The 57,671-nt window shown below is 45.2% G+C and carries 57 protein-coding genes (2 of these 57 running past the window's edge); 47 read left to right on the top strand and 10 right to left on the bottom strand.

What is annotated here, in order from left to right; all coding sequences use genetic code 11:
- Positions 1–362, top strand: the 3' portion of a protein-coding gene (locus H580_RS0116460) for an Asp23/Gls24 family envelope stress response protein (RefSeq protein WP_028595753.1). It extends 28 nt beyond the left edge of the window; the window shows 362 of its 390 coding nt (coding positions 29–390); its start codon lies off the left edge, out of view; its stop codon occupies positions 360–362.
- Positions 363–373: 11 nt separating this feature from the next.
- Here the strand turns inward: H580_RS0116460 and ftsW are convergent, their stop codons facing one another.
- Both ftsW and H580_RS0116450 read right to left on the bottom strand, forming a co-directional pair.
- Complete coding sequence (ftsW, locus tag H580_RS0116455) at positions 374–1,552, bottom strand: putative lipid II flippase FtsW (RefSeq protein WP_051217548.1); 1,179 nt, start codon at positions 1,550–1,552, stop codon at positions 374–376.
- Positions 1,553–1,664: 112 nt separating this feature from the next.
- Positions 1,665–2,012, bottom strand: coding sequence for a YugN family protein (locus tag H580_RS0116450; RefSeq protein WP_028595751.1), 348 nt, complete (start codon positions 2,010–2,012; stop codon positions 1,665–1,667).
- Between the two features lie 311 nt (positions 2,013–2,323).
- Here H580_RS0116450 and H580_RS0116445 point away from each other — a divergent pair, with 311 nt between their 5' ends.
- The 9 genes from H580_RS0116445 (at position 2,324) to H580_RS24575 (ending at position 11,491) form a co-directional block, all read left to right on the top strand.
- Positions 2,324–3,532, top strand: coding sequence for a M20 metallopeptidase family protein (locus H580_RS0116445; RefSeq protein WP_028595750.1), 1,209 nt, complete (start codon positions 2,324–2,326; stop codon positions 3,530–3,532).
- A gap of 97 nt (positions 3,533–3,629) precedes the next feature.
- Positions 3,630–4,055, top strand: a complete 426-nt coding sequence (locus tag H580_RS0116440) for a CBS domain-containing protein (protein WP_028595749.1) — start codon at positions 3,630–3,632, stop codon at positions 4,053–4,055.
- Between the two features lie 124 nt (positions 4,056–4,179).
- Complete coding sequence (locus H580_RS0116435) at positions 4,180–5,889, top strand: DNA repair helicase XPB (protein WP_211224415.1); 1,710 nt, start codon at positions 4,180–4,182, stop codon at positions 5,887–5,889.
- Entirely contained in the window at positions 5,858–7,897 is a 2,040-nt protein-coding gene (locus H580_RS0116430) for a helicase-associated domain-containing protein (RefSeq protein WP_028595747.1), read from the top strand. The genes H580_RS0116435 and H580_RS0116430 overlap by 32 nt, the downstream gene beginning before the upstream one ends.
- Positions 7,898–7,941: 44 nt before the next feature.
- Positions 7,942–8,418: a YlbF/YmcA family competence regulator gene (locus H580_RS24580; RefSeq protein ID WP_051217507.1), complete on the top strand. Its 477-nt coding sequence runs from the start codon at positions 7,942–7,944 to the stop codon at positions 8,416–8,418.
- Between the two features lie 36 nt (positions 8,419–8,454).
- Entirely contained in the window at positions 8,455–8,718 is a 264-nt protein-coding gene (locus tag H580_RS0116420) for a YlbG family protein (protein WP_028595746.1), read from the top strand.
- Positions 8,719–8,980: 262 nt separating this feature from the next.
- Complete coding sequence (locus H580_RS0116415; RefSeq protein WP_028595745.1) at positions 8,981–9,418, top strand: hypothetical protein; 438 nt, start codon at positions 8,981–8,983, stop codon at positions 9,416–9,418.
- A gap of 224 nt (positions 9,419–9,642) precedes the next feature.
- Positions 9,643–10,569, top strand: a complete 927-nt coding sequence (locus H580_RS0116410; RefSeq protein WP_028595744.1) for a selenium metabolism-associated LysR family transcriptional regulator — start codon at positions 9,643–9,645, stop codon at positions 10,567–10,569.
- 28 nt (positions 10,570–10,597) lie between these two features.
- Positions 10,598–11,491, top strand: coding sequence for a PHP domain-containing protein (locus tag H580_RS24575; protein WP_051217506.1), 894 nt, complete (start codon positions 10,598–10,600; stop codon positions 11,489–11,491).
- Positions 11,492–11,976: 485 nt separating this feature from the next.
- On the opposite strand, the gene H580_RS0116395 is transcribed toward H580_RS24575, so the two are convergent.
- On the bottom strand, positions 11,977–13,752 hold the full coding sequence (locus H580_RS0116395; protein WP_028595743.1) for an Rqc2 family fibronectin-binding protein: 1,776 nt from the start codon (positions 13,750–13,752) through the stop codon (positions 11,977–11,979).
- A gap of 192 nt (positions 13,753–13,944) precedes the next feature.
- On the opposite strand from H580_RS0116395, the gene H580_RS0116390 reads away from it, so the two are divergent.
- The 19 genes from H580_RS0116390 (at position 13,945) to spoVM (ending at position 35,605) form a co-directional block, all read left to right on the top strand.
- Positions 13,945–16,743: a calcium-translocating P-type ATPase, SERCA-type gene (locus H580_RS0116390; protein WP_028595742.1), complete on the top strand. Its 2,799-nt coding sequence runs from the start codon at positions 13,945–13,947 to the stop codon at positions 16,741–16,743.
- An 88-nt stretch (positions 16,744–16,831) separates the two neighbouring features.
- Positions 16,832–17,668, top strand: coding sequence for a diaminopimelate epimerase (gene dapF / locus H580_RS0116385; RefSeq protein WP_028595741.1), 837 nt, complete (start codon positions 16,832–16,834; stop codon positions 17,666–17,668).
- Between the two features lie 249 nt (positions 17,669–17,917).
- The gene (locus H580_RS0116380; protein WP_036605374.1) at positions 17,918–19,822 is read left to right on the top strand and encodes a bifunctional homocysteine S-methyltransferase/methylenetetrahydrofolate reductase; all 1,905 of its coding nucleotides are present in this window, start codon (positions 17,918–17,920) and stop codon (positions 19,820–19,822) included.
- 38 nt (positions 19,823–19,860) lie between these two features.
- On the top strand, positions 19,861–20,745 hold the full coding sequence (locus H580_RS0116375; protein WP_028595739.1) for a YicC/YloC family endoribonuclease: 885 nt from the start codon (positions 19,861–19,863) through the stop codon (positions 20,743–20,745).
- Between the two features lie 35 nt (positions 20,746–20,780).
- On the top strand, positions 20,781–21,041 hold the full coding sequence (gene remA / locus H580_RS0116370; protein ID WP_005548256.1) for an extracellular matrix/biofilm regulator RemA: 261 nt from the start codon (positions 20,781–20,783) through the stop codon (positions 21,039–21,041).
- Between the two features lie 15 nt (positions 21,042–21,056).
- Positions 21,057–21,629, top strand: coding sequence for a guanylate kinase (gene gmk, locus H580_RS0116365; RefSeq protein WP_028595738.1), 573 nt, complete (start codon positions 21,057–21,059; stop codon positions 21,627–21,629).
- Between the two features lie 78 nt (positions 21,630–21,707).
- A complete protein-coding gene (rpoZ, locus tag H580_RS0116360) occupies positions 21,708–21,917 on the top strand; it encodes a DNA-directed RNA polymerase subunit omega (RefSeq protein WP_028595737.1) in 210 nt (69 codons plus the stop codon).
- A gap of 206 nt (positions 21,918–22,123) precedes the next feature.
- On the top strand, positions 22,124–23,413 hold the full coding sequence (coaBC, locus tag H580_RS0116355; protein WP_028595736.1) for a bifunctional phosphopantothenoylcysteine decarboxylase/phosphopantothenate--cysteine ligase CoaBC: 1,290 nt from the start codon (positions 22,124–22,126) through the stop codon (positions 23,411–23,413).
- Entirely contained in the window at positions 23,406–26,060 is a 2,655-nt protein-coding gene (gene priA, locus H580_RS0116350; protein ID WP_028595735.1) for a primosomal protein N', read from the top strand. Before coaBC ends, priA begins: the two co-directional genes overlap by 8 nt.
- Before the next feature lie 102 nt (positions 26,061–26,162).
- Complete coding sequence (gene def, locus H580_RS0116345) at positions 26,163–26,639, top strand: peptide deformylase (RefSeq protein ID WP_028595734.1); 477 nt, start codon at positions 26,163–26,165, stop codon at positions 26,637–26,639.
- Between the two features lie 3 nt (positions 26,640–26,642).
- Entirely contained in the window at positions 26,643–27,584 is a 942-nt protein-coding gene (gene fmt, locus H580_RS0116340; protein WP_028595733.1) for a methionyl-tRNA formyltransferase, read from the top strand.
- The gene (rsmB, locus tag H580_RS0116335) at positions 27,581–28,987 is read left to right on the top strand and encodes a 16S rRNA (cytosine(967)-C(5))-methyltransferase RsmB (protein WP_036605373.1); all 1,407 of its coding nucleotides are present in this window, start codon (positions 27,581–27,583) and stop codon (positions 28,985–28,987) included. The genes fmt and rsmB overlap by 4 nt, the downstream gene beginning before the upstream one ends.
- A gap of 392 nt (positions 28,988–29,379) precedes the next feature.
- Positions 29,380–30,432: a dual-specificity RNA methyltransferase RlmN gene (rlmN, locus tag H580_RS0116330; protein WP_028595731.1), complete on the top strand. Its 1,053-nt coding sequence runs from the start codon at positions 29,380–29,382 to the stop codon at positions 30,430–30,432.
- 5 nt (positions 30,433–30,437) lie between these two features.
- Positions 30,438–31,205: a Stp1/IreP family PP2C-type Ser/Thr phosphatase gene (locus H580_RS0116325; RefSeq protein ID WP_028595730.1), complete on the top strand. Its 768-nt coding sequence runs from the start codon at positions 30,438–30,440 to the stop codon at positions 31,203–31,205.
- The gene (pknB, locus tag H580_RS24570) at positions 31,202–33,484 is read left to right on the top strand and encodes a Stk1 family PASTA domain-containing Ser/Thr kinase (protein ID WP_051217505.1); all 2,283 of its coding nucleotides are present in this window, start codon (positions 31,202–31,204) and stop codon (positions 33,482–33,484) included. Before H580_RS0116325 ends, pknB begins: the two co-directional genes overlap by 4 nt.
- A 3-nt stretch (positions 33,485–33,487) precedes the next feature.
- Entirely contained in the window at positions 33,488–34,408 is a 921-nt protein-coding gene (rsgA, locus tag H580_RS0116315; protein WP_028595729.1) for a ribosome small subunit-dependent GTPase A, read from the top strand.
- Positions 34,409–34,413: 5 nt separating this feature from the next.
- Positions 34,414–35,076 carry a ribulose-phosphate 3-epimerase gene (gene rpe / locus H580_RS0116310; RefSeq protein ID WP_028595728.1) on the top strand — a complete coding sequence of 221 codons (663 nt, stop codon included), beginning with the start codon at positions 34,414–34,416 and terminating at the stop codon, positions 35,074–35,076.
- Between the two features lie 24 nt (positions 35,077–35,100).
- On the top strand, positions 35,101–35,361 hold the full coding sequence (locus H580_RS0116305) for a hypothetical protein (RefSeq protein WP_036605372.1): 261 nt from the start codon (positions 35,101–35,103) through the stop codon (positions 35,359–35,361).
- Between the two features lie 163 nt (positions 35,362–35,524).
- The gene (gene spoVM / locus H580_RS24565; RefSeq protein WP_018751565.1) at positions 35,525–35,605 is read left to right on the top strand and encodes a stage V sporulation protein SpoVM; all 81 of its coding nucleotides are present in this window, start codon (positions 35,525–35,527) and stop codon (positions 35,603–35,605) included.
- A gap of 206 nt (positions 35,606–35,811) precedes the next feature.
- Here spoVM and rpmB read toward each other — a convergent pair whose 3' ends face one another.
- The gene (gene rpmB / locus H580_RS0116295) at positions 35,812–36,000 is read right to left on the bottom strand and encodes a 50S ribosomal protein L28 (protein ID WP_028595726.1); all 189 of its coding nucleotides are present in this window, start codon (positions 35,998–36,000) and stop codon (positions 35,812–35,814) included.
- A 202-nt stretch (positions 36,001–36,202) separates the two neighbouring features.
- Here rpmB and H580_RS0116290 point away from each other — a divergent pair, with 202 nt between their 5' ends.
- From H580_RS0116290 to H580_RS0116265, 6 genes are all read left to right on the top strand, one after another.
- Entirely contained in the window at positions 36,203–36,562 is a 360-nt protein-coding gene (locus H580_RS0116290; RefSeq protein WP_028595725.1) for an Asp23/Gls24 family envelope stress response protein, read from the top strand.
- 54 nt (positions 36,563–36,616) lie between these two features.
- A complete protein-coding gene (locus tag H580_RS0116285; RefSeq protein ID WP_036605477.1) occupies positions 36,617–38,338 on the top strand; it encodes a DAK2 domain-containing protein in 1,722 nt (573 codons plus the stop codon).
- A gap of 34 nt (positions 38,339–38,372) precedes the next feature.
- The gene (locus H580_RS0116280) at positions 38,373–39,257 is read left to right on the top strand and encodes a DegV family protein (protein ID WP_028595723.1); all 885 of its coding nucleotides are present in this window, start codon (positions 38,373–38,375) and stop codon (positions 39,255–39,257) included.
- Positions 39,254–41,302: an ATP-dependent DNA helicase RecG gene (recG, locus tag H580_RS0116275; protein ID WP_028595722.1), complete on the top strand. Its 2,049-nt coding sequence runs from the start codon at positions 39,254–39,256 to the stop codon at positions 41,300–41,302. Before H580_RS0116280 ends, recG begins: the two co-directional genes overlap by 4 nt.
- A gap of 311 nt (positions 41,303–41,613) precedes the next feature.
- Complete coding sequence (locus H580_RS0116270) at positions 41,614–41,901, top strand: stage VI sporulation protein F (RefSeq protein ID WP_028595721.1); 288 nt, start codon at positions 41,614–41,616, stop codon at positions 41,899–41,901.
- Positions 41,902–42,042: 141 nt separating this feature from the next.
- The gene (locus H580_RS0116265; protein ID WP_028595720.1) at positions 42,043–42,675 is read left to right on the top strand and encodes a DUF1796 family putative cysteine peptidase; all 633 of its coding nucleotides are present in this window, start codon (positions 42,043–42,045) and stop codon (positions 42,673–42,675) included.
- Here the strand turns inward: H580_RS0116265 and H580_RS0116260 are convergent.
- Positions 42,644–43,672: a serine hydrolase domain-containing protein gene (locus tag H580_RS0116260; RefSeq protein ID WP_028595719.1), complete on the bottom strand. Its 1,029-nt coding sequence runs from the start codon at positions 43,670–43,672 to the stop codon at positions 42,644–42,646. The two genes, H580_RS0116265 and H580_RS0116260, sit on opposite strands and share 32 nt — an antisense overlap.
- Positions 43,673–43,826: 154 nt before the next feature.
- Positions 43,827–44,525 (bottom strand): SOS response-associated peptidase, encoded by a 699-nt coding sequence (locus H580_RS0116255; protein ID WP_028595718.1) that lies wholly within the window; start codon positions 44,523–44,525, stop codon positions 43,827–43,829.
- Positions 44,526–44,889: 364 nt separating this feature from the next.
- Between H580_RS0116255 and H580_RS24560 the strand changes: the two genes are divergently transcribed.
- Positions 44,890–46,122, top strand: a complete 1,233-nt coding sequence (locus H580_RS24560) for a serine hydrolase domain-containing protein (RefSeq protein ID WP_051217504.1) — start codon at positions 44,890–44,892, stop codon at positions 46,120–46,122.
- A gap of 158 nt (positions 46,123–46,280) precedes the next feature.
- Here the strand turns inward: H580_RS24560 and H580_RS0116245 are convergent, their stop codons facing one another.
- A complete protein-coding gene (locus H580_RS0116245) occupies positions 46,281–47,786 on the bottom strand; it encodes a hypothetical protein (protein ID WP_028595717.1) in 1,506 nt (501 codons plus the stop codon).
- A 225-nt stretch (positions 47,787–48,011) separates the two neighbouring features.
- Here H580_RS0116245 and H580_RS24555 point away from each other — a divergent pair, with 225 nt between their 5' ends.
- The 4 genes from H580_RS24555 to H580_RS0116225 all read left to right on the top strand — a co-directional run bounded on the left by H580_RS24555 (position 48,012) and on the right by H580_RS0116225 (position 51,070).
- Entirely contained in the window at positions 48,012–48,392 is a 381-nt protein-coding gene (locus H580_RS24555; RefSeq protein ID WP_157282952.1) for a YhjD family protein, read from the top strand.
- Positions 48,389–49,663, top strand: coding sequence for a DNA polymerase IV (locus tag H580_RS0116235; RefSeq protein WP_028595716.1), 1,275 nt, complete (start codon positions 48,389–48,391; stop codon positions 49,661–49,663). The genes H580_RS24555 and H580_RS0116235 overlap by 4 nt, the downstream gene beginning before the upstream one ends.
- Positions 49,660–50,157, top strand: a complete 498-nt coding sequence (locus H580_RS0116230) for a YhjD family protein (protein ID WP_028595715.1) — start codon at positions 49,660–49,662, stop codon at positions 50,155–50,157. The genes H580_RS0116235 and H580_RS0116230 overlap by 4 nt, the downstream gene beginning before the upstream one ends.
- Before the next feature lie 169 nt (positions 50,158–50,326).
- Entirely contained in the window at positions 50,327–51,070 is a 744-nt protein-coding gene (locus H580_RS0116225) for a sugar phosphate nucleotidyltransferase (RefSeq protein ID WP_028595714.1), read from the top strand.
- A gap of 163 nt (positions 51,071–51,233) precedes the next feature.
- Here the strand turns inward: H580_RS0116225 and H580_RS0116220 are convergent, their stop codons facing one another.
- A complete protein-coding gene (locus tag H580_RS0116220) occupies positions 51,234–51,788 on the bottom strand; it encodes a hypothetical protein (RefSeq protein ID WP_028595713.1) in 555 nt (184 codons plus the stop codon).
- Between the two features lie 209 nt (positions 51,789–51,997).
- On the opposite strand from H580_RS0116220, the gene H580_RS0116215 reads away from it, so the two are divergent.
- Positions 51,998–52,486: a YfbM family protein gene (locus tag H580_RS0116215; RefSeq protein ID WP_028595712.1), complete on the top strand. Its 489-nt coding sequence runs from the start codon at positions 51,998–52,000 to the stop codon at positions 52,484–52,486.
- Between the two features lie 212 nt (positions 52,487–52,698).
- Here H580_RS0116215 and H580_RS0116210 read toward each other — a convergent pair whose 3' ends face one another.
- Together H580_RS0116210 and H580_RS0116205 are read right to left on the bottom strand one after the other, a co-directional pair.
- On the bottom strand, positions 52,699–53,118 hold the full coding sequence (locus tag H580_RS0116210) for a VOC family protein (protein ID WP_036605474.1): 420 nt from the start codon (positions 53,116–53,118) through the stop codon (positions 52,699–52,701).
- Positions 53,105–53,464, bottom strand: a complete 360-nt coding sequence (locus H580_RS0116205; protein ID WP_028595710.1) for a winged helix-turn-helix transcriptional regulator — start codon at positions 53,462–53,464, stop codon at positions 53,105–53,107. The genes H580_RS0116210 and H580_RS0116205 overlap by 14 nt, the downstream gene beginning before the upstream one ends.
- A gap of 234 nt (positions 53,465–53,698) precedes the next feature.
- Here H580_RS0116205 and H580_RS0116200 point away from each other — a divergent pair, with 234 nt between their 5' ends.
- The 6 genes from H580_RS0116200 to H580_RS0116175 form a co-directional block, all read left to right on the top strand.
- Positions 53,699–54,346, top strand: a complete 648-nt coding sequence (locus tag H580_RS0116200) for a nitroreductase family protein (protein ID WP_028595709.1) — start codon at positions 53,699–53,701, stop codon at positions 54,344–54,346.
- Positions 54,347–54,564: 218 nt separating this feature from the next.
- A complete protein-coding gene (locus H580_RS0116195; RefSeq protein WP_028595708.1) occupies positions 54,565–55,557 on the top strand; it encodes an LLM class flavin-dependent oxidoreductase in 993 nt (330 codons plus the stop codon).
- Between the two features lie 58 nt (positions 55,558–55,615).
- Positions 55,616–55,858, top strand: a complete 243-nt coding sequence (locus H580_RS0116190; protein WP_028595707.1) for a DUF896 domain-containing protein — start codon at positions 55,616–55,618, stop codon at positions 55,856–55,858.
- On the top strand, positions 55,855–56,334 hold the full coding sequence (locus H580_RS0116185) for an Rrf2 family transcriptional regulator (protein WP_028595706.1): 480 nt from the start codon (positions 55,855–55,857) through the stop codon (positions 56,332–56,334). The genes H580_RS0116190 and H580_RS0116185 overlap by 4 nt, the downstream gene beginning before the upstream one ends.
- Positions 56,335–56,359: 25 nt before the next feature.
- Positions 56,360–56,641: a putative quinol monooxygenase gene (locus tag H580_RS0116180; RefSeq protein WP_051217502.1), complete on the top strand. Its 282-nt coding sequence runs from the start codon at positions 56,360–56,362 to the stop codon at positions 56,639–56,641.
- A gap of 614 nt (positions 56,642–57,255) precedes the next feature.
- On the top strand, positions 57,256–57,671 hold the 5' portion of the coding sequence (locus tag H580_RS0116175; protein WP_028595704.1) for a hypothetical protein. 466 nt of this gene lie beyond the right edge of the window; only the first 416 of its 882 coding nucleotides appear in the window; the start codon lies at positions 57,256–57,258; the stop codon falls past the right edge of the window.

Genomic DNA, 57,671 nt, shown 5'->3' with positions numbered 1-57,671 from the left:
AGGGGAATATTCGGATATCAGATGATGTCGTCGCCACCATTGCAGGACTTGCTGCCCTTGAAACTCCAGGTATTGCTGCAATGTCAGGGGGGCTGTCGGAAGGATGGGCTAAGCGTCTTTCAGGCAAGAACGTACAAAAAGGGGTTTCAGTCGAAGTAGGGCAACTAGAGACGGCGATTGACTTGCGTATTGTAGTACTGTATGGTATGCCAATTCATGAGGTTTGTCGTCAGCTTCAGCTGACAGTTCGAGAAGCTGTACAGAACATGACAGGCCTGACAGTTGTGGAAGTGAACATCAAGGTTGAAGGTGTAGCCTTTAAAGATGAAGAACTAGATGAAATTCAGCGTGTTGTACGCTAAAGAAAAAAAGACTACAGAGGCCTAATAGGCCGGTAGTCTTTTTTTTGTGTACGGGTTTGGGATGATTTACGCTCAGATGTCCGCTCTACACGACTCTGCTCACGGGAAATACTGAGTAGTATACCGATGCTTGTCATCGTAATAAGTAGAGATGATCCACCGTAACTGATAAACGGCAAAGTAACACCTGTAATCGGTATCGTACGAGTTACACCGCCAATATTAATAAATGCCTGGATGGCGATGCAGCCCATAATACCGACCCCCACTAGTGTGCCGAAAATATCAGGACAGCGCAGCGCGATTAATAAACCGCGCCAAACAAAGTAGGCGTAAATGAGCAGGAAGATTGATGTGAAAATAAAGCCGAGTTCTTCTGCAATGACAGCAAAAATAAAATCATTATAAGGATAAGGCAAATAGAACAGCTTCTGAATGCTTTGCCCGAATCCAGTGCCGAACCAGCCGCCATGTGCAATGGCCTTCAAGGAATGAAGTAGATTGTAGCTGGCGTGCTGTGGATCATAGAATGGATCCAACCAAGACTTGATCCGGTCCATCTGGTACCCTTGTGAAAATGGGCTGCCACCTGAGATCAAAGCGTTAATACCTAATACAATTAATATCCCTAGCACACCGACTATAAAGCAATTGAATATATGCTTCAAATTGGCGCCCCCTGCGATAACGATGACACCTGCTGTCAATGTCAAAATAACAGCAGAACCAAAGTCAGGCTGGAGCATAATTAAGCCGACAACAACGCCGACGATAATCATGACGGGGAACAGGCCTGTTTTAAAATTACGGAAGCTCTCGCCTTTCTTGGCGATTAGAGCAGACAAATATAACACAAGTGTTATTTTTGCTACCTCAGTAGGCTGTATTCCTAAGCCTCCGATTCCAAACCAACTTCGTGCTCCGTTACGTTCTTCTCCAACGTATGGAACAAGAAGAAGCATAAGAAGGGTGATTAGGAAGAATGGCATAAACCATCTTTTGAAAAACATATAGGGTATGTTCATCGTTATAAGCAATGCAATGGTACCAAGTACAGCCCACATCATTTGCTTCTTTACAAAATAAAAGGCATCGAAGTTCATCTTTTGAGAAACAGCTGCGACGTTAGAACTCGCGCTGAATATCATAACGATTCCGAAGCCGACAAGCAGCAATGTGAGTGCAAGCATCGTGAAATCCGGCGTGCCACGGCTGAGTTGTTGTTTCTGAGGTGACTGACGTTTAGTTGGCTTAGCTGGTGGTTTGATGGATTTGTAAGTCGTCCGATTCAAAATGATCCTCTTATGCGCTCAGAGCTTGCTTAAGTGCAGACAGCTTGTCTGAAGCCGCATTGACAATCGGTTGAGGGATAGGTGTCTCATAATCTAAGCCGTGTGGGAATGTAGCTCTTCCCATGTACACATGCTCGATTTCAAGCAATGCATCAGGCTTTTCCAGCTTGCCCTCTTTTACTCTCGTGTTAATGCGCAAATAGTAATCTTCGCCGCTTTTTTTGTCTTCGATCTTGAAATCGTATGTAGCGCGGTAATATTCCCATTGCCAGCGAACGAAGCCTAGTGATTCACTTACTTCGTCAATGTGTGCTAAGTCCGTTACAAGCCCATTAAGGCCGGAGTTGTCAATAATCATGTGCCGATTCCTCCCTTATTCTACTAACGTCTAGTTCAACCTCCATTCCATGATAGTATGTTTCTACATCAACCGCAAGATATCCCAGTAGGGAAGGAGCGCAGATAGCCATTTTTAACAAAAAGAATGCGTTTCATTTTCGTAATATAGTCCGTTCAAGGAAAAAGATTGTGTTACAATAATAGGCAATCTAGCGAACGTTATCTATATATAAGCGGATGCGTACGGTAAGGCGAGTGTCTTCGCATGATACGTGAAAAACAGTCACATACATAAATAAAACTTGTACCAGCAGAAGGGTGGAAGTAAGGATGAGTTATAATTGGTTCAATCAACAGTTGCTAGAACTGAACGAACAGATAGTAGCTTGGCGTCGATATTTGCATCAGCATCCTGAACGTTCCTATCATGAAGAGCAGACTGCAAGCTATATAGCGGAGCAGCTTAATACGATGGGGATTGACTATCGTAGTGGAGTTGGCGGTCATGGTATCGTCGCTACTATTTTCGCTAATGAACAGGATAGTGATCCCATTGTAGCCTTGCGTGCTGATATGGATGCGTTGGAAATACAGGATGAAAAGCAGTGTGAGTATACATCGACTGTGCCTGGGACGATGCACGCGTGCGGTCATGATGGACATATGGCTGCTCTGTTGGCGGTGGCGAGTGTATTGCAGCGTAATAGAGACAAATGGCGAGGGCAAGTGCGCTTGCTGTTTCAACCAGCTGAAGAGGTTAGTCCTGGTGGAGCCCAGCAGATGATCAAGGATGGAGCGTTAGATGGTGTTTCCTCCATATATGGGGTTCACCTCTGGACACCGATTCCATACGGAAAGCTTGCTATTTGCGAAGGTCCAATGATGGCGGCGGTAGATGACTTTTTCTTAACGATAAATGGCAAGGGCGGACATGGTGGAATGCCGCATACTTGCATCGATGCAGTAGTCGTTGGTGCCGCGCTCGTGCAGCAGCTGCAAACCATTGTTAGTCGTCATCTCTCTCCACTAGAGCCTGCTGTTGTCTCTGTTGGTACGCTGCAAGCAGGAAAAACCCAAAATATTATTGCAGATCGAGCGATCATGAATGGTACGCTTCGTTCGTTTAGTCCGGTTGTTCGAGAGCAGATAATCGAACGTTTGGAGCATATTACACGACATGTTTGCGAGATGTATGGTGCTTCTTATGAATTGCACATTCGACGTGGATATCCGGCATTGAATAATGATTTGATTGAGACGGAGCGTATGCGTGCAGTAGTTGTTGAACGGTTTGGTGCAGCAGCGTTGGAAGTAGCTGAGAAAATGATGCCAGCTGAAGACTTTGCCTACTATGGTCAGCATATACCTGCCTCATTTATACTAGTAGGTGCTGGTAATGAGCAAGAAGCAAAGTACCCTCATCATCACCCGATGTTTGATTTCGATGAGAGAGCTATGATTGTGGCAGCAGAGCTGCTAGGTGTGACAGCGTTGGAGGCATTAGAACACAAATACCGTGAGGTTGGTGTGAATGCATAATAGTCGAGCGGGAGTCAGCAGTGAATGAGGGCATAGCTTTAAGGGGATGATAACCATGTGTTGGAACAATGTAAAGTATCCTCGGGAGGAATTGTCCATGACTATCGTTCGTGAAGTGATGACTACGTCTTGTGCTGCGCTCACGCTGCTAGATAATGTGTATGAAGCTGCTGTGATGATGAAGGAACATAATATTGGCTTTGTTCCTGTAGTGGATCAAGGGCTTGTTGTCGGCGTTGTAACAGATAGAGATATTGTCATTCGCGGTGTAGCGGGAAAAAGGCCTAATTCGGCTCGGATTCGAGATGTGATGACAGAAGAACTTATAGCTGTAGGACCGGATACATCTATCGAGGCTGCTGCTGCGTTAATGTCCGATAAACAAATACGTCGCTTGCTCGTTACGAATAATGGCAGATTAGAAGGGATTGTGGCACTAGGCGACTTAGCTGTTCGTACGCCACTTGTTCATGAAGCGGGGCATGCGTTAAGTGAAATTTCAGAGTCGTCGTATACGCATTAATGATTAGGAATTCGGTTAATACGATCATCTTTCTCCTGAGTGTATGCGCTTCTTCGGGTGAGTAAGCAGCCTGAAGTGCTGCATAGGGGAAGATGATTTTTTTATAGGCATTAGGAGGCACGGCATGAGCAAGAGTGCGTTTGAGTTGGCTGTTCAGCCAGATATGAATATTTTAGTCCATGATGGGAGCAAACGCTATGATGAAATACGAGAACAATTGCAGCGTTTTTCATCATTAGTGAAGCATCCGCAAGGTATACATACATTCAAGATGACACCATTAACGTTGTGGAATGCTGCTGCTTCAGGGAGAAGTGCAGTAGATGTAATTCAGGTGCTGGATAAGTACGCAACTTGGGCCGTACCAGTTAAGGTGAAACAAGAAATCGTGATGTGGATGGACCGGTACGGTTTGTTCGTTCTAGAAGGGGACGATGAAGGAGACGTGCTCATGCTAAAGTGTGCGGAAGAAGCACGCCTTCTATCTTTCATGAATGATCCAGAGATCGGTACGATGTTCGTTGGTAGACCTGTAGCTGGTAGTGTTCAAGTTGCTGCAAGGCATCGCGGTAAACTAAAGCGTGAGCTTGCCCGTGTAGGGTATCCGGTAATTGATCGCGTTGGCTATAACGATGGGGAGCCGCTGCAGGTACAACTAGCAGATAAGCTTAATGAAGTTCCATTTTCGCTTCGTCCTTATCAGAAGTCAGCGGTAGAGGCTTTTATTGGGAATGCGTCGCAATTAGCAGGTGATGGGGTTATCGTATTGCCATGCGGGGCTGGCAAAACAGTCGTAGGTATTGGTGCGATAGCTGAATTAGGGAGCGAGACTTTAATCGTAACGTCGAATGCAACATCTGTGAAGCAATGGAAACAAGAAATACGGAGCAAAACAACGCTTTCGTCGGAGCAAATAGGAGAATATACATCCCAACATAAGCAGGTACGGCCGATTACCATTACAACCTATCAAATGATGACTTATCGCCGCGATGAAGCAGAAGAATGGGTCCATATGGGATTATTCCATCAGCGCAATTGGGGTTTAATTATATATGATGAAGTACACCTGCTTCCTGCTCCTGTATTTCGAACAACAGCAGATCTGCAGGCCACTCGTCGTCTTGGTCTTACAGCCACACTCATTCGGGAAGATGGGTGTGAGCGTGACGTGTTCTCTTTGATTGGCCCCAAACGGTTCGAACTGCCTTGGAGAGAGCTGGAGCGTCAGGGCTGGATTGCTTCGGTCGCTTGTCATGAGATAAGGGTGCCAATGGATGAAGGATGTTGGGATAAATATCGTTCAGCCGCTTCACGAGAAAAGGCCCGCATAGCAGCTGAGAGTCCGACGAAAATGGCAGTTGTGGAACGTATTGTGGAGCAGCATGCTGAAGCACCAACACTTATCATCGGTCAGTTCTTGGATCAGCTGCATCAACTTGCCAAGCAGCTAGGAGCTCCTCTTTTAACGGGAGAAACGAAACAAGAAGAAAGAGAGCGCCTCTATAAGGCATTTCGCAACGGAGAAGCACGTGTGTTAGTTGTTTCGAAGGTAGCCAATTTTGCAGTCGATTTGCCTGACGCTACGGTTGCAATTCAAGTATCAGGGACATACGGTTCCCGGCAAGAAGAGGCACAGCGTTTAGGGAGATTGCTTCGTCCTAAAGAGGATGGTAGAGCTGCCTATTTCTATACCGTTGTATCATCAGGTACGAGAGAAGTTGAGGACGCGATGAAGCGTCAGTTATTTCTTGTTGAACAGGGTTATCAATATGCGGTAAGTGAAGAAGGGGGTAAAAGTAGTGCACACATCGGAGTTAGCGGCGCGAGCTGAATCGCAAGCTCAAATCGTCGACGTAGAAAAAGTGGGAGCAACCGCACAAAGTGATACGTTTCCTGCCGGATTTTCGCCTTATACGAACTGGCAGAAGTTCTCCGCTGCACCCGAGCTAGTGCTGCACACGGTTCAACAACTGTCACCTTCTTTGCAGCAGCTCTATGTACATGTGTTAAAGCAAACGGGGCCGCTTCCATTTCACGAAGAAATGATAGAGTTATGGCAATATGCGGATGCTGCGGCAGCTGAGGTGATAGCAGCACTTCCTGTATGGTATAAGGAAGGTTTATTGGCTGTATTCCGCAAAGCTTGGGGAGAGCGTTTATATGTGGTGCCTGTAGATGTATATGTAAAGATGCTTCAACATGACTTGGCATCGCTTTCTATTGATTCGGCTGATGAGCTGCCTATTGATACTTTTGCCCATTCAGAATCTGGACAGGGTGTCATCAATGATTTATTCCGTCTGCTCGTATTTACGGCTAATGAAGGACTGCCAGTCACGGCGAAGGGGACGCTGCACAAACGAACGATACAACGACTGGAATCCCAGCTTCAAATGTCTACAGAAGCATTGAGTGCATGCAGGGTCAGCTATGCATTTGCAGATACTGTATCTCCTAAGCTAGCCGTTAGTCTTGATTTAGCGATGCGTCTAGGGTTAATCCGCAAAGATACTCAGTCCTTCTCTATCCAGATAGAACCATTGTATGAGTGGCTGCAAATGCCGTATTCGAAGTGGAACGAAGCGATATGGCTGCTTGTCGGCCAGCACTATACAGCAGCAAATGTTCATGCGAAGCATCTATTCTATGCTATAAGCGCTGCTGCTCGACCAGGAGAGTGGATACAAGCGGAGTCAATTGTGCAGCAGATGCAAGAAAGCGGTTGGCTTAGATTTGATGCAGAACAGTCACTAATTGAAACGATGAAAGCCTGGTTGCAAGCTCTCTACACGTTTGGTTGGTGTGAGCTCCGAACAGTGTCAGATGAATCTCTTTGGTACAAATGGCTGTTGAGCAGTGAGAATGATGCAGATGAGCAGGTGGAAGATGGAGACGGATTTTTCGTGCAGCCTGATTTTGAAATCATCGTTCCTCCCGATTGCTCGATGTTGATTCGATGGAGGTTGGAGCAAATCGCGGAGCATATATCTTCCAGCGGGATGCATATGTATCGATTAACAAGAGACTCATTCCAGGCAGCGATTGATGCTGGTCAGACACGAAAACAACAACAGGAGTTCTTGGAGCGATATGCGCTCACAGGCGTTCCTGAAAATATTATAGATGCATGGGAACGATGGAATGAACAATATGGTCGGGCGTGGTTCAGTGAGGTAGTATTGCTGCGCTGTGAAGATGAATCAGCAGCGCATCTTATCCAGCAAGAATGTGAACAAGGTAGACTCACCGGGAAGCTTAGTAAAATTGGACCTGATGCATTTGTGGTTGCTCGTGATCAAGTGGAACAGATAAGAATGGTTATGGAGCAAATCGGGTTGCCGCTGCTTAAGAACTGGAGAAATGATGATTATGATGAACCTGCTTCTACAGAGCAGCACGGAGCGGAAGATGAACTGCTTAAAGGTAGTTCAACAGAAAGCGTTCGAGCTGCGAAGCACTTCCAGAATAGTTCAACAATGAATGGAATAGTTTACAGTCCCAGTTCATTGCAGTATTATGAAATGGATATGGCTTATTGTCGAGATGAGTCATGGCTGTCGTCTTACATTGGGCTTCCTCTCATGTGGACGAAAGAAGTACGCACTTACCATGCCTCTACAATGAAGGAAATCGTGGAGACTGCGATCCGTTTGAAGCTAGCCTTGCAAATGAAAGAGAATGGCCAACTCCTTCGAGTCGTACCGATTCGGTTGAATGGACAGAGTAATATGGATTTTGCTCTGGAAGTGTATATGAATGAAGATTCCAGAGCAGTGCGTAAGACACTGATGCCGAATCAATGGGAAGGTGTTCGTCTCCTCGTGCCAGAGTGGTTGTAAGGAAGACACAGCATCAAGTATAACAAGAATTGAGCGTGATAGTCATGCCACATATACATGTGTCACAATCGGAGTATCCCGAACAGAGTGGTCAACCAGATACGGCCATTTTGTTAACGGAAGCCTATGAACTGGGGGATATGATTAAGCATTCTGCTGAGTTAACGAGTTATTTAACTTGGAAGCAGCGGATGGAACAACATGAAGAAGTTAAGCAATTGAAGCGTGAATTTCTTCGAAAGAAAGATTTGTTTGAGGAAACAGAGCGTTTCGGTCATTTTCACCCTGATTACCATACTGCAAGAGATGCGGTATTTGCCATTGAGCGAAGGCTTGATGAGATAGAAGAAGTTCAACAGTTCAAACGTGCGGAAGAGCAGCTTGATGATATGTTATATGAACTTTCTAAAGTTATTGCTCATTCTGTCTCAGAATCGATCAAGGTGCCAAGCAACGCACTGCAGCCAACTGGCGGTTGTTCTACTGGTGGATGTAGTGGCGGGTGCTCAAGCTGTGGCTAGTAGCAGCTGAAGTTACGATGGAAAGCGGGGGGAAATATGTTTCCACAACGTACAGGCTATATTATATGGGTGAGCGATGTAAAAGCAGCTCGTAATCTGGAGAAATACGGTTCACTTCACTATATTTCGCGTAAAATGCACTATGCAGTACTGTATGTTAACGCAGATCGTGCTGAGGATACGGTTAAAAATTTGAAGCGCTTGAACTATGTGAAGAAGATTGAGCGTTCTTATCGCAACGAAATTAAGACGGAGTATAGTAGTGAGTTTGAAGAAAAAACTCGTTTTTACGGAATGTAATTCATGTAAAATATAATCACCACAATTCAACTGAGATTACATTGTTTTCTATATCTAACGTTAATTTAATGGAAATCGTTTTCGCTACGTGCGAAAGCGGTTTCCATTTTTATATGTGTCTTAATTTGATCATTTAAGTTAAAGATTTTCTAAAAACACCCATAAATGAGCGTTTTGAACTTGTGATCGACTTATACTTCCTGTAATATAACGGGTAAATATACATAGACATAAAGACCTATGTGGTGGAGAGTGGTATCCGGTGAAAGACAAAGTAATGGAACGCTGGAGTACGTATGAACCGTTCTATGTCTTGCTCGGCGATAAGAAGATTTCAGACATCATTATAACGAATCACGCACGTAGTCGATGGAATGACCGTATTGCGTCAGAGACGCAGGATATGGAAGCTATTGCTTCGTATATGTGGGACTGTTTGAAGACGAACCGGATTACCTCCTATTACCGCCAAGAAGAGGATGTGTACCTGATCGATGATGATATCGTGATGGTTGCGGAACTAGTAGAGTCTGAACGAGATCTGGATTTGTCGGGAACGCCAATGACGAAGATGGTAGTTGTAACTTATTTGGGACGTATGTCACAAACTATTGAGCTTCGTGATTTGAAGTCATATTATTCTTGGTTACGTCATTCAAGACGTATGACATTAGTGAAGAACAGTCGCAAGCATCGTTGAGCAGAAGTGATGGGAATACAATAACTCATTTCAGTTTATCGCAGATAAGTTCATCGACTGCGTAATTATGCACTATCTACTTGCATCTCTTATCGGTGCAGCAACGACTCTCATGATTGTTGAAGTCGCATTCTTTGGAATGCGGCTTTTTGGTATTGGTCGACTGTTTCGATAGGACAGTGTGATATAATGGAAACCAATGTGATTAGAAGGTGGCGGATTCGATGGCAGTTAGTTTCCATCAGTTGCATATTTTTTATACCGTAGCTGCGAAGAGCAGTTTCTCGGCAGCTGCTCAAGCGCTTCATATGACTCAGCCCGCCGTAACGATGCAAATTCAAAGCTTAGAGGATTATTTTGGAACGAAGCTCTTTCATCGTTCTACCAAGAAACTGCAGCTGTCTGATGCGGGAAGAACGTTGATTCCTTATGCGAAACAGGCGATTGACCTTGTACAACAAACAGAAGAGGCGATGTCACTCTTTACGAAGCAGCTTCATGGCAAATTGCAGCTAGGAGCGAGTTTGACGATAGGAGAATACGTCATCCCTCCCTTGCTTGGGAGCTTTATATCTTCTCACCCTGAGATGACTATTAGTATGGGAGTCATGAATACAACACAAATTGTTGAAGGTATTCGACAGCATCAACTGCATCTTGGCTTAGTTGAAGCGCCAGTGAATGACCCGGATATGATAACAGAAGAGGTTATGGAGGACGAATTGTTTCTTGTCGTTCCGAAGGGCCATCCTTATATAGGACGGGATTCAGTTGCTTTAGAAGAGGCATTGGCTTGTGGTTTTATTTTACGAGAGCAAGGTTCGGGTACGAGACAGGTGATGGAAAATGCGCTTAAAGATTATGGGCATAATTTCTCGTCGCTTCGGATTGTAATGGAACTGGGTAGTACAGGTGCTGTCAAATCAGCGGTAGAAAACGGGCTTGGTGTTACGATTATGTCCAAATCTGCTGTGCGGCACGAGTGTTCTCTAGGCCTAGTGGCGGCAATTCCAATCGAAGGCATATCGTTTAAACGTAAGTTCTATGCCGTTCAACTGAAAGATAGCATGCTAGCTTGGCCAGCAATGGCTTTCCTGACGTATTTGCGTCAACAGAGCATCATTCCGGAAGCGTTAGCACCAACCGATTGACGAATAAGAAAAGATGGAAGTGATAGCAATGATTGAACAACAGTTTGAAGCAAATGGTGTTCCGCAATGCGATGGTGGGGCTGATCTCCATACGCATACGACTGCTTCTGATGGTGTATGTCGCCCATTGGAAAATATAAGACTAGCAAAGGAAGCGGGCCTTGAAGCGATTGCGATCACCGATCATGATACGACAGCCGGTCTTGCCGAGGCAGCTGCAGAGGCGGAGTGTGTTGGCATTCATCTTATTCCAGGTGTTGAAATAAGTACGGTGGAGCAAGGCATTGATATTCATATCTTAGGCTATTATGTGAACCCAGAAGATACGTCTTTTAGTGATCGTTTACTCGAATTACGCCAAATACGTGATGTTCGTAATGAAATGATGGTTGCTCGATTAACGGAACTTGGTATTCCATTGACGATGGAGGAAGTAATAGCTGAGCTGCCTAATCCACTGCAAGAAGGGGAAACGGTTGGTCGCCCGCATATGGCAGATGCCCTAGTGCGTCGTGGGGTAGTAGCGAATATGAAAGAGGCTTTTGACCGATATTTGGGGAAAGACGGATTGGCGTACGTTAACCCTCCGCGCATCACCCCGCTTACAGCCGCTACTTGGATACGTGAAGCGGGTGGAACTGTTGTATTGGCACACCCTGGTTTATATGGTGATGATGTCTTAGTTGATCGAATTGTGCGTGAGATTCAACCAGATGGGATTGAAGTATGGCATTCGGATCATACAGATGCGGATGTAAGCCGCTATATCGAAATGGCGGATGTGTATGGATTGTTGAAAACAGCAGGTTCTGATTTTCACGGTGCACGGCAAGGGAAAGTATTCCACGGAGCGCTTGGCAGTCGACGAATAGATATGGGGACTGTGGAATCATTGCGAGAGATTGCTGACAGTCGTAAGTAAGACTAGGTCACCTGATTTAACAGACGTAGATAGTGTTTTCAACGTTGACAATAAAAGTATGCGTGAAACAGTATCGCATGTTCGCAACTTCTACATGTGTGCATAACTGCCTAAAACTAATTAGGTATGGACAAAAGTGCAGTTATTTTTCTTGTTTTGACTCTATAATTAAAAAAGGAGTCAAATTAAATGAATTTTTGTCATTAACATGATGAATAAGCATATTTACACGTGAAATAACTGCATGATTGGCATTCATCTAACTCAGTCTTACGACTCAATGAGGCTCTGTTTGTTTTACTAAGCGAGTGCAGTGGATGAAGCGTGATGAAAGTAAATGAAATGATGAGCGAAAAGGTGCCCAAGCAAGATGTTAAACTGTCCACAATTGGGGTTGCAGTTCATTCTCTTGCAGGGCACCTTTTTGCTGTGTGGCTATTTAGTCTCTGCTGTTCTGGTGCTAGCCTGAGTGTGCTGTACCAGAGCTAGCTGTTGCTTTGTTTCACATGCAACGGGAGCTTGGCAATACGATCTGCATCAGGCGTAATGAATAATGTCTTCTGTCGTTCATAAATGACGAAACCTGGCTTCGAGCCGTTCGGCTTACGGACATGGCGGATCAGCGTATAGTCTACGGGTACAAGACTAGAATGCTTCGCTTGGCTGAAATAAGCAGCTAGTTGAGCAGCCTCGTCCAGCGTAACATCGCTAAATTGCTCACTGCGAATGACGACGTGAGATCCTGGAATATCCTTCGTATGCAGCCAGGTATCGTTTGGATGTGCCAAACGATTGGTGACATATTCATTCTGGATATTGTTCTTACCCACATGAATCGCAATGCCTTCAGAAGACGTGTACGTATATACCGTAGGGCGATTATCTTTGCGTTTGCGCTTTGTACGCTTGGAACGATCGCGAAGCAAGCCTTGCTCTACAAGCTCTTCTCGAATTTCCTGTGCGTCTTGAATATTCGCATCTTGCAACTGCTGCAAGAGATTATCATAGTAACGAATCTCTTCTCTAGCCTCGCTAATTTGCTCTTCTACCACGAGGATACTGTTCTTCATCTTATTATAGCGTTTGAAATACCGCTGCGCATTATCCGAAGGGGAAAGCAGCGGATCTAGTGAAATGGTGATCATCCCACAATTTTCATCATAATAATTCATTAGTTCTATCTTACTGTCACCGCGCTTTAGCTGGTGCAGGGAGGCGAATAGTAATTCTCCCATAATGCGATAGCGATCAGCGTCGTTCGCGTCTTCTAGTGTTTCTTGAAGCTTTGCTATTTTCTTCTCGTTCTTATTTCTTTCTTGCTGCAAGAAGCGGGCTAGGTCGCCTACGCGTTGTTTGACCATGTCGCGTATAGCTTTGTCGCCATAGAACGCCTCCATGCAAGTGCTCATTTCAGCATATAGCTTAGCTTCACCTTGTAGGTGTGTAAGTGGAAGTGCTGAGAAGAACATCCGTCCGTCTTCGGCCTCAATCAATTGCGGCGTATACTGATGATCACGCAGCTGCTGAACGATACGCTCCAATGCTGTCCAAGCCTGCTCGGCGTCACTATTCTCCGTCAATAGAGTCAAGTTAGAGCGATATGCCCATTCCTCGGCAATACGCGGGCTGATGCCGGACATATGTTGAACGAGCCACGAGGATGCCCTTGTTGGCTCTTGTCCATCAGCAGCTTCACTCACTGCCTGATCCCATAATGCAAGAAAAGCCGACTTGTCTATTTCCAATGGATTATGCTTGTGCTGCTCTGGCGGAGCCGTGTACTGGAAGCCGGGCATAACGATCCGATAGCTGTTGATGGCAGGAGTAAGATGATGAATTCCATCAATGATCTGGTTAGAAGCAGGATCGATCAAAATAATATTGCTGTGACGTCCCATAAGCTCAATAATGATGACCTTTACCGATTCGTCTCCAAGTTCATCTCGCTGTCGAACGACGATATGAACGATCCGTTCCATTCCTACTTGCTCAATGCGTTCAATAAAGCCGCCTTCACAATGCTTGCGCATAAGCATGCAGAACATGGGTGGTTCTGCTGGATTGCTGTGTGTCTGCTCTGTATAGTGAATGCGCGGATAAGTTGGATTCGCTGATAAGAGCAATTTTTTGTTTTGGCCTTTTACACGAAGGTGAAAAATGATTTCGTGTTCTGTTGGCTGGTGTATTTTATTAATTCGAGCGCTCGTTGCTTGTGTTAATTCATGGACAAGGGCGCGTGTTACGATTCCGTCTAATGCCATAATGGGTTCTCCTATCTCGTTACGATGCTTCCTCTATGATGCCATATTTTCCACCAAAACTTAAGAGGCATTTCAGTGGGTGGGATATTTTAGGGTTGTACCGAATACATTGGTGTCATGATGACTCGCTCGTCCGAACACAGTTGTTGAGTCGGGGAAGCGACAGCCTAACGGGTGAAAGGAGATCAGGGCATGGATCATAATAAGTGGCACCAGATGTCGGTCAATGAGCTGCTAGCTGAGCTGGACGTCCACGCTGAAAGCGGATTGCCGGAGGAGAATGTTACCTTACGACGAGAGCAAGTAGGCCACAATGAATTATCAGAAGGTAAGTCGGTGTCGCCTATTGCTTTATTTTTGAATCAATTTAAAGACTTCATGGTACTTGTACTTGCTGGAGCTACATTAGTGTCGGGCTTGCTCGGAGAATATTTGGATGCAGTAACGATTATTGCCATCATTTTAATTAACGGAATATTGGGTTTCGTTCAAGAATTCCGTGCGGAGCGTTCACTGCGAGTGCTTAAACAATTGTCTGCACCGTCTGCCAAAGTTATTCGGAACGGAAAGTTCGCGCAAATCTCAGCCAAAGAACTGGTGCCTGGAGATATTGTGCTGCTTGAAAGTGGGGATCGTATTCCGGCAGATGTTCGTTGGTTGGAAACCAACAGTTGTTACACGGAAGAGTCGGCGCTAACTGGGGAGTCTGTGCCTGTCAACAAACATTGTGGGGCGATTGCCGGTGATGATCTGCCGCTTGGTGATCGCCGTAATATTGGATTTATGGGCACGATGGTGACGCGAGGTACGGGGAAGGCCTTGGTTATTCGGACAGGCATGAATACGGAAATGGGTAAGATTGCTCATTTGATTCAAAGTACCGAGGAAATGGAAACACCATTGCAGCATCGTTTGGAGCAGCTTGGGAAAATATTGATTGGCGTCGCTCTAGCACTGACTGTGATGGTTGTTGTCGCAGGTATTTTGCATGGACAGCCTGCACTAGGCATGTTCTTGGCTGGTGTCAGTTTAGCGGTGGCTGCTATTCCTGAAGGGCTTCCAGCCATTGTGACGATTGCGCTTGCTCTTGGTGTGCAGCGTATGATTAAGCGCAAGGCGATTGTGCGCAAGCTTCCATCGGTAGAGACGCTTGGCTGTGCTTCGGTTATTTGTTCAGATAAGACAGGTACGTTGACGCAGAACAAAATGACCGTGACAAAGCTATGGATCGGCGGCTCGCATATGGATGTAAGCGGTGAAGGGTATGAGCCGGTTGGGCAGGTAACCTCTGCCGGAAGGCCTGTTGAATTAAAGCAGGAGCAGGGACTGCGCCGCTTTATGCAAATTAGTGCGTTGTGCAACAATGCGATTCTGGAGGAGCAGCAAGATGCTGGCTCTGCAAAAGGCATGCGGGGTTCCAAGCGGGGCGTGGTCGCAGATCCTTCCAGTACGTGGGCGATTAAAGGGGACCCTACAGAAGGTGCATTGCTTGTGCTTGCGGCTAAATTAGGGATGACATCAACGAACTTGAAGGGAATATACAATCGAACACAAGAAATTCCGTTTGATTCTGATCGCAAGCGAATGTCGGTCATTGTTGATCATCAGGGTGGTAGGCTTCTCTACACAAAAGGGGCGCCAGATGTGCTGATGGAACGCTGCTCCTACGTGCTGTGGGAGGGGAAAGTGGTACCATTTACTCCAACTTTGAAGCAGCGTGCTGTTGCAGCAAATGAAGAAATGGCCAAACAAGCCCTCCGTGTTCTTGGCGTTGCTTATCGCGAGCTGAAGCCAAATGAAAATATACAAGATGAACGGATTGAGAATCAGCTTATATTTGTTGGATTGGGCGGTCTCATCGATCCACCTCGCAGAGAAGTGCGCGAAGCCATTCACAAATGCCGGCGTGCGGGTATCAAGACCGTCATGATTACAGGTGATCATCAGCTTACTGCAGAAGCGATTGCGGGCCAGCTTGGCATCGTGCCGCGCGGTGGAATGTCTGTCAGCGGTGTACAGCTGTCACAATGGACGGACGAAGAGTTGGATAAGGTAGTCGATCAAATCTACGTATACGCCCGTGTTTCGCCTGAGCATAAACTAAGAATCGTTAAGTCCCTCCAACGTAAAGGTCATGTAGTAGCGATGACAGGTGATGGTGTTAATGACGCTCCTGCGATTAAGGCGGCGGATATTGGTATTGCGATGGGGATTACGGGAACTGATGTTACCAAGGAAGCGTCATCACTTATTTTGAGCGATGATAACTTTGCAACGATCGTGGCGGCAATAGAAGAAGGTCGTGGTATTTATGAGAATATCCGTAAATTTATACGTTATTTGCTGGCCTCCAATGTAGGTGAGATTCTCGTCATGTTCTTCGCCATGATGGCGGGACTTCCGCTGCCGCTCGTTCCGATACAGATTTTATGGGTCAACTTAGTGACAGACGGCCTACCTGCAATGGCGCTAGGTGTCGATCAATCAGAGAAAGATCTCATGGAGCAGCGGCCGCGTGCTGCGAAAGAAAATATATTTGGTAGAAGATTAGGTTGGAAAATTGTAAGCCGTGGCTTCCTCATTGGAATATGTACATTGGCGGCATTCTGGCTCACGCTGAAAGCTGATAACAGCAGCCAGCAGTTAGTACATGCCCAATCTGTTGCTTTTGCAACGCTTGTTATGGCACAGCTTATTCATGTGTTTGACTGCCGCAGCTCACGTTCCATTTTCCATCGCAATCTATTTCAAAATAAATATCTCGTGCTAGCAGTACTTTCTTCCGTCGTATTGCTGCTCGCTGTGCTGTACGTTGAGGCGTTGCAGCCTATTTTCAAAACAGTACCGTTGTCGCTGCGTGACTGGGCGATTACATTGGTAATGGCAGGAATTCCAACGTTTTTACTTGGTTTTGGGTCGATTATTTCAGGGAAAAAGTCTTCTTTCAAGCGGAATCGCGCGCAGCATCGGTCCATAAAAAAGGTAGCATAGTACAAACATTTTTTCAGTTGGTGAATATACTTTCCTTTCCTTTTGCGTTATTCTAGTAGCAAGTTTTGATTTAGAGGAGTGGAAGTAGATGCAATTTACGAAAATGAACGGACTGGGAAATGACTTTGTTATCGTATTTGGGGAACAGCAATTGCCGGCCAACGCAGCTGAATTAGCTATTGCAACGTGTAATCGTTATTTCGGGGTTGGTGCAGATGGCTTAGTATATATTTTACCGTCCACACAGGCGGACTTTATGATGCGTATTATAAACTCAGATGGTTCTGAGGCAGAGCAATGCGGTAATGCAATTCGTTGTGTAGCGAAATATGTGTCAGACCGCGGCTATGTTTCAGGTGATGAACTAACGATCGAAACGCTGGGAGCTGGCGTGCAGCGCGTTCAGTTGAATAAAGTAGACGGTGTTGTGACAACGGTCCGTGTGGATATGGGCAAGCCCATTCTTCAAGGATTGCAAGTGCCTACTACGATTGACCAAGAGACAGTTGTCAATCAGCCAATCGAAATAGAAGGTACGACATTCCATTTCACGGCGGTATCGATGGGCAACCCGCACTGTGTCATTTATGTTGATGATGCAAGAAAGTTTGACTTCAACACCTGGGGACCGAAGTTGGAAGTTCATCCGTTATTCCCTCGTAAAACGAATGTAGAGTTTGTATCTGTTCGTTCGCGTGACTATACGGATATGCGTGTTTGGGAACGTGGTGCAGGACCGACACTTGCTTGTGGAACAGGCGCTTGTGCAACTCTTGTGGCAAGTGTGCTCAATGGGAAAACCGACCGTGCGGCAACCGTTTCGCTCGCAGGTGGAGAATTATTTATCGAATGGAATGAAGAAGATGGACATGTATACATGACAGGACCATCCGAAATGGTATATGATGGTACTTGGTTGAAGTAATGAACCACATCTATTAACGACAACGTGTAAATAGAAGCAAACGATAGAGAAGATTCCTCAATAGGGATCTTCTCACTCTTATGATCACAGAAATATCTAGGTAAGTCACTTGTAGTTCATGACGCTCCAGCGGAGCGTCTTTTGTTCATCTGGCAAGCTTTAGGCTGTTACCTTATTTCGTGTGCATGCACCATGCTGTATTTTATACGAAAAAGAACGGCCGCATCATGGGAGATGGGGTGTAGAGGAATGAATACTAGTCGGTATGAGAAGTTCAGACAGGCCATTCAGAACCAATTGATAGTCGGAGATGGAGCGATGGGTACGTATCTGTATCAATTGGGCTATCCAGTAGGTAAGTCATATGAAGCAATGAACATTAGTGACCCAGATATCATCCTGGGCATTCACCGTGAATATGTAGAGGCCGGGGCTACTTTGCTTGAGACCAATACGTTTACAGCGAATCGTGAGAAACTAGCTAAACATGGTATGGAGCACCTTGTGAAAGATATGAATCGCGAAGGTGTGCGTTTGGCTCGTGAGGCTGCACAAGGCAAAGCTTTCGTGGCAGGTGCATTAGGCTCCATTCGTGCTGGTAAGCGTGAAAATATTTCTACAGAGCAAGTCGCTCAAGATTATGAAGAACAATTGTCTGCTCTTATTGAAGCAGGTGTTGACGCTATCATGTTCGAGACGTTCTATGATCTAGAGGAAATGCGTCTTGCTTTCAAGATTGCACGTCAAATTGATAATGATGTACCGATTATTTGTCAATTTGCAGTAGAAGATTCGGAGCGGACGAAAGATGGCTTCGTACTGCCTGAAGCATTTCGTATTTTACGTGAAGACGGAGCCGATGTCGTAGGATTCAACTGCCGTATGGGTCCTAACGGTGTGCTTAGAGCAATAGAGTCCGTAGAAGGTATGGTAGGATTGCCTTTGTCCGCATTCCCAAATGCAGGTTTGCCTGATTATGTGGATGGTCGTTATAACTTTGTCGCTACGGCTGATTATATGGCACAAAGTGCAGTAGAGTTTGCTAATAAAGGTGCGCGCCTCATAGGTGGATGCTGTGGTACGACACCAGAACATATAAGTGCGATCGTAAGTGCGCTTCAAACGGTTGAGAAGCTTCCATCCCTGGATATTAAGGAGCATGCGGCTAAGCTTACTATTTCGATAGGAGCAAATGAGCCTGTTGGTGCTTCTTCAGCTTCTGATAAGGACTGGAACAAGCAGCCTACTATTGTTGATCTGGCAAAAGAAAGGCATACGGTTATCGTAGAGCTTGATCCCCCACGGGATTTGGATATTGCCAAGTTCATGCGCGGTGCAGCGGAGTTGAAGCGAGTTGGAGCAGATGCTGTAACGTTAGCTGATAACTCGCTAGCGGTTACTCGAATGAGCAATATGGCTCTCGGCTATTTAATTAAAGAGCAAGTAGGAGTAAGACCGCTCGTTCATATTGCATGTCGTGACCGCAACTTAATTGGAACGCAGTCTCACATGATGGGATTGGATGCATTAGAGATGGATCATGTACTTGCCGTTACGGGTGATCCTGCTCGCTTTGGTGATTTGCCAGATTCCAGCTCGGTCTACGACTTAACATCCTTCGAAATTATTCGAATGATTAAACAATTGAATGATGGTGTTGCATTTTCAGGACGTCCCTTGAAGCAAAAAGCGAATTTTGTTGTGGGCGCAGCCTTTAATCCGAACGTGAAGCATTTGGAAAAGGCGGTAGAGCGGTTGTATCGTAAAGTTGAAGCGGGTGCAGATTATATAATGACGCAGCCCATTTATGATCCGTTGTTAATAGAACGAATGGCGGAGTTAACGAAGTCGATTTCGATTCCTATTTTCGTAGGTATCATGCCGCTAGCAAGTGGACGGAACGCGGAATATTTGCATAATGAAGTACCGGGCATATTATTGTCTGATGAGGTTCGTTCCCGCATGTCGGGCTTAGAAGGAGAAGTTGGGCGAGCGGTAGGTGTCGATATTGCGCGAGATTTGCTTGATGTGGCTATGAAGCATTTCAATGGTCTTTATTTGATCACTCCATTCATGTTCTATGAGATGACAGCAGAGCTTACATCTTACGTATGGGAAAAAGCGGAACGCCCTGCTAACCTCTTGTCTCGTTAGACGTAATCAATTACAATAGGATAATGGATGTGGTTCCCATGGTTTATAGTATGACGGGCTATGGTCAGGCCGCCAGAGAATTAGGCGGCTATAAGATCAATATTGAGATGAAATCCGTCAATCACCGATATAGCGATATCGTGCTTCGTATGCCTCGCGAATGGGCGGGGAGCGAAGATCGTTTGCGGCGTCTTGTTGCACAGCACGTCAGTCGCGGTCGGATTGATGTGTATGTGAATAAGGAGCGTACGAGCGAATCCGCCTTTGAAGCGGAATGCAATATGGGTGTTGTCGATGCCTATGTGCAGGCCGGTGAGCAACTGAAACAGCTCTATGGGCTGGAAGGATCGCTGCTTGTAAATGATTTGCTTCGCCTTCCTGATGTGATGAATGTCCGTGAGAAGGCAACATGGTCTGATGAACAATTGATTGCTGTTCTAGAAGACGGCTTCACAGAAGCGTTGAATGGCTTATGCCAGATGCGCGAGATTGAAGGCCGTCATCTTGCTGATGATACATTGGAAAGGTTGTCCCGACTTGAAAGTTTACATACGGAGATGATCCAATGGGCGCCAAGCGTCGTGGAGGAGTATCGGAGCAAGCTTAAGCAGCGGCTTGAGCAATTGCTCGAACAGTCTGCTGCATTTGATGAGTCTAGATTCGGTATGGAAGTGGCCATCTTCGCAGAGCGCTCCAATATTGATGAAGAGTTGACGCGCTTGAAGAGTCATTTCACTCAATTCCGACAACTATTGTCCAGTGGAGAGCCGATTGGCCGTAAGTTAGACTTTCTTGTACAGGAGATGAATCGCGAAACGAATACAATCGGTTCGAAAGCTAATCATCTGGAATTGGTCAATCGAGTTGTCGATATGAAAGCCGAATTAGAGAAAATTCGAGAGCAAGCAGCGAATATCGAATAGAGTATGTAGCGTTCGTATATGAGGGAGGACCTATCATGGCAATTAAACTGATTAATATCGGTTTCGGGAATATCGTGTCCGCGAACCGCATCATTTCAATCGTGAGTCCCGAATCGGCTCCGATTAAGCGTATCATTCAAGAAGCACGAGATAGACATATGCTAATTGATGCAACATATGGCCGCCGCACGCGCGCGGTTATTATTACAGATAGTGATCACGTTATTTTGTCCGCGGTTCAACCGGAAACGGTTGCCCATCGTTTATCAACGAAGGATGACGACAACGACGAATAAAAGATGGAGACGATTATGAAAAAGGGTTTATTAATTGTACTGTCTGGTCCCTCAGGCGTAGGCAAAGGCACGGTATGCAAAGCACTAATGAAAAAAGTGCAAAATGTAACATACTCAGTATCCGCTACGACACGTCAACCACGTCTTGGAGAAGTGGATGGCGTTAATTATTTTTTCAAATCACATGAAGAGTTCCGCAGTATGATGGAGAACGATCAATTGCTCGAACATGCTGAATATGTAGGCAACTACTATGGAACACCACGTGCTTTTGTGGAAGAAACGCTTGCGGCTGGCAAGGATATTATCTTGGAGATTGAAGTTCAAGGTGCCTTGAAAGTAAAAGAGAAATTCCCAGAAGGTATTTTTATTTTCTTGCTTCCTCCTTCTTTGGAAGAACTCAAAGATCGTATCCGCGGACGTGGCACGGAAAACGAAGTCGTTATCGACCATCGTATGAACGTTGCTGTTGAGGAGATCGCATTAATGGAGCATTATGATTATGCGGTCGTTAATGATGAAATCGACTTGGCTTGCAAGCGAATAGAAAGCATCATTATTGCCGAACACTGTAAGATTGAGAAATAAGGGATATAACGATTGTGTAAGGTGCACTGTCTCAGTGCACCTTGTCATACGTTTATTACGATAAGAGGGGTGTAAACTATGCTTTATCCATCTATTGATGAACTAGTAAGAAAAGCTGATAGCAAATATTCACTCGTGGTGGCAGCGTCAAGACGTGCTCGTCAATTGCGCGAGGGCAGCCGTACGGAATTGACTCAGCCCAAATCCCACAAATTCGTTGGGGTTGCGCTTGAAGAGATTTATGGTGAGCAGATTCACATCGAACAAGAACGTCAAAATCATTTCTAATGAACAAGAGCATCGTATGCTGAATCTTTATGATTCAAAGTCGATGCTCTCGTGTTGTATATAAGCAAGATGACTGCCTAAGCAAGCGAGTTGTGTGAGGCAGTTATTTATCCATGAACAACCCGTTGGTGAATGACGTCTGTTGACGTTTTGAACCGAAGGTTGTTATTTTTTTCATCAGCATGTTAGGGAAAGGCGGGGACATGATGCTACATGGAAAAACGATTGTGCTTGGTATAACAGGCGGGATTGCTGCCTACAAAGCGGCAGCGCTGTGCAGTAAGCTTACTCAGGCTGGCGCGAGCGTACATGTCATAATGACAGAGAGTGCAACGAAGTTCATTCCCGAGCTGACATTACAGACATTATCACGCAATCCAGTCTACACGGATACGTTTGATGAACGTGATCCATCCGTTGTGTCCCATATTAACTTGGCGGATCGGGCTGACTTGTTCTTAATCGCGCCTGCAACAGCAAACATACTCGCAAAGATGGCCTATGGACTAGCTGATGATATGTTATCTACAACGTTGTTAGCTACTACTGCGCCAGTGATGGTAGCACCTGCTATGAACGTGCATATGTATGCGCATCCTGCCGTCCAGCACAATATGGAGCTGCTGCGTGAGCGTGGCGTCCATTTCATTGAACCGGCTGAAGGGCCGCTAGCATGTGGCTATACGGGGAAAGGGCGTCTAGAGGAGCCTGAATCGATCGTAGAGCATGTGAATCAGTTCTTTGAAGAGGCTGCAGTACTATCCTCGCTGTATTCTGCTAGTAACGATGGGATCAATGAACCAGCTTCTGCGATTGACAACAAACCGGACCTATTAGCAGGGCGCCGAGTGATGGTGACAGCTGGCGGAACACTGGAGCGTATTGATCCCGTGAGATATTTAACGAATGATGCTTCTGGCAAAATGGGAATTGCGATAGCCGAGGCTGCACGCGACATGGGCGCGGATGTAACTCTTATAGCTGGACAAGTTCAGACGATGATCCCTGCGGGGGTTGACGTTATTCGAGTAGAATCTGCTCTTGATATGTTGACAGCTGTACAAGCCCATTATGATAAGACGGATATCGTGGTCAAGGCAGCCGCAGTGGCCGATTATCGACCGAAGTTTCGTGCTGAGCAAAAAATAAAAAAGACAGCCGATTCGCTAGTACTTGAGCTAGAGCGGAATCCTGATATTTTAGCATGGCTTGGTGAGCATAAGCAGCATCAAGTGCTTGTGGGCTTTGCGGCAGAGACACACAATGTAGCGGAATTTGCTCAAGGGAAGCTGAAGCGGAAAAATTGCGATTTGATCGTAGCTAACGATGTGTCTCGTTCGGATATCGGCTTCGGTTCGGATAATAACGAAGTACTTATTTTTGATGGACAAGGGCTTGTTGAATCGGTATCGGTACGTGCGAAGCAGGATGTAGCCAAACAGGTACTAACGCAGGCGGCCAAGCTGCTACCTGAAGAGGTGCTTGTTATTGACTAATTCGTCCGATTCGGTCCACATCGCACGAGTCATTGTAGATGTGCCGAGCAAACAGACTGATCGACCGTTCGACTATGCCATACCACATGATATGGAACCTTGGATTGAAATCGGCAGCCGAGTAGGGGTTCCGTTCGGTCCCCGCACGATTCAAGGAATCGTCATTGATCGAGTAAACGGTACGAACATTCCAAGCAAAAAGCTGAAGCCTATTCAGCAATTATTAGATCTTGTTCCACCGCTACCTCCTGACTTGGTTAGATTGGCAGAATGGATGAGCCATCAATATGTATGTACATTTACAGCTGCTCTGCAAGTCATGATTCCTTCTGCCTTGAAAGGCAGAACGGAAAAGGCACTTCGTCTTGGGACAGAGGCGCTGCGTTTGTTAGAGACTCAACCTGTCATTGACGACTGGGATGAGAATGGAGCAGGTGTGGACGATCGTTTCTGGCAGCAAAGCGATGAAGAGCTTGAGCTGGGCAAGTGGAGCGGTGAGCAGACGCTGATTGGCTGGCTGAACCGTGAGCTGCTGCATCAGCCTATGTATCGCCGTTTGCTTGCTTATGTGAAGCAGCATGAGCCTGTAACAGCAGAGAAATTACTGCAAACATTCCCTTATGCAGCAAAGGCGATCCGCGCTTCTCTGTATGCAGGGTGGTTGGTGGAAATTGAGCGTATTAAAGATAGAATTGGCGTAAAGAAGCTGAAATGTGTTTGTCTAACGTTGTCTGAGGAAGAGGCACTTGCCTTTACAACTACACTCAAAGCCAAGCGTCAGCAAGAAACGATGGAGCACTTGCTCGCTATGAATGGCGAAGCGCCATTGAAGGATTTAAATGCTTCTGCGGTTAAGGCATTAGCAGACAAAGGGGTAGTGCGGATAGAGGAGCGAGAAGTGCTTCGTGACCCATATAAAGAGAAGCACTTTCAGCCTACTCAACCACTGCCACTGACAGACGAACAAGCGCAAGTGTATGGTCAATTGCAAGAAGCGTTAGATCGCGAGAAGGCAAAGACATTTTTGCTTCATGGCGTGACGGGCAGTGGTAAAACGGAAGTATATCTTCAAGCGATAGCACGCTGTCTTGCTTCGGAACGAGAAGCGATTGTGCTCGTACCTGAGATTTCACTTACCCCGCAAATGGTCGAGCGGTTCAAAGGCCGCTTTGGCTCTAAAGTGGCTGTGCTGCACAGTCGATTGTCGCAAGGCGAACGATACGATGAATGGCGTAAAATTCGTGAAGGAAGTGTATCAGTAGCAATTGGGGCGCGTTCCGCTATATTTGCACCATTTCGCCGCATCGGTCTAATTATTATTGATGAGGAGCACGAAACTTCCTATAAGCAAGAAGAGACGCCTAAATATCATGCGCGTGATGTTGCAATTGAGAGAGCTGTACAGCATGGAGCGGTCGTTGTGCTAGGTTCTGCTACACCTTCAATGGAAACCTACTACGCTGCGAAAATGCATGGCTATGATGCCCAGTCCCGAGGATTGGAGCGTCCGCTATGGGATGTTGAGCTGTTAGAGATGCCAACAAGAGTTGCTGGTCGTCCATTGCCTCCGGTTACGGTTGTAGATATGAGGGAGCAGCTAAAGATTGGCAATCGCTCGATGTTCAGTGCCCCATTAGAGGAAGCGTTGGAAGATCGGTTGGCAAAAGGGGAGCAGGTGGTGCTTCTCTTGAATCGAAGAGGTTATTCCACCTTTATCATGTGCCGAACTTGTGGCTATGTGGCTCAATGTCCAGAGTGTGATATTTCACTGACATATCATATGAAAACGGAACATCTGCGCTGCCATTATTGCGGATATACGGAACGTTCGCCGCAAACCTGTCCAGAATGCGAGAGCGAACATATTCGATTTTTCGGGACGGGTACGCAGCGTGTTGAGGAGCAACTGGCTCGGCGTTTCCCTGGCATTAGGGTCATCCGGATGGATGTGGATACGACGACGGAGAAAGGCTCGCATGAGAAAATGCTGCAGCAGTTCCGCGAACGACGTGCAGACGTCCTGCTTGGTACACAGATGGTAGCGAAAGGATTAGACTTCCCTTATGTTACCCTTGTTGGTGTTATCGCTGCGGATTCTGCTTTGTATATGCCTGATTTCAGAGCGGCAGAAAAGACTTTCCAACTGCTTACTCAAGTGGCAGGTCGTGCTGGAAGACATCATTTGCCTGGTGAAGTTGTCGTACAAACTTATGCGCCAGAGCATTATTCGATTATACATGCGTCCCAGCATGATTATAAGGCTTTCTCATCTGAGGAGCTGCGGATGCGTAGAGCCCGGATGGTTCCGCCGTTTTGTCGCTTGGCATTGCTTACGATGACCCATGAGGAGCTGCCGTTGTTAGTCCGTGCTGCTGAGAATGCAGTCATTCGCATGAAGGAAATAGCCGAGGACTGGGGCTTGCTTAAGCCGTTGCATGGCGCGTTGCAAGCGGTAGACGTGTTTGGACCTGTAGCCTCTCCGATTCCTCGGATCAAAAATAAGTACCGCTTCCAATGTACGATTAAATGTCGTGGAGAGGTGGATTTACCTTCGCTTGTGGCAGCTGCATTGAAGACACTGGAACCGATGACTCGCGAACAAGGTGTATTGTTCCATGTGGATGTTGACCCGCAAATGATGATGTAATCTATATTTGTACTACTTTTTCGTATGATATTTTGGATTAAGGATATATATTGATTTTATACATGATTTTTTATAAGCAAATGATTAAGGATGGTGTCTTACATGGCAATTCGTATTATTGTACACGAACCAGATCCGGTTCTTCATGAAGTAGCAAAAGAAGTAACAAAGTTCAACGCTAACTTGCATAAGTTGCTCGATGATATGGCTGATACGATGTATCATGCAGAAGGTGTAGGTCTTGCTGCACCGCAGATCGGTATTTTGAAGCGTGTTATCGTTGTTGACGTTGGCGATGACAATGGTCTGATCGAAATGGTCAACCCAGAAATGGTAGAAAAAGAAGGCGAACAGCTTGGGCCAGAAGGCTGCCTAAGTATTCCTGGATTGAATGGCGATGTGCGCCGCTTCAAGAAGATCCATGTTAAAGGCTTTGATCGTCACGGCAAGCCAGTTGAAATGACGGCAACGGACTTTTTGGCTCGTGCGTTCCAGCATGAGATTGATCACTTGAATGGTGTGTTATTTACATCTATTGCTGAAAGTGTGTATGAAATTCCGCGTCAAGAGAAGGAGTAAGGGATGACAAAAATCGTATTTATGGGGACACCGCAGTTCGCGGTGACATCCCTGCAAATGCTGCTGGATGAAGGTTATGATGTGGCGGCAGTTGTTACCCAGCCTGACCGCCCAGTTGGACGCAAACGCGTGTTGACACCAACTCCAGTAAAGCAGCTGGCGATGGAACATGGCATTCAAGTATGGCAGCCTGAAAAGCTGCGTACGTCTGAAACCGTAGAAGATATTCGCAAGCTGGCGCCTGATCTCATTGTGACAGCGGCTTATGGACAAATATTGCCGAAAGCGGTGCTTGATGTTCCACGTTTTGGCTGTATTAATGTGCATGGTTCTTTGCTGCCTTACTATCGTGGTGGTGCGCCCATTCAACGTTCGATTATAAATGGTGAAGCCAAGACAGGCGTAACGATTATGTATATGGCCGAAGGTATGGATACGGGAGACATGCTTACGCGTGTAGAAGTGCCAATTACCGATGATGACAATGCGGGCACGATGTTCGAGAAATTGAGCGTCGAGGGAGCGGATCTTCTTCGCCGTACTTTGCCTGACTTGTTAGCAGGAAAGTTGACAGCAGAAGTGCAAAATCACGATCTTGCAACCTATGCACCAAACCTTAAGCGTGAAGATGAGTTGATCGATTGGTCCAAATCTTCGCGTGCCTTGTTCAATCAGGTTCGAGGACTTGTTCCTTATTCAGGCGCGTTTACGACATGGAACGGAGAAGTTTTCAAAGTGTGGAAATGCGAATGGAAAGAGCAAGGACAAGCTATTTCCTCTGCTGTCCCTGGAACGGTACTCACCGTATCTGAAGATGGTATCGAAATAAAGACTGGTGATGGTTCTATCTGGTTAACAGAAGTACAGCCAGCCGGGAAAAAGGCAATGCAGGTTCGTGACTTTGTTCGCGGTGGCAAGCTTGAGACAGGGACGGTGCTAGGGTGAAGAAAGGCAATTCTAATAGCTCAAGCACTCGTCCTCGACGGAAAACAGCGCGCGAAGTAGCGCTGGACGTGCTCGTCATGGTGGATAAGCATCGCTCTTATAGCAATTTGCAGCTAAATGCAGCATTGCAGGAAGCCGAGTTGGAACGAGTGGATGCGGGCTTAGCGACAGAGCTTGTGTACGGAACAATTCAACGGTTGAATACAATTGATGGTGTCCTGCAATTAAAAATTGCAAAGGGAATTGACAAGTTGAAGCCTTGGATGCGCAATTTGCTGCGGATGAGTTTGTATCAGCTGCATTATTTAGACCGGGTGCCTTCGCATGCTGCTGTGAATGAAGCGGTCGCGATTGCGAAGCGGCGTGGACAGCAGGCAATGGGTGGATTCGTAAACGGTGTTCTGCGCGCTGTAATGCGTGAGCCGGAATTGTGGAACGCGCCGCATCCAGATGATGCGGTGAAGCGTATTGCATGGACACATTCGCATCCAGAGTGGCTTGTTTCCCGCTGGATCGAAGCTTATGGTGCTGATGCAGTCCGCAGCATGTGTGAAGCGAACAATACCGCTCCACATGCAAGTGGACGAGTGAATCGCATTCGCTCGACGCGCGATGAATTGTTGGAAGATCTTCGTGCAAACGGGATCGATGCAGAATCATCTTCACTTAGCCAAGATGGTATCGTTGCTCATCAGGCTGGTAACTTTGCTTTTACATCCGCGTATCGAGAAGGCAGGCTTTCCGTACAAGATGAAAGTTCCATGCTAGTCGTTGAAGCGGTTCGTCCCCAGCCTGGCATGCGCATCGTAGACTGCTGCGCTGCTCCTGGTGGCAAGTCCATGCATATTGCAGAACGGATGGATAACAGGGGAGAGCTTATTTCTAACGATGTCCATGCTCACAAGGTCAAGCTGATCGAAGAGCAGGCTGCACGACTAGGATTGTCTTGTATTCAAGCAATCAATCACGATGCGGCGGAGCTTAGTCAGCATTTGCCAGAGCAGTCTTTTGATGTTGTTCTTTTGGACGCACCATGCACAGGCTTTGGCGTCATTCGACGCAAGCCTGACTTGAAATGGACGAAGACTGACTCTGATGTAGCAGCCATTGCAGCGCTGCAAGCAAGACTTATCCGAGAAGCAGCTAAGCTTGTTAAGCCGGGCGGTAGATTAGTTTACTCAACGTGCACGATTGAGCATGAGGAGAACGAGGACGTAGTACAAGCATTTGTTGAAGAAGCAAGAAGTGAGCAACAATGGTCGATGGATGACTCGTGGAAATCAGCGCTAGATCCTTCGAAGCTTGGTGCTGCACTTAAACGCAGTTCGGCAGGTATGCTGCAAGTGCTGCCGCACGATGCGGATTCAGATGGGTTTTTCATTGCCTGCTTGCAGAAGCAGTAGAATGAGGATGAAATCATATCCACAAGGCAGAGCCTAATTTATATATCCATTTAGCTGCATATGCCACGGTACATGAAGCACATGACCCCGCTATTGGCTGCCTCGGTTTAATCCAGCGGCTGGGCGGGGCTTTTTTTAGAAAATTATGCAGTTGGAGCAGGCGACAGCTTTTTGAAAATAAGCCAACTGTGGTACAATAAATTATTACGATGCTGTGTTCATTGCCAGATGGATGATGCAAGGTTGAATTCTTTACTGGATGAATGAGCTGTTTGACGGAAAATAGTGCATAGTATATTCTACAAGCGGACGGAGTTTATCCGTCTACAGAGATGATGGAAACAGCACAATCCGATTACATGACATAGAGAAAGCGCAGGGATAGATACCGAATGAAACCTTTTATATACGACTTAACGTTTGATCAATTGCAAGTTTGGCTTAAAGAAAATGGGGAGCCAGCATTTCGTGCTGGGCAGATTTTCGATTGGATTTATGTAAAGCGCGTTATGAGCTTTGAGGAAATGTCCAACTTGTCCAAAGGTTTACGTGAAAAGTTGATGGATAACTTCCAATTCGTTACGTTGAAAGAAATTACACATATGAAATCGTCTGACGGCACGATTAAGTTCTTGTTCGGCTTGCATGATGACAATGCGATTGAAACGGTTGTTATGAAACACAACTATGGCAACAGCGTATGTGTAACGACGCAAGTCGGCTGCCGTGTTGGTTGTACGTTCTGTGCTTCAACGCTTGGCGGTTTGAAGCGTAACCTGACAGGCGGAGAAATTGTTGCTCAGGTTGTTGCTGCTCAAAAAATACTGGATGAGACGAATGAGCGTGTCAGCAGTATCGTTATTATGGGAATTGGCGAGCCGTTCGAGAATTATGATGCTACAATGGTCTTCTTGCGCAATATGATTCATGAAAAAGGTCTTAATATCGGTCAGCGCCATATTACCGTATCTACCAGCGGTATCGTGCCGAGCATTTATAAATTTGCGGAAGAAAACACACAGATTAACCTTGCGATTTCCATCCATGCACCGAATGATAAGCTTCGTTCGAAGCTAATGCCGGTTAACCGTCGTTTCCCATTCGATGAAGTGATGAATTCGCTTAAATTTTATCAAGAAAAGACAGGTCGTCGCATAACATTCGAATATGCACTAATTGGTGGTGTCAACGACCAAGTTGAGCATGCAGAAGAGCTTGCAGATGTGCTTCAACGCATGGACATGCTAGCGCACGTCAATCTAATACCAGTTAACTATGTTCCTGAACGCAACTACGTTCGTACACCGCGCAATGACATCTTTAAGTTCCACAAAGCGTTGGTGGATAAAGGAATTAACGCGACGATTCGTCGTGAACAAGGGCATGATATTGCCGCTGCTTGCGGTCAATTGCGTTCGAAGCATATGGAATCCAATGCGAGGTGAATGAGATGAAGGCTGTGCACCGTTCTGATATTGGCAAAGTACGCGCAGTAAATGAAGATCGTGCTTATGCAGCGACGCTGCCTAACGGCTACACGCTCGTTATCGTCGCTGACGGCATGGGGGGACATCAAGCTGGTGATATTGCAAGTCGCTTGGCCGTCGAAACCGTTGTAAATGAGCTGAGACAGCTACCTTCTGAGTTAGATGAGAAGGATAGAGAAGATGCTTTGAAAAGTGCTATTTTTCGAGCAAATGATACGATTTATCATATTGCATCGCAAGATGAGAAGTACAACAACATGGGAACGACGATTGTCGCTGCGCTGCTTCTACAGGATGAAGGAACGGTTGCTCATATTGGGGACAGCCGTGCTTATATCATTAGCCCGGAACATATTCGGCAGCTCACCGATGACCATACACTCGTCAATGAATTACTGAAGTCAGGTCAAATTACGCAGGAAGAAGCGAATCATCATCCACGTCGCAATGTGCTTACCCGTGCGCTGGGCACGGACGCTCGTGTGCGCGTGGATGTAGCGCCACTTCGTGTGGAACAGGATGAAACACTGCTTCTTTGCAGCGATGGCTTAACGAATATGATTAGTACGAAAGAAATATGGTCGACCATCGTTGATCCGTCTTTACCGCTGGAAGTGATTGCAGATCGATTGATTGAACAGGCGGTAGAAGCTGGTGGAGATGATAACGTTACGGTGATTCTTGCCCAAGCTCAAGCAAGTGTTGCAGAGAAAGTGGGGTGGAACTCGTGATAGGAACTACATTAGCAGGTCGATATGAAATTATTGCTCGTGTTGGTGAGGGTGGCATGGCGCTTGTGTACAAAGCGCTGGATGTACTGCTGAATCGTTACGTAGCTGTGAAGGTGCTGCGTCAGCAATTCGTGCATGACGAGGAATTCGTTCGCCGCTTCCGACGCGAAGCACAATCGGCCGCATCATTATCCCATCCCAATGTCGTAAGCATTTATGATGTAGGACAAGAGGATGAAGTGCATTATATCGTCATGGAATGCATCGATGGCCAGAATTTAAACGAGATTATTAAAGAACGGGCTCCGCTTCAGTCAGAAGAAGCGATTCGCATTGCAACTCAAATTTGCGATGCGCTTGATCATGCCCATCACAATCATATTATTCATCGTGACATTAAACCGCATAACATTTTAATTGGTTCAAATGGTCGCGTGAAAGTAACCGACTTCGGTATTGCTAGAGCCGTAACGTCTTCGACGATTACACAAACAGGATCCGTAGTAGGCTCGGTACATTATTTTTCACCTGAGCATGCGAAAGGGATTTCAACAGGAGAGAAATCCGATCTGTACTCATTAGGTATCGTTCTGTATCAAATGCTGACAGGCAAACTTCCCTTCTTAGGTGAGAGCCCTATTAGCGTTGCGCTTAAGCATTTGCAGGAGCCATTTGAGGAGCCTCGTGAATTAAACCCGAGTATTCCGCAAAGTGTGGAGAACGTTATTTTAAAATCCATGCGTAAAAATCCGGATGAACGCTATCAATCCGCAGCGGAAATGATGCGTGATCTAGAAACGGCACTCCAGCCGGAACGTTTGCGTGAATCCAAAGTAAGATTCGTGTCTCCTAATACTCCCAATTATCATTACGGGGATCACGAAGAGACGCGCGTAATGCCGGCTATTCGTCTTCCTTATGAACAGGATGCTCTTCCGTCAGATACGCAAACGGGTGCGTCAGCAGGTAGATATGTGGAGACGAAAGGGTTTGATCATCAGTCAGAGCCACCGGTTGGTAGTTCTTCATCGACTGCCAATGCACGTCAGTCTTTGGCCCCTAGAGGGAGTATGCAGGAGGGAGCGGGAGCTGTACAATCTGTACCATCATCTTCCGCTGAACCAGTACAGAAAAAATGGGTAAAACCAACATTATGGATTACATTAACTTTGGTATTCCTTGCTATTATGATCGGTGTTGTATTTTATGTGAAAAGCCTGCTGGCTGTTGAAGAGATTAGCGTTCCTGAATTAGTGAACTTAACGGAATCTGAGGCGAAGGCAGAGCTGGAGAAGTTTAAGCTTGTGTTGGAAGATCCTATTATTCGCAAGCCGCAAGCGGGTGTTGCGAAAGGAATTGTATTCGAACAGAGTAAAGCGCCAGGAACGAAAGTGAAAGAAGGCGCCTCTATTAAAATATCGGTTAGTGAAGGCGAGCCTGACAAGCCGCTGCCGAATTTGATCGGTCAAACGTATGACGACGCAGTTAAGATGCTGCTTGATATGGGCTTTGACAGCAAGCGTGTTCACCGTAAACCTGTCTTTAGTGATGACGTGGCTGAAGATTCGGTAGTGTCTATGACACCGGGAGCTGGTGAAAATATCGATCCGCTCAAAGACTCAGTGACGTTAGAAGTGAGCAAAGGCAAGGAATCGTTCAAAATGCCAAACCTGGTCGGCTCTACGAAGGAAGAAGCCATTGCCAAAATAGAATCGCTTGGATTGAAGCTCAAGCAGCCTGAAGGCATTATTGAAGAAAAGAGCTATCTGCCGCAAGGGCAAGTCATTAAGCAGCTGCCTCATTATCCAAACGAGCCTGTGACAAAAGGAACAGAAGTAAGTATCTATGTAAGTTCTGGATATCCTGAAGACGCGGTGGAATACAGCCTCCAAATTCCGGTTCCTCCTAAGGAAGAAGGTAAACTGAGTACGATTGAAATCAAGTATACCGACGCACGTGGAGAGAATGTAAAATTGGAAAAAAGAAAGATCAGTACGACACAAATATTCAGTGTTGATCTTGTTGTAGATCCAAGGAAGGATGGAGTTGTATCCGTCGAACGAGATGGTGAATATTTGGGTGCTTATCCCGTAACTTATGTGGATGTGAAGCAAGGTACGGTGCCGATTCCTCAGATCCAGCCTTCAGCACCAACGGAGCCTACTGGGGGCAGCGAAAGTCCTCCTCCTAGCGAAGGGGAAAGTGGAAGCGAGGGTGAGTCCTCTGAGTCAGATAATGAAAATGCCCAGGATGGCGAACATGCGGGGCATGGAGGTTAAGTGATGCCAAAAGGTTTGATCGTGAAAGCGCTGAGCGGATATTACTATGTGCGCCCAGACGGTGAGTCGATGGATGCAGTCGTTCAATGCCGAGCGAGAGGCGTATTCAAGAAGAAGGGCATATCCCCCCTAGTGGGGGATCGTGTCAACTTTTCAATGACTGACAATGGGGAAGGTACAGTGGAAGGCATCGATGAGCGCCATAGTGAGCTTATCCGCCCTCCAATTGCCAATGTTAGTCTTGCCATATTAGCATTTTCGGTATTAGAGCCCGATCTGAATACGCAGCTGCTGGACAAGTTCTTAGTACATATTGAACATGCTGGACTTGATGCAGTCATTGTACTGACGAAATGGGATTTGATCTCGGATTTGCCTGATGAACAATTCAGCAAGCAAGAAGCGAAGTTGAAGGATGCGGTTGCGCTGTATCGTTCCATTGGCTACGATGTGATCGAAACAAGTTCAAAGACAGGTTGGGGCTATGATAAGCTCTCAGAGCTGCTGGCTGATGATATAAGCGTATTTGCCGGACAGTCTGGCGTGGGTAAATCATCGCTGCTTAATGCGATGTTCCCAGGGCTATCTCTAGAGACGAATGCGATCAGTCACCGATTGGGACGCGGTAAGCATACGACTCGGCACGTGGAACTTATTCCGTTGGCGACAGGGGAAGGTTACATTGCTGATACACCAGGATTTAGCCAACTGGACTTCTTGGAACTCGGTGTAGAGGAGCTTGCTAGCTGCTTCCGTGAGTTTCGCACCTATGCTGAATCATGCAAATTCCGTGGATGTACGCATACGCATGAGCCAGGCTGCCGTGTGAAGGTAGCATTGGAGGAAGGCGATATTTCGTCATCCCGCTACGAGCATTATCAGCTCTTTATGGAAGAAATGAAAGACAAAAAGCGGAGGTACTAACTAAGATGATACGTATTGCACCCTCTATTTTATCAGCAGATTTTGCACGTCTAGGGGAAGATGTGCTTGATGTCGAGCGCGGTGGCGCGGATTGGATTCATATCGATGCGATGGATGGCCGTTTTGTGCCTAACCTGACATTCGGTCCAATTGCGGTTCAAGCGATTCGTCCTTTGACGAAGTTGACGCTGGACGTTCATTTGATGATCGTAGAACCTGAGAAATATGTAGCAGACTTCGCGAAGGCGGGAGCAGATATTATTACCGTGCATGCGGAAGCATGTTCACATTTGCACCGTGTCATTTATCAGATTAAAGAGTCCGGTGCTAAGGCTGGAGTAGCGATTAATCCGCATACTTCTCTTGCAGCTATCGAAGAAGTCATTCCAGATCTGGATTTGGCGCTTGTTATGACCGTAAATCCGGGCTTTGGCGGGCAGAAGTTTATTTCCAATACATTAGATAAAATTCGCCGTCTACGCAGTCTAGCAGATGCTAAAGGCAATCATGCTATGCACATCCAAGTGGATGGTGGCGTTAGCACAGAAACAGCTAGAGCGGTAGCAGAGGCAGGAGCAGACGTGCTTGTAGCAGGAAGTGCTGTATATGGTCAATCTGATCGCGGAGCTGCGATTGCAGCAATCCGCCGTGCAGCTGAAGGTAAGTAATGACCAATTAAAGGGGGAGAGGGCTTGAACTGGCGGCAAGCTTTAACATTGGGAGCAACGAGCTTTCTTTGTGGGTCATTAATTGGATGGTATGCGTTTATTCCATTCCCGTATAATTTAATCGCTTCGCTAGGTGCTTTTTTCGTAGGTGTGTGGTTCTTCCGCAAGTTTGAAACGAGAGGCATGCGCATTACGTTTGTTGTGCTGTCTATCTTTTATTTATTCGCATTTCTCGTCTTAATGGCCATGGTAGAATACACAAAAAAGCTGCCTATTAATGCTTAATTTGATGGTTATGATTTATTTGAAAGGGTAGACAAGCATACGAGGGAAACCGACAGCATATGATGGTTACATGAGGAATGGTCTCATGTAACCTTTTTTTGTGGCTATGATAGTGAGCTCACTGTTTAGGGATAACTGAGAATTGCGAGGAGGGTGGAAATGGATGAAGTTTTATACATTTAAGCTGCCGAAGTTTTTGGGGGGATTCGTCAAAGCCATTTTAAACACGTTTCATAAAAATTGATGCTCCAGGCGGCCATATGGCGAACTCCGTTGTCATTCCATCCAACTTGATTGTAATCTAGTTCGTACGGGGCGGAAACGTGTTGTCTAGTGAAGTGGCTGCTTATAGGGCGTGCTAAGCTCTAGCTGCAGCAAGGGGGTAGTGAGTAAGTGAATAGAGAAAAAGCACCTGGAAGACCAGGTGCTTTTTGTATATGGTGCATGGTATTAGACGCGAGTCAATTTACCTGCTTTCAAAGCACGTGTACTCACGTAAACACGTTTAGGTTTACCATCAACCAAGATGCGAACCTTCTGCACGTTTACTCCCCAAGAGCGGCGAGTTTTATTGTTCGCGTGAGAACGGTTGTTACCGGAGCCTGCTTTCTTCCCCGTAATAAAACATTTGCGAGCCATGCTTAACACCTCCTTTATCCCCAAAAAGCAACCAATGCATACGTTCATTTGCTCAATTCAAATACTCCAATATCATACCATAGGCGGATTTGGCTCGTCAACTGAAACGAAAACTTTATATATTTGGGTTGTTTATTTCTTTTTTCTATTATAGTACAATAATGATTAGTCCATAATACTCAAAAAAAGGAGTGAACCAACCATGGCCATCGAACTCGGATTGGAACTAGGGAAAGTAAACATCTCCGAAGAAGTCGTCGCGGTTATTGCAGGTTCGGCGGCGATGGAGGTCTACGGTCTCGTGGGCATGGCTTCACGCAAGCAACTGAAGGACGGCATTGCAGAACTGCTAGGACGTGAGAATTTGTCACGCGGTGTCGAAGTTCGCCGCGAACACAATCATGTGCATATAGATTTGTACATTGTCGTAAGTTACGGTACGAAGATTTCCGAAGTAGCGCACAACATTCAACTTAAAGTAAAGTATGTGTTGAACGAGGTAGTCGGGCTTCAGGTTGATCAAGTTAACATCTTTGTGCAGGACGTGCGTGTACTAAGCTAGGAAGGGGAATATTCGTTGAACATTCGTTCATTAAATGGAACACATTTTTCCAATATGGTGCTAAGCGGAGCTGAGTCATTGAACCGCCATGCTGAATACGTTAACGCACTTAACGTATTTCCGGTGCCGGACGGTGATACAGGTACGAACATGAACCTGACGATGACTGCTGGAGTTACGGAGATGAAAGGCAAATTGTCCCCATCTATCTCCAAGACTGCAGAGGTGTTGTCTAAAGGTCTATTGATGGGTGCACGAGGAAACTCAGGCGTTATTCTATCGCAGTTATTCCGCGGATTCAGCCGTGGAGTAGCAGGTATGGATGAGATTAACGCTGTTCAGTTTGCACATGCACTTCAAGCAGGTGTTGATACTGCTTATAAGGCGGTTGTTAAGCCTGTTGAAGGTACGATTCTTACCGTTGCCAAAGAGGCAGCGAAGCATGCGGTACATATTGCGCGCCGCACACCAGACGTTGCCGACCTGATGCGTGAGGTATTGGCAAAGGCGAATGAAGCCCTTGCTAAGACGCCTGATCTTCTTCCTGTCCTTAAGCAGGTTGGAGTTGTAGACTCTGGCGGTCAAGGTCTTGTTTATATTTATGAAGGATTTATGAGTGCTATTGAGGAGTTCAGTGGATCCGATGTTGCTTCTGTAACTTCTGCTGTTGCAACACCTGCAGCACCAGATCTATCTGTACTTGAGAAGCTGAAGGCAGCGGACAAGCATACTTCTGCGCAAGCAAAGCTGGATACAGAAGATATCGAATTCTTGTACGATATGGAATTCTTTATTGATCTTTCTCGTTCTACGGGACGTCCTTTCCAAGAGGATGTGTATGAGCAAGCGCTAGCGAAGAATGGTGACTCAATTATCATTATCCAAGATGATGAGATTGTGAAGGTCCATGTGCATTCTCGCAAACCAGGTGAAGTGCTGGACCTTTCTATGCAGTACGGAGAACTGATCCGCATTCATATTTTGAACATGCGAGAGCAGCATCGCGAATTGCTTGAACATGAGGGCGAATTGTCTGCAATGCCGGATGTATTCGCTGATATGCCTGTTCATGAAAACGCAGCTGATGTTGTTATGGCTGAACCGCCAGCAGATGAGATTGCTGCATACGGGTTTATCGCTGTTGCGATGGGTCAAGGTGTTACGGATATCTTCAGCAGCTTGGGTATAGATATTGTATTGTCCGGTGGACAAACGATGAATCCGAGCACGCAAGATTTTGTGGAAGCGATCAATAACATCTCTGCACAGCATATCTTCATTTTGCCGAACAACTCGAACATCATTATGGCAGCGAAACAAGCTGCTGAGATCGTTGAGCGAGAAGTAACGGTATTGGAAACGAAGACGATTCCGCAAGGAATTTCGGCTGCATTTGCTTTCCAAGAAGAAGAAAGTGTAGAAACGAACATCCAAGTAATGAAGGATGCAATTGCACATGTAAAATCAGGTCAATTGACATACGCAGTACGTGATACGACATTCGATGATTTGGAGATTAAAGCTGGTAACTTCATCGGTATTTCTGGTGGTAAGATTGTAGCTACGACAGAGGACTTGACAGAAACGTGTCAACAGCTTCTTCTCAAGATGATGGAAGACGGTGGCGAAATCATTACCTTGCTTACGGGTGAAGATGCGAAGGAAGAAGATACAGCGAAGCTGGTAGAATGGCTTGAAGAGCATTACCCGGATGCTGAGGTTGAAGTTCATGAAGGTGGACAACCGATTTACTCCTATTTAATCTCGATCGAATAGAATCTGGTTATAAGCATCGGAAGGGAGTCAAAACATGGCCAACGTACGTATAGTTACGGACAGTACAGCGGACATTCCCCAGGAATTAAGGGAGCGTTACAACATTGAGATGGTTCCGCTGAAAGTGCATTTCGGCAATGAAATGTATCAAGATGCAGTAACGATTAGCCCAGACCAATTCTATGAAAAATTAGCTAACGCTTCGAAGCTGCCAACGACATCACAACCTTCTCCGGTTGAGTTTTTGGAAGTTTACAAGCGTCTTGAGGCACAGTCACCAGATTGTGCGATCATTTCTATTCATCTCTCCGCAGCGATGAGTGGAACGTACCAGTCAGCACTGCTTGCGAGCAGTATGCTGGAAGAAGAGCAAGTGGATGTAACGGTCATTGACTCGAAGTCCGCTTCGTTCGGTATTGGGGTCTATGTCTTAGAAGCTGCTAAGCTAGCTCAAGCTGGATACGATAAGGATGCTATTTTAGCTCGAATTGCTCAATTGCAGCAGGAGCAGAAGCTTTACTTCCTTGTAGATACACTTGAGTATCTACAAAAGGGCGGTCGCATAGCGAAAGCTTCTGCTATGCTCGGAACGCTGCTTAATATTAAGCCGATCTTGTCGATCGACAAGGAAGGCGAAGTCTATGCAGTTGAGAAAGTACGCGGGCAGAAGCGGTTGCTTCAGCGTGTGTTGGAGATGTACAAAGAGCATTTTGGTGATCAACCTGTAGATGTTGGGGTTGGTTACTCCACGGAGAAATCTACAGCCGATACGGTTGTTGCAGAATTGAAGTCTCAATTCGACGTACAATCTGTTCAATATACTCGTATTGGTGCCGTTATCGGCACGCATGTTGGACATGGAACGGTTGCGGTGTTCGTTCGCCCAGCTAGTCCAGATCCAGATCCATTGAATTCATGATTGATTATACGGTTATTCCGGTAACACAGATTAAAGGCGTGAGCGCTTTGAAACAACAAGAGCTTCACGCCTTTGGCATTTCTACCGTGGCTGATTTGCTCTTGTACTTTCCATTTCGTTATGATGATTTTCGAGTACGCCAGCTTAGTGAAGTCAAAGATGGCGATAAAATTACAGTTGAAGGTCGTATCGTAAGTGAGCCAGTGATGCAGCGATTTGGCAAGAAGTCTCGCTTGTCCTGTCGTGTGATGATCGAAAGCTGGCTCGTAACGGCGACTTGGTTCAATCGTCCTTATTTACGTGAACAGCTAACGCAAGGACGAGATATTGTATTGACTGGGAAGTGGGATCAGCGCCGATTGCAATTAACGGTGTCCACTTCGGAGTTCCCCGGTCAAGGTACACAGCGTCGAGACACGTTCCAACCGGTGTATTCGGTTGGAGGAAAGATTACGCAGACGTGGATGCGCAAGACGATGGCACAGGCATTTGTTCAGTTTGGCGAGACAATCCCAGAGATTATGCCTGCTTCGTTTATGCAGCGTTACAAATTGATGCCGCGGAAGCAAGCCATTCAAGCGATGCATCAGCCTGATAATGTGGAGATTGGCAAGCAGGCTCGACGACGTATGGTCTATGAGGAGCTGCTGTTGTTCCAGCTTAAGCTGCATATGTTCCGTGCGATAACACGCGAACGAGCAGACGGAGTTGTGCATGACGCTTCTAACGCTACCGTTCGTGAGTTTGTCCGCAGTCTTCCATTTGAATTGACAGAAGCGCAGAAGAAGGCTGTGACGGATATTCTCAGTGATATGCGTTCTCCGTTGTGTATGAATCGACTGCTGCAAGGGGACGTTGGCTCTGGTAAAACGGTCGTTGCTGCCGTTTCTTTGTATGCTGCTGTTCGCAGCGGCTATCAAGGAGCCTTAATGGTACCTACTGAAATATTGGCGGAGCAGCATATGCGCTCTTTGACGAAGCTATTTGGACCGCACGGTATTGAAGTAGGTCTGTTAACAGGAAGTTTAACGGCACGTAAGCGACGCGATGTACTGAGTGCCCTGCAAATGGGTACGGTACACATTGTCGTTGGCACGCATGCACTTATCCAAGATGATGTCCATTTCCGCAATCTGGGCTTGGTCGTTACGGATGAGCAGCATCGTTTCGGTGTGAATCAACGCAGCGTACTGCGCCATAAAGGCTATAATCCAGATGTGCTGCTCATGACGGCGACGCCAATCCCTCGCACACTTGCTATTACGGCATTTGGCGATATGGATGTTTCTTCGATTAAGGAGCGTCCTGCTGGGCGCAAACCGATTAAAACGTACTGGGTCAAGCATGAGATGCTGGACCGAGTGCTTGGATTTATCCGTCGTGAAGTGACGGCTGGACGCCAAGCGTATATCATTACACCATTAATCGAAGAGTCGGACAAGCTGGATGTACAGAATGCCATCGATGTGCATGTACAGATGCAGCAGGCATTTCCTGATCTTAAGGTGGGATTGCTGCACGGTCGTATGAATGCAGCAGAGAAGGACGAAGCGATGAGGCTGTTCAGTGCGAACGAAACACATGTGCTCGTCTCGACGACGGTTATCGAGGTTGGTGTCGATGTACCAAATTCGACTTTGATGATCGTGATGGATGCCGAGCGATTCGGCTTGTCCCAGCTGCATCAGCTGCGGGGGCGGGTAGGTCGTGGCGCACATCAATCGTACTGTGTGCTCATTGCCGATCCGAAGTCTGAGGTTGGTCAAGAACGGATGCGCATAATGACGGAGACAGAAGATGGCTTCGAGCTGTCTGAGCGGGATTTGGAGCTTCGAGGGCCTGGTGACTTCTTCGGTACGAAACAGAGCGGCATGCCAGATTTCAAAGTTGCGGACATGTCTAGTGACTTTGCTGTATTGGAGCAAGCTCGTGATGATGCGGCGGAGCTCATTCGTTCCGAGGATTTCTGGACTTCTCAGGAATATCAATTGCTGCGTGATGCCGTACAGCAGGAGCAGTTATTCCAGGGCGAACAATTGGATTAATGGGCTTAACACCAAAGGTTTAACAATCAAAGCTGTGCTTCTTTCATGCTTGCATGAGAGGGCATAGCTTTTTTGTTATTTGTTTATGGCGTTCTATATATGGATTGCATTGATTAGCTTGTAGCAAGACCATCGTAGAGCATAGATGGACATAGAACAATATGGATGATGCACAATCCAGATGCAATACTGAGCACAGTAGACGAGCCTATTTGCATACAATGTAACAATGGTTATTGCTTCTATGCCATGTCGCCTGTAGACCTCATATACAAGCGGACAATATACTATGCTGGAGGTGTAGCGGTCACGTGAGTTATCAAAAGTACGGTATCAGCCCACAGCTCGTTCAACGAGTGAAGGACAAGACACGTAATCCGGTTGTGAAAGATCGCCTTAAGCAATTATTTCAAGGTGTTACAAAAGCAGATTTGCAACATACAGCAACGGTTCGGAAGCTGCTGCGCCAAGGTGCAAAAATTGTGAATGAGCCTTTATCTGCAACACAGGAAGAACAATTTGTACAGTTTATTATTGCGCAAAAAATTGACCCGAATAACACGCTTCATCTGCTCAAACTGTGGACGATGTTCCGTTAATTATGTGTAACGCTTGTGTGTATCAACATAACTTCAGTCAAGAACATGTTTAAGAGCCAAGATGGGTAATCTTGGCTCTTTTTGTGCACAAGCTGATTCCAACTGTTACGCATACATTGTAGGAAGAGGAGGGACAACTAGGTGAGATTAGATCAGATTCGAGGGGTTTATGACGGTGTATTTAGCTTAGGAAGCAAGTGTTTAGGGGCTATTCAGTTGAGAGAACATGGGTTGCGCCCTTGCAGTGGCGTGTTGGATTGGATGCTGTCGCCATCACTGCCGCATGTATGCAAGTTACTTGAGCTGAGGTTTCAAAACTTTATGTCTCCTTCAAATTTGACGTTTGTTAAACAAGATTCTGGTGAACAACTGCTGTATGACTTGAACTATAAAGTTACGTTAGTGCATGATTTGGCTTTAGATTGGAGTACTATGAAACATGATCTCAATGCTTACCCTGTGTTCCACGAGAAACTCATTCGGAGAATTACTCGATTCCTCCATATTTGTGACTCCGGATATCGTCTATTGTTTGTGCGTTTGCATGGTACGATGGACGAGGTTCAGCAATTAGAATCCGTCCTGTCTCATCTCGTTCGTGGGAATTTTCATATTTTGCTCATTAATAACGGAGAAAAATATGAAATGGTTGAAGAACCATGCTCACTTGAACGAGTATGTGCAATCCGTATGCCTTTGGAGGTTGAGATAAAGCCATTATGGGATGAAGTTCTGCGAGGCATTATTCTTTCCAATGCAATAAAATTTCATTGAGGTTAGCATACACGGCTGCATCGTTAAATGGCGGCATATTGCTTAGTATCGTGCCCGCTATTTCTTGCTCAGGGTCAATCCAGAACATACAACCTGTAAAGCCAGTATGTCCAACTACAGCAGGAGAATGGCTTTTTGAGAAGAAAGGGAAGAGGGCAACGTCTCCTTTTTTGAAAAATACAGAAGTATGTGCATGTGGTTGTTTGAATGCTTCATTGCCCAGTGCTCGATCGATAAGTGATTGGGATAAAGGGGTCTTTCCATATGGATTCAATAAAGCTTGAGCAAGCTTAAGTAAATCATGCGTAGTTGAGTACAGGTTGCTGTCGCCGGTTATCCGGAGACGATCATACCGTAAATCTCCTTCTTCTAGATACAATGTGCATGGGAGCACATAGGTTCTAGGTTTGAACCTTCTCATGTCATAGGTGGTATGCTTCATATTTAACGGTTGAAATAGCTCGCGATGAGCAATTCGCTCAATCTTTTGTCCACTTACTTTTTCGATAATTTGCATGAGAAAAAAATGGCTGTGCGGAAAGTAGCAGGTCCTTGTGCCAGGCTCGTATTTCCGCTGCAGCAAAGGCCCCAGTTGAGCTGCAAACTTCACCATACTCTCATTCCATTTGGGCCATAGTACAGTTTGTATGGTTTCATATCCCCCTGAATGAGTCATCATTTGCTCAATCGTTACATCATCGTGAGGGAAAGTCGGCAAATAGTCGACAATCTTGTCCTGTACGGATAGTAGGTTGCGTTCTTCCATACGCAGCATAACTAGGGAAGTGATTACTTTCGTAATTGAACCGATATTGAAAGGGGTGCTGGGTGTAATATCTCGCCATGAACGTACGGATGCATAGGTACCCTTTATATATTGATAAGCAATGCGGTTATGTTTCCACAACGCAACAGACAAGCAGGCAGGGCTGCCCTCAGGGACAAGCTGTGCTAAAAGATCGTCAATGTCTTTAGTTGTAAAGCCGTTATGTCTCATCTCTCTTTCCTCCTTGTGAATAGGCAGGATGTCCTGCGAACTCACTACTAACAATGTATGCTTGTCAGGGATGTTGGATAACGGCTTGATGACGGGTAAAAGGTACAATTTATACGGTCTTAACAGACAATAAGACAAGACAGTATGAACAGAGCTAAAACAGCATTGGCGGAGTTTCAGTTGGTTCGATGCACGCTGGTGAATCATTGCTTACATTTCCGACCATAGAATCGACAGGGTACATAGTCAGCCATTCATTCGGACAAGGGGCTAGCAGCGATTGAAGCTGCTGGACATCGGTTTCATTTCGCTCCAGCCATAGTGGCAGCTGCTGCTCGCTTAAAATGACGGGCATGCGATCATGAACCTCTTCCATCACTCGATTCGGTGTCGTTGTAACAATGGTACAGGTGCTAATACGCTTGCCTTGCTCATCCTGCCATGTATCGTATAAACCAGCTAAATGCAGCAGCCCTCCATCACGTGGTACGATACGCATCGGCTGCTTGTCATTGTTGGTGACTCGTTTCCACTCGTAGAAGCCGTCAGCAGGGATGATACAGCGTTTACGTTGAAAAGGAATGCGAAAGGCAGGCTTGTCTGTAAGCGTCTCCGCACGAGCATTAATGGTGCGCCAGCTCATCTTATCATCTTTGGCCCACGAAGGGACGAGTCCCCAACGCAAAGGACCTAGTCGCAGCTTGCTTCCGTCATGAATAATGGCGGGTACCATTTGTCCTGGGGCAATATTGTATCGCGGTTCATGCAAGGGAGGGAGTCCGATATCCCGTTCAAGCTTATAGTAGGCAAGTAGTTCCTCCCACGTCACGGTTAATGTATAGCGTCCGCACATGATGCTTCCCTCCTTGTAAGTAGTATAGATTGTTGGAGTACTCGTGTTATTTTCTAAGTACAAGTTGAAAAAAGCCACCAACCCGGTAAATGTTTGTACCCCTACAAACGAACCGAAAGGTGGCGACTCTATAAAAAAGTCTACCACTATCCCATTCGTCCTACAATCTATTCTGACAGTTGAAGAAGTTAAATATGTTGTGAACGGGTTGTTGTTCGTTGTTCCATCCTTATTGCTCATGTCATATGACAGTGTGTCATACCTAGTGATGACAGTTCGTCGCTATGCAATATGACACGCTGAAGCTTAATCTAAGGGCGTACTGAGGCACGAATATAATATTAGCGATTGAGGAGAAGTGACTATGAATACGAAAAAAATGCTGATGCTTAGTTTGGCAGTTATGATGACAGGGACAACGCTTTTGTATGCGAATGGAGGGGTTTCCGCAGCCCTTGCTGACCAGTCTAATCGTACAATGGTTGCGAAAAAGCATACTACTGAAATATCTGCGACATCCAAGCAAAATCAAGCTGCAATCAAGAAGCTGATGGATGGTGCAATCAAGCAAGGAGTACCGGGCATGATCATCCAAACGCAGCATGATGGAGTGAAGTGGGAATATGCAACGGGGAAGAGCAGTATCGTTGCAAACGACAAGATGCAGCCCAACTTTCATTTTCGCATTGGGAGTATAACGAAGACGTTCACCGCTACAGTTGTACTGCAATTAGTAGGGGAAGGCAAACTGAGCTTGGATGACTCGATTGAAAAGTGGCTCCCTGGTGTGGTACAAGGCAATGGCTACGACAGCAATAAGATCACTGTTCGCCAATTGCTTAATCATACGAGTGGCATTGCCGACTACACGAATGCTGAGCACTTTATGAAGAGAAGTTTTGAACAACCTTTTAAGAGCTATTCGGATGTTGAGCATGTAGAATCCGGGTTGAAGCAGAAGCCTTTATTTGAACCGGGGACGAAATTCAGCTATTCCAATACCAACTACGTGCTAGCCGGTTTAATTATTGAAAAAGTAACCGGTGACACATACGCGGAGCAAATTACAGAACGATTGATTAAACCGCTCGGTTTGAAGAACACTTTGGTTCCAGGTACTTCATCTAAGCTGCCAAAACCTCATGCTAGAAATTACTATAGTACGGGCGATAAGAAGCTCCGAGACATTACGGAACTAAATCCAGCCATTGCTGGTGCTTCGGGTGAAATGATATCGACAGCCGGTGATTTAAACCGTTTCTTCACCAAGCTGCTAGCTGGCGATTTACTGAAGCCTAAACAGATGAAGGAAATGCTTGACACTGTGGAAGCAGCACCGGGCATGCGCTACGGTCTGGGCATTAAGGAGATAAAGTTATCAAATGGAACCACAGTGTGGGGACATAGTGGAGGAATTCACGGTACCGTATCCCATACGGTAGGTACTTTAGGTGGGAAGAAGATGTTAACCATTAGCAATAATTATTTTACTGCTGGACAATTGACACATGGATTAGAAGTGATTTCAAAATTACATGCTCAAATACCTTCGTTAGTGTTTGATTCATCTAAAAATAAGAAAACTTCACAGAAATGAATGAGCCCATCATAGCCATTCCTGTTTTCCGTGTCAAATGTGCGCAAGCAAAGCAGAGAGTCGATTAGATTCGGCTCTCTGTTCTGTAGCATTGAAGTACGTGGAGTAGGATCGTCAAGTCGCAAGTGTGGCTGGGATTTCTTTCGTCCAAGTATTAATTATGGCAGCACGATAAAGGCTTCGCGTCCATCATACTTCACTGTTTTCACCTTAACTGTACCTTTCAAGCCGTTTTGATCAAAGGTAAGGATGTCTCCGGTTCGTACATATTCGCCCGTGTGCAAAGGAGTAATCAAATAGTCTCCTTTTTCATTTTCTTCTCCAGAGTACATTCTCAGCATCGCTCGCTTAGTCAGCTCCAGCTTTCCAGCACTCGTTGTGTAGTTGTTGGACATATCCATAATAACCGTGCCTTGTTCGTAACCCTTTAATGTAATAAACCCAGTTGTGCTAAATGTGGTGCCCTTTACAGTCCGTGGAATCAATAATATCGGTATTTTCTTGTCATCCAGTCCTTTTTTCAGCGGGTCCAGTGCAACGGCACGTTTTGCGTTTAAATTTGCAATTGTGGTCTCCAGCCCAGTTTTAATCTGTTCATCGAATGGTTGCGCTACTGGTGTAATACGGTTCAAAAGTAGATCAATGGGAGAGTTGCCCTCTGATGCTGACTTCTTCCAGTCTTTATTTAGGGTATCCAATAACAATGCTGACAAGCTGCCAATAATATAGGATTCCGTATCAAAGGTAATAAATTCGTTTGTCTTAATATCTGTATACTGCTTGGATAAATAATGGCGTATTTGCTCCGTTGGCGCACTTCCTTTAAATGCTCCATACATGTCAGCCATTTTGTCAATATACATGGCAGTGCCTTCTGTAAGATCAAACTCTACACTTTGCTTGTATTCAGCCGGATTGTCCTGTTTATACTGCTCATTCCAATGAGCAGCATGCCCGAGATGCTTGTCGGCTTGCGCAGGTTCTGAATAGGCTTTGTACAAGGCTTGGAATAGCATAGCTCGTTGGATTCGCGGCTTAGCATCGGCTGGATAGACGGATGAACGAGAACGGTAATTAACGTTATCTTTTAAATTCCAAGACGGTTGATCGTAAAAATGAAACATTTCATGGGTAGTCGTCATAAAGCTTGCTGGTGTACTTGTATAAGGCTCGAATCGCTCTTGTAGTGGTGTATCCTTATCAACAAAAATAGCAGAGGCTTGCTTGCCATTCCAGTCTAACCTCTCATACTGGCCATCAAAATACACTTCAAGCGGTAATCTTGGATCGGATGGATCGACAAGCTTATAGCCTTCCGTCGTAATTTCATACGTTTGCTCACCATTGGTGAGGAGCATAACACGGAATTGAAATTGAAGACCTGGCCACAGCCTGTCCAAAGCTGGCCAAGCGTAGTGTGCTGCTTGATACGCTTGTTGTGCTTCATATTCAAGCAATTCAGCGGCTGTCGTTGGCTGTTTCGCAGTTAGATGGTTCATAGGCGAAGAAGCCACAGCAGAGATGTTTGTAGACAAAGTTGCAGGCGGCGTTACATGAGCCGTATACGCTGAACCAATTGATATCGGTATCATCGAAAATAATAAGCAGGCCGTTGTTAAGCCGCAAACTAAGCGTTTGTAAGGAGCTAGTGTTTTCATGTGCATCAGTTTACCTCCCAATATTTAACTGTAAACTCCTTTAGTATACTACAAGGCGAAAGCGTCTTGTGATCTATATTCCTTTACATGAAAATTGTACTGATCATTTTTACTTATATGCCGTATATATAGTCCAATTAAACATTACCAGCAATTCACTAGCATAAAGAACACACGTTCGGTGTATAATGCGAATATATAGAGAATATACGTTCGTATGTTGGAGATGAGATGATGAGTGCTGCTACGAATCCAATGATTGAAACCGAAGAGGATATTCAAATGATTAAGGAGTATACCTTGTTTCCCATTTTACTGGATATGCTGGCAAGAGATATGGAAGAACTGATGATGTACAAAAACAAGATCGTGTACCATCACGTTCTTGGCTATCTCAAAGAAGTTGAACATTCGATTTATCCTGAGCTGCGCAAGCTTAAGGCAAAGATGAGAGCGCGAAATATTACAATTTTGAATACAGAAATGAATGCATTAGGCATCGATATTGAATACAAAGTGCGGGGCTATGTCCATCGTTTCACCATGCTGCGCGGCTTAGTGAAAGCCGAGTTAATGACCATGTTGATGAACGTACAGGGGCGGGTAAGATGAGCACAGGTCGAGAACGCGAAAAGGTTATTTTCCTAGCGGATTGTCAAAGTTTCTATGCGAGTGTGGAAAAGGCGGAGCATCCCGGATACGAAAATAAGCCTGTTGCTGTAGCGGGATCGGTGGAACGTCGGTCGGGCATTATTTTAGCGGCATGTCCAATTGCCAAAAGCTTTGGCATTGGTACAGCTGATCGTCTCGGAGAGGCACTAAACAAGTGCCCTGAGCTCGTCGTGATGCGTCCTCGCATGCAGCATTATATTGATGTTTCCTTAATGATTACGAAAATTTATGAGGAGTTTACCGATCTTGTTGAGGTATTTAGTATCGATGAGCAGTTTCTAGATGTTTCGGCGAGTCTGCATTTATTCGGTGATCCGATTACGATGGCGAAACAGATTCAGCAAAAGGTGCTGAGTCAAACTGGAGTCAGAGTTAGAGTCGGGATCAGCTCGAATAAAATATTAGCTAAAATCGCAACAGATATATGGGCGAAAAAAAATAAAGAAGGTATCTTCACGCTGCCGCCAACCGAAGTCGAGACCTTGCTGTGGCCGCAGCCCGTAAACAAAATGTTTGGTGTCGGCTCAAAGATGACGGCTCATTTTAGCCTTCTTGGCATGCATACGATTGGAGATATTGCGAGAACACCATTGCCGCGCCTGAAAGAGAAATTTCGAGCCCGCTTCGGCAAGCAGTCCGACATTCAGGCAGAGGTCATGTGGCGAACCGCTAATGGCTTGGATGATAGTCCAGTTACACCGAGAACCTTTGATACGCCGCCCAAGTCAGTCGGTCATATGATGACCCTGCCTAGAGACTATATCGAGCCATGGGAAGTGGAAACGATTTTGCTGGAGCTTACGGAGGAAGTGTGCCGTGACTGCCGTCGCAAAGGGTATATGGGCGCGGTCGTTTCGGTGAGCTGTATGTGCAGCCCCTATGAAGCACCGACGGGATTTTCGCGGCAGATGAAAATGCTAGACCCTACGAATCACACGAATACGGTATTTGAAGCGGTGAAGATGCTCTTTTATAAATTTTGGAACCGTCTGCCTGTACGCCGTATCGGGATAACGCTGAGCCAGCTAAAGGACGATGAAGAATATCAGCTCACCTTGTTCGAAGATCAAATAAAGGCGAGAGCGTTGGATAAGGCTACGGACTTGATTAAAAATCGCTACGGAAGCGCAGCCATTGTAAGGGCTTCCTCGCTGACGAGCGCGGGGCAGGCTGGGGATCGAGCATTGAAGATTGGAGGACATTATAAATGAGTAAAAAGCTTGAACAGAACGGGCTGTGGGAGTCGAGCCGGATGATGCTGCCGCAGCATAAGGAGTCCGTCCAACGTAGGCTCGGTCAACAAGCTGCCGCGCAGCCGAGTCGGCCAACGACGGAAGAAATGAATATGATGAAGGACTTTGTGCTGCTGCCCATTATGCACTCGATTATTATGAGAAGAGCGCTTGAAATGGAGCGATCCTCGGAGACGTTACGAGCGCTTTACACAAAGGTAGCGAAGCTGCTTGCTAGGAGTATCTATGAGGATTTACGGAAAGTGAAGCGGTCTCTAATGGAAAGAGATATCCGTGTGGTGGAAGAGGAGAAAGACGAGCAGATGGTGCGCTATCGCTATGTTTGTCGTCAGTATGAGGATAGCTTTGTTATTACGCGGGACTATATGCGTGCGGAAGCAAGCAAACGGATTGGGCGCTATGCGGAGACGCTTGTGAGTAGTTTGTATAAACCTAATAAGGTGGATAGTTAGATAGATAGCTACTTCACGGGTAGCATGATGTAAATTTCTATTGCATACATTAAAAACAGAATATCATTTAATTTTTGCAAATTCACGAACTCTTATTCAGAATGAGTGATTGCATACATTTATGGTCTAACTGAGCGATAGCTTTCATGAGGTCCGGAGGGGAGTCAGCTTGAAAGGTGTAATTTTGGCAGGGGGATTAGGAACACGGCTCTTTCCACTTACAAAAGTAACCAACAAACATCTGCTTCCCGTTGGAAAATATCCAATGATATACCATGCGATCTATAGGTTGAAACAGGCTCAAGTGAATAACATACTCATTGTTTCAGGCAGAGAGCATGTTGGGGACATTGTAAATTTGTTAGGAAGCGGCAGCGAATTCGAACTCAACCTAACCTACAAAGTACAAGAGGAAGCGGGAGGTATTGCACAGGCTCTATTATTAGCAGAGCATTTTGTTGGCAATGATCGCGTTATTGTTTTATTAGGGGACAATGTGTTTGACAGTGATATTAGTTCCTATATTAAAAGGTTTCAGGAACAAAATTCAGGGGCTAAAATTCTGCTTCATGAGGTTAATGATCCCCAACGTTATGGGGTAGCAGAGCTGCAAGGAGAGCGTATCGTAGCAATTGAGGAGAAGCCGTTACAACCTAAGAGCCAATATGCTGTCACAGGTATATATATGTTTGATTCCAACGTATTTGATATTATTAAGACGTTAAAACCTTCCAGTCGAGGTGAGCTAGAAATAACGGATGTAAACAATGCCTATATTGAAAAAGAAAAGATGACGTATGATATTTTGCGTGGTTGGTGGACAGATGCGGGAACGCATCACTCATTAGCGCGTGCAAATGAATTAGCTCAATTTATTTCTTTAGGGGTGTTGTTTGGAGATGTAAAGCTATAGGTAACGGGATATAGCAATGAATTTCGTATATCTAGCTTTAGTTGGCTCTTGTTGTTAAGACCCGGTGGTCCGTCAGGATCATCGGGTCTTTTTATGAAGAGCTTACATACTTGGTATCTGACTTTATGCCTGTGACATTCTGACTATCCTAAGAGCGTGCCGATTATTTTCCATATGTTTTATGTAGATCCACCCCTGAATTTCTTTTGACATGGTCGAAATCGTAGGGGAAGCGAGTGCCGAAATGCATGAGAAGCGAATAGTATTTTTGAGCTTCTTTAATCAAAAGATAAATAAACTCTTTTTTCGGTAATATAGCTGAGCTTACAAGGTGGTCTTCTCCGTAATCAAACTGAAGATGCAATTGATTATCTCCTAGGGCTTTCATTTTTACAGACATTCGTCTATCGTGCATCAAACCTTCTCCAGTGCCTTGTTGAAGTACCCCTCCTAAAGCTTTCATGATTTCTTCCCACTGAAAAGAGTCGTAGTTGTCAAAATGGAGCAAGTATTCACCATTGTATTTTAAAATTATTGCTGTGCTTGTATATTGATCAATCTTGTACTTGAACATTTCGTTTTCGGTCACATTATTAATATGAACAAACAGATCAGATGCATGTTCAAGAAAAAACGCATCATGATAAGTTGGAATGTGTTCGTATTGTTTTGTAATCCAAGAACTATGTTTTTTGAAATAAGTGGTCAATTCCATCATCCAGTTGTATCGCTCCTCTTTCAAAGTAATCGAACATACAAGATGATAGGACAGCTTATAGGTTCGATTATCAGATAACTATAATATATTCCGTGAAAGAAGTCCTGACGCCAGCATGGGTATAATGATCCTTGAAACCCATAATTCCTAAATGTTACATTTTGATAGAGTAGTAAATCACTATTAAAAATGGGGAGAGGGCTGATAGCATGGGAATGCGCGGATATTACTTTACTATGGATGATAACTTAGTGCAGCAAGTCGCAGCAGGCGACCTTGCATTGAAGAGTTTGAAAATAGACGATTATCCCGGACTGGGCATTGATAGATCCTGGGAGGCGATTCACTACTTGCTGTGTGGAGCTATTTCCGATGGAAAGCCGCCTCTTGGCTATGTTGTCCCGCTGACATCAGACAAAGGCATTGACTTTGGTTCATTCGGGGCGTTTTCTTTACGAGCGGAGCAAGTTGCAGAAGCGGTTCAGGCTATGTCTGAGCTGGATGAAGCGCAGCTTCGCTTGCGGTATGATTTCCCGACCATGCTTAAGGAGGAGGTATATCCTCTTGAGCCCGGCTTTGTTTCAGACGAGGATGAGGACGAGTTCTTTGCCTACATCCTTCAGCATGTTAACGAAATCCGGCGTTTCTACAGCCAAGCCGCAGCCGAGGGCAAAGGTCTCATCTTCTATATTTACTGATAGGTGCTTGTATCAAGTCTATATCAGACTGGTAAGGAAGCACGTTAACAACATATGCAGTGAAAAGGGTATCTTCGAAGTCGTGGAAAGTGACTTTTGAGATACCCCTATCGTATGTAAGGAGATTTGTTCATTTTCGTTTATAAAATGAAGCCTGTTTTGTGAAAATGACACTGTTAAATAGATGTGAAGTACGTTAGTTTAGAGCGACTTTATGGCGCTACTAACTCGACCTTTATTCGGTCGGGGTCTTCGAAAAACAGAGCATAGTAATGTTCTCCGCCTGCGAAAGGATGCTTATCTTTGTAAAGGACATTCATTCCCTTGGAACGAACCTTTTCAGTCAACTCATCCACTTGTTCTCGCGAATTCGCATGGAATGCCAAATGGTTCAGTCCTACTCGGCAACGATTGTAAGGCACGTCCAAGTGCTTTTCTTTTGCTTGAACAAACACAAGGTAAGTGTCTCCTAATTTCCAACTACGACCTTCTTCCCATTGCTGATAGGGCGTATAACCAAGCTCTGATAGAAACCAACCCCAGAACTCAGCCGAACGTTTCAGGTCGGATACATAAATCTCGATATGATGTAGTAATCCCACACTAACTCCTCCCCAATTAAAGCTCTTCATTACCATTTCGTACGGTAACTTCACCGTTTGGATATCTGAACTTGATATAATCGCCGCCCCAATCACACAGCACCTTCAATACCTCTTTCAATGACTGCCCATATTCAGTAAGGGTGTACTCCACTTTTGGAGGCACTTGATTGTACACTTTCCGCACGATTAGACCGTCTTGTTCAAGCTCTTTTAATTGTTCGGTCAGCATCTTTTGTGTAATGCCTGTTACCAAACGTTTTAATTCCCCAGTCCGTATAGGGCCCTTCGTTAAATGATACAAAATATGAGCTTTCCACTTTCCTCCGATAACTTCTAGAACCACTTCGATTCTATTGTTGTATTGCTTCTGCATACGTAACTCCTTTGGCTTTTCTATAGGTACTTTTTCGTGCCTATGTTACGAAGTCGTGTCTATATCACGAAAAAGTGCGTACTTTTCAATCGTTTCGCTATGTATCATAATAGGTTTTGTTAGCAGCTGATGTTAAGTAAGTAATGAATAAAAAATCACCTTATACCGTCATTAACATCGCGCTCATAACTAATTTTATTATTATACAAAAAATATTTTGGAGGTTGTACAAATATGAATACAGCTAACCGCAATGCAAACTTTTATGATGTGATTCGGGACCGTCGTTCGGTTCGTGTCTACGATCCTGCTTATACAATTTCTGACGAAGAAATTAAAGAACTTCTTGGCGAAGCAATGCTTGCTCCGAGCGGTACGAACCTAAACCCTTGGCGCTTTATGGTCTTCACAGACCCTGAATTGAAACAAAAGCTGCTTCCAATGGCATTGGGGCAAAAGCAAGTAGCTGATGCATCCGCAGTCATTCTCGTATTGGGCGATATGGACGCTTATACCGTTGAGAACGCAGATAAAATCAACCAAAGAGCAGTAGATGCTGGCTACATGACCGAACAAATTAAAGAAACGATTAACAACAGTGTGCAAGGCTACTACGGTCCCGTAAGTGAACAAACGAAAAAAGAATGGCAAATGCTTGACGGTGGTCTTCTCGCGATGCAATTAATGCTGGCAGCAAAAGCAAGAGGCTATGACACCGTGCCAATGCTTGGCTACAACACGGAAGAGTTCCGAAAAGAATTCAACGTTCCAGACAACTTGGTCAACGTCCTTATGATCACGCTCGGTAAAGCAGCACAACCAGGCTTCCCAACAGTAAGATTGGGTGTGGATGAAGTAACAACTTGGAACGGAAAGATCTAATCTTCATTTTATTATAAAGCATTCTTGTTGGATGGGAACCGCCCAATCATCTGGGCTTACGAAATGGTTTAGAGGTAGGGGGTTCCCCTAGAGGATGTTGGAGTCAAAGGTGCACAACCATCATTTCGTTATGATTGGCAGCACGTTAGGTACGTATTTTTATTTCATCTAATTACGGATATTATGTATCCACATTAACAACGAAAGAAGGTCATATTGTGAAACTAAGTGTGTTGGATCAAACACCAACTTCAAACGGACAAACGTCTCAACAAACGCTGCAAAACTCGGTTGAGCTAGCTCAGCTTGTAGATAAATTAGGCTATAACCGAATCTGGTATTCGGAGCACCATGGGTCTGAAAATTTAGCTAGCGCATCACCGGAAATATTGATTGCTCATATTGCGTCCGTCACCAAACAAATTCGGGTTGGATCGGGTGGAATTATGCTGATGCATTACTCTCCGCTCAAGATGGCTGAACTATTTAAAACATTGTCGACTCTGTATCCGAACCGAATTGACTTTGGTGTAGGCCGTGCGCCAGGTGGTGATTGGCATAGTACGCTTGCGCTGCATGAAGGCAAGAAACCAAGAATGGATAATCAGTATGAAAAGTTGAAAGAAACGATCATGTTTATGACCGAAACGATGCCTGAAGATCATCCTTATCACAACACGTTGGCTGCTCCATTTGGTGGGACACTGCCTGAAGTATGGCTGTTGGGCTCTAGCGGCAGCAGTGCGGCACAAGCTGGACAATTCGGTATCGGATATTCATTTGCACAATTTATTAGCGGCCAATTATCTGCTCCGATGCTGGATGCTTATCGTTCCAACTTCGTTCCTTCGGAAATCATGCCTAACCCTCAAGTCAATGTTGGTTACTTTGTCATGGCAGCTGAAACAACCGAAGAAGCCGAATATCATGCAGCAAGCCTTGATTTGAACTTGTTGTTTATGGATACGGGGCTGCCATTTAAAGTATTGTCCCCGGAAGACGCATTAAATTATTCTTACACGGAAATGGACAAAATGCGCATCCAGCATAACCGCAGCCGCTTCCTAGTAGGAAGTGCGAAAGAGGTTGCCGATACACTGCGCCATCATGATGAGCAGTTTGGTATTAACGAAGCAGTATTGGGTACGATCAGCCACAGTCATGAAGCAAGACTAAAATCATATGAATTGCTTGCTAAGGAACTTTTATAAACGACTTCTATAAAGATTTTTGTAAATAACTCTATATAAGGAAAGGAAGAGAAAGAACATGATTAAAATATTAGATCGGATTAACGTATTAGCTCGAAAAAACAAAGCAGGTGGATTGACTCCAGCAGAGCTAGAAGAACGGCAGTTATTGCGGCAGCAGTACTTGGGCATTATTCGAGGACATGTAGATAAGTCTTTCCATGCGATTACGTTTCTAGATGCTCAAGGACATGATGTGACCCCTAAAAAGCTGACACAAGAACAAGAGCAGTCATCCGTACAAATGAATGATGCTGTATGAAAATGACGACTGGCGTGGAACAAGCCGTATATGCTTTGCTGCTGCTTAATCGTTTGCCTAAGAACGCTGTGTTGTCGGGTGAATCATTAAGTCAGCAGCTGCAAGTGTCTCCAACTTATTTGCAAAAGTTAATGAGAAAGCTTGTCCAAGCAGGGCTTGTTTCCTCCGTGCCAGGTGTAAAAGGCGGATTTCGATTAATCGCAGATCCCGCGAGCATTCACATCTACGATGTATTTGTTGCTGTAGAGGGTGTAGAAGCTCTGTATCGTTCTAATGGAGTCTTTCAAGCGGTGTTTCAATTGAAAGAAAACAGAACTTGTTTATTATCTGATGTGATGAATGAGGCGGAACATGCTTGGCGGACGATCTTGCAGCGAACTACAATCGCTTCTCTGCATGACGCTGTGCAGGACACGGCATCGGATGATTCTATTCATAAGGTGGATGCTTGGTTAAAAGAGAAGATGGTGCGATAATTTTATATATGAGGAGGAGAAATAGATGTTTGTTAGAGTGGTTACTTTTAAAAGTAAAGAAGGAAAAGAGGAGCGGGTGCGGAAGTTAGGACGGGAGACGCTGGTGCCTATTAATGAAGAGGCGGGTTCGGTGCATGTCTATTTCTTGGAGCCTTATGCAGACAACGATTCGTTTGGTGTAGTCAGTGTATGGAAGGAACAAGAAACATTGGAGACGATGAAAAATAGTGAACGATATCGTGCATTGATTCAGGAGCTGGCTCCTTTGGTTGAATCGTTGGTAGATACGGTTTATGTGTCGGATTAGATTAAGTGGAAACTTGTATGGAAAAGTGTATAGCTATAAGGATAATGAAGCCTAATCTCTCAGTACGGAACGTATTGAGAGATTAGGTTTTTTGGTGTTGAAGTAGGTTCATTCTGTGAATTGAGCGTAGCTATTTCGAATAAATGTGTAAGAGTGGTGGATGGAACAGTATTACATATTTCGAGCGGTAAGGTCTTTTGCTAGCATTAAAAGGATAAAGAAGTAGACATAGATCAAATCAGGGTATGATTAAGATTCTGAACTCGTAGTTAGTTCGGGTTAATTGACCTTTAGCGCGCAGTGCTTATCTATTCAATACTAGTAATTAAAAGAAGAATCGATGCAAAATGTTTTAGTTAAATTACGACTTTAATATTCTAATAATCTTTTTATAATTCAGAAAATTCATTATTCACTTTTTGAGTTTCCCGAAGGAAACAGAGGATAATTCTTGAATTAAGAACGAAATTATATCAAATAAATTCATATTGAGTTAGAAGTATATTGTATCCAAATACTGCCTTTGCGTGGTAAGATGAGGAATGTTAGTTCGGTCATTTTGGTGACAACGTTGGTAAAATGCCTATTACAAACTTTTGAAAGTGGGAGAGAGGATGAACCCAAAATTAAGGAGATTGATCATTCAATTAACACTTATAACATCACTAATTCTATTGATACTGGTAATTATTTTTTTTGCGAGTAAGAATGAAGATATAAGAAGTTTTTCTTTAAATCTCATCACAGAATTAGTGGGATTTGTGATTATTGTGTTTATTCTTGAGAGAATACTAAATAAATATCGTGAATTAGAGGGATTAGAAAAAATGAATTTTGTAGCTAGTCAATTTAACAAGGTGTTTCAAGGATATGTAAATACTCTTGCTGACATTTATAAAGCTACATCCACAGAAGCTACTGACGAAATATTCAAAGACTTGAAGAAACTTTTCAATGAAGATTTTTTCAAACAACTTGATAATTTTGACATAGATTCTCATGGGCCAGTTATAGATAAAGTGGAGAAGAT

Source organism: Paenibacillus assamensis DSM 18201 (assembly GCF_000422445.1).
Classification (GTDB): domain Bacteria; phylum Bacillota; class Bacilli; order Paenibacillales; family Paenibacillaceae; genus Paenibacillus_B; species Paenibacillus_B assamensis.
The sequence above is the reverse complement of the archived record's forward strand: the minus strand, read 5'-3'. Positions and strand labels throughout refer to the sequence as shown.

What these genes read in the sequence shown, in the direction of transcription:
- ftsW (WP_051217548.1), bottom strand. Translation starts at nt 1,552, where the DNA reads ATGCTTGCACTCACATTGCTGCTTGTCGGCTTCGGAATCGTTATGATA.
- H580_RS0116450 (WP_028595751.1), bottom strand. Translation starts at nt 2,012, where the DNA reads ATGATTATTGACAACTCCGGCCTTAATGGGCTTGTAACGGACTTAGCA.
- H580_RS0116445 (WP_028595750.1), top strand. Translation starts at nt 2,324, where the DNA reads ATGAGTTATAATTGGTTCAATCAACAGTTGCTAGAACTGAACGAACAG.
- H580_RS0116440 (WP_028595749.1), top strand. Translation starts at nt 3,630, where the DNA reads ATGACTATCGTTCGTGAAGTGATGACTACGTCTTGTGCTGCGCTCACG.
- H580_RS0116435 (WP_211224415.1), top strand. Translation starts at nt 4,180, where the DNA reads ATGAGCAAGAGTGCGTTTGAGTTGGCTGTTCAGCCAGATATGAATATT.
- H580_RS24580 (WP_051217507.1), top strand. Translation starts at nt 7,942, where the DNA reads ATGCCACATATACATGTGTCACAATCGGAGTATCCCGAACAGAGTGGT.
- H580_RS0116420 (WP_028595746.1), top strand. Translation starts at nt 8,455, where the DNA reads ATGTTTCCACAACGTACAGGCTATATTATATGGGTGAGCGATGTAAAA.
- H580_RS0116410 (WP_028595744.1), top strand. Translation starts at nt 9,643, where the DNA reads ATGGCAGTTAGTTTCCATCAGTTGCATATTTTTTATACCGTAGCTGCG.
- H580_RS24575 (WP_051217506.1), top strand. Translation starts at nt 10,598, where the DNA reads ATGATTGAACAACAGTTTGAAGCAAATGGTGTTCCGCAATGCGATGGT.
- H580_RS0116395 (WP_028595743.1), bottom strand. Translation starts at nt 13,752, where the DNA reads ATGGCATTAGACGGAATCGTAACACGCGCCCTTGTCCATGAATTAACA.
- H580_RS0116390 (WP_028595742.1), top strand. Translation starts at nt 13,945, where the DNA reads ATGGATCATAATAAGTGGCACCAGATGTCGGTCAATGAGCTGCTAGCT.
- dapF (WP_028595741.1), top strand. Translation starts at nt 16,832, where the DNA reads ATGCAATTTACGAAAATGAACGGACTGGGAAATGACTTTGTTATCGTA.
- H580_RS0116380 (WP_036605374.1), top strand. Translation starts at nt 17,918, where the DNA reads ATGAATACTAGTCGGTATGAGAAGTTCAGACAGGCCATTCAGAACCAA.
- H580_RS0116375 (WP_028595739.1), top strand. Translation starts at nt 19,861, where the DNA reads ATGGTTTATAGTATGACGGGCTATGGTCAGGCCGCCAGAGAATTAGGC.
- remA (WP_005548256.1), top strand. Translation starts at nt 20,781, where the DNA reads ATGGCAATTAAACTGATTAATATCGGTTTCGGGAATATCGTGTCCGCG.
- gmk (WP_028595738.1), top strand. Translation starts at nt 21,057, where the DNA reads ATGAAAAAGGGTTTATTAATTGTACTGTCTGGTCCCTCAGGCGTAGGC.
- rpoZ (WP_028595737.1), top strand. Translation starts at nt 21,708, where the DNA reads ATGCTTTATCCATCTATTGATGAACTAGTAAGAAAAGCTGATAGCAAA.
- coaBC (WP_028595736.1), top strand. Translation starts at nt 22,124, where the DNA reads ATGCTACATGGAAAAACGATTGTGCTTGGTATAACAGGCGGGATTGCT.
- def (WP_028595734.1), top strand. Translation starts at nt 26,163, where the DNA reads ATGGCAATTCGTATTATTGTACACGAACCAGATCCGGTTCTTCATGAA.
- fmt (WP_028595733.1), top strand. Translation starts at nt 26,643, where the DNA reads ATGACAAAAATCGTATTTATGGGGACACCGCAGTTCGCGGTGACATCC.
- rlmN (WP_028595731.1), top strand. Translation starts at nt 29,380, where the DNA reads ATGAAACCTTTTATATACGACTTAACGTTTGATCAATTGCAAGTTTGG.
- H580_RS0116325 (WP_028595730.1), top strand. Translation starts at nt 30,438, where the DNA reads ATGAAGGCTGTGCACCGTTCTGATATTGGCAAAGTACGCGCAGTAAAT.
- rsgA (WP_028595729.1), top strand. Translation starts at nt 33,488, where the DNA reads ATGCCAAAAGGTTTGATCGTGAAAGCGCTGAGCGGATATTACTATGTG.
- rpe (WP_028595728.1), top strand. Translation starts at nt 34,414, where the DNA reads ATGATACGTATTGCACCCTCTATTTTATCAGCAGATTTTGCACGTCTA.
- spoVM (WP_018751565.1), top strand. Translation starts at nt 35,525, where the DNA reads ATGAAGTTTTATACATTTAAGCTGCCGAAGTTTTTGGGGGGATTCGTC.
- rpmB (WP_028595726.1), bottom strand. Translation starts at nt 36,000, where the DNA reads ATGGCTCGCAAATGTTTTATTACGGGGAAGAAAGCAGGCTCCGGTAAC.
- H580_RS0116290 (WP_028595725.1), top strand. Translation starts at nt 36,203, where the DNA reads ATGGCCATCGAACTCGGATTGGAACTAGGGAAAGTAAACATCTCCGAA.
- H580_RS0116285 (WP_036605477.1), top strand. Translation starts at nt 36,617, where the DNA reads ATGGTGCTAAGCGGAGCTGAGTCATTGAACCGCCATGCTGAATACGTT.
- H580_RS0116280 (WP_028595723.1), top strand. Translation starts at nt 38,373, where the DNA reads ATGGCCAACGTACGTATAGTTACGGACAGTACAGCGGACATTCCCCAG.
- recG (WP_028595722.1), top strand. Translation starts at nt 39,254, where the DNA reads ATGATTGATTATACGGTTATTCCGGTAACACAGATTAAAGGCGTGAGC.
- H580_RS0116260 (WP_028595719.1), bottom strand. Translation starts at nt 43,672, where the DNA reads ATGAGACATAACGGCTTTACAACTAAAGACATTGACGATCTTTTAGCA.
- H580_RS0116255 (WP_028595718.1), bottom strand. Translation starts at nt 44,525, where the DNA reads ATGTGCGGACGCTATACATTAACCGTGACGTGGGAGGAACTACTTGCC.
- H580_RS24560 (WP_051217504.1), top strand. Translation starts at nt 44,890, where the DNA reads ATGAATACGAAAAAAATGCTGATGCTTAGTTTGGCAGTTATGATGACA.
- H580_RS0116245 (WP_028595717.1), bottom strand. Translation starts at nt 47,786, where the DNA reads ATGCACATGAAAACACTAGCTCCTTACAAACGCTTAGTTTGCGGCTTA.
- H580_RS24555 (WP_157282952.1), top strand. Translation starts at nt 48,012, where the DNA reads ATGATGAGTGCTGCTACGAATCCAATGATTGAAACCGAAGAGGATATT.
- H580_RS0116235 (WP_028595716.1), top strand. Translation starts at nt 48,389, where the DNA reads ATGAGCACAGGTCGAGAACGCGAAAAGGTTATTTTCCTAGCGGATTGT.
- H580_RS0116230 (WP_028595715.1), top strand. Translation starts at nt 49,660, where the DNA reads ATGAGTAAAAAGCTTGAACAGAACGGGCTGTGGGAGTCGAGCCGGATG.
- H580_RS0116220 (WP_028595713.1), bottom strand. Translation starts at nt 51,788, where the DNA reads ATGATGGAATTGACCACTTATTTCAAAAAACATAGTTCTTGGATTACA.
- H580_RS0116215 (WP_028595712.1), top strand. Translation starts at nt 51,998, where the DNA reads ATGGGAATGCGCGGATATTACTTTACTATGGATGATAACTTAGTGCAG.
- H580_RS0116210 (WP_036605474.1), bottom strand. Translation starts at nt 53,118, where the DNA reads ATGAAGAGCTTTAATTGGGGAGGAGTTAGTGTGGGATTACTACATCAT.
- H580_RS0116205 (WP_028595710.1), bottom strand. Translation starts at nt 53,464, where the DNA reads ATGCAGAAGCAATACAACAATAGAATCGAAGTGGTTCTAGAAGTTATC.
- H580_RS0116200 (WP_028595709.1), top strand. Translation starts at nt 53,699, where the DNA reads ATGAATACAGCTAACCGCAATGCAAACTTTTATGATGTGATTCGGGAC.
- H580_RS0116190 (WP_028595707.1), top strand. Translation starts at nt 55,616, where the DNA reads ATGATTAAAATATTAGATCGGATTAACGTATTAGCTCGAAAAAACAAA.
- H580_RS0116185 (WP_028595706.1), top strand. Translation starts at nt 55,855, where the DNA reads ATGAAAATGACGACTGGCGTGGAACAAGCCGTATATGCTTTGCTGCTG.
- H580_RS0116180 (WP_051217502.1), top strand. Translation starts at nt 56,360, where the DNA reads ATGTTTGTTAGAGTGGTTACTTTTAAAAGTAAAGAAGGAAAAGAGGAG.